The organism is Chryseobacillus diguaensis, from assembly GCF_049220665.1.
Classification (GTDB): domain Bacteria; phylum Bacillota; class Bacilli; order Bacillales; family Bacillaceae; genus Metabacillus_B.
On sequence record NZ_JBMKNV010000004.1, the window covers coordinates 1 to 57,671 of the forward strand.

A 57,671-nucleotide genomic window follows, 5' to 3' on the forward strand; every position below is an offset into this window, starting at 1 on the left:
ACTTGGGAATCTGGAAAAATGGCATAAAAGTATCCAAGGAAGAGGTCTGTAAAGCATTAAATTACTTAAAAATGAACAAAAAGGCATACGGATAGAGACATCCGAATGCCTTTTGTCTACAAACTGAAATAAATGCCTTCTATTTGGAAGGCATTTATTTGAGTATCTTGTTGAACTAACGCACCCGTTCGTTTAAGTGAAGTCCTTCACAAATTACTCCTTTTGACAATAAAAGTAACCTGAATTAGCACAGTTACTATTTGTTTTGAAAAATTTCGCCCGCCCATTTATTGATTAAGTTCGCAACAGACGTCAAAGAATTAGAGGTAGGGAAATGAACTGGGCACTGAACCAAACATAGATATTCGTCATACATATAATATAAGGATTTTAATCAGATTTTTAGACTTTGAGAGGAATGTTGAAATGTACGCAAAAAATACCTATGATTATATTGTAATCGGTGCTGGAACTGCAGGTGGTGTAATTGCTAAAAAATTATCGGATTTGCCTTGGACAATATCATACTTTAACCAAGTAAATGAGTTGTTAGCTGCTGTAAGCGATATAGAGGATAAAAACCAAATTATTGATTTATTGGATTAAAGAAATTTGAAAAGCCCTTCTAAAAAGAAAAGGGCTTTTATTTTTTAGCTTTTTTTCTGAGCTAAAAAGTTAGTTCAACAAAGTTGTAGAAAATAAAAAGTAACACCAGAAAGGGAGACTTTTTTATTAACTTTCTATTCAATTATTCCTTTTGTTAATCCAATTAAGTGCCTGCTTAACATGCGCAAATGTTTGGATCCCATTCATGTCTATCCCGCTATGTACAACAGTTTGAACTAATTCCGGGCGCAACCCAGTTACTATTATTTCTATTCCTAACAATTGAAGCACTTCAGCTATAGATCGAAGATTATTAGCTGTATTTGTGTCAAGGTTTAGAATACCCGAATAATCAGCAATTAGATATTGTAACTGGAGTTCCGCTATTTTGGGAACCACGTAGTCATAAATATGCATAGCTCTATAAGAATCCATTATACCGATAAGAGGTAAAATCGCAACACCCTCATTGATTAATACAACAGGTGCTGAGAGAATGGCCATTTCTCTTTGAGTTTCTTCTCGATACTTTTCAGAAATCCGTTCAAAGGCTATTATTGTTTCATAAAGGCTTATGTCCAAAATAGAATTTACCTGGCGGATGATTTGGGCATTTTCCTTTAAAGTGAGATCGAATTCAATACTTTTTTGGGTTATTAAGTCTATAAAAACATTCCGTGTAGGAGGGTAACGAACTGCTATATCGGAAATCTTGCCACCGGATTCAACTTGTTGTAGCGCATTTTTTTTACTCCAATCAATTAAAGCATTTGGTGAGTTATTTTCATCTTCGGTAATGTATTTACTCAAAAAATCCAGTAATTTAGTATACATATTAATTGCCTGTTGTTCTTCATGCTCAGAAATTACCAAATTTAATGAATTTAAAACACTTTTGACAATTTCAACTGATAGAGGATACGCATTGTTTTTTAAATAGCTGGTAAACCTGGACATTGAGGTCATTTTTTATCCATCCTTATTTGATTACTAATCAAATTATAGCCAGAAAGTTCCAAATATCTGTATTATGGATAAATCGGCTCCGAGCTGAACAACACTTTGGGCAATTGCAGGTCTTATTCCCGTTACAATAGAACGAACACCAAGCAAACCAAGTACGGCACTAGTTTCAAACAGACATTGGATTACCATTGCATCAAGTTCATAGATGCATGAAAAAATCGCTAATCAAAGTATGGACATTCTGTTCCTGTACTTTTAAAGGCACATGTTCTAAAATATAATTCGCTCTTTCAGAATTGATAGAACCTACTAGGGGCAACACAGCGACCCCTTCCAATATAGGGACGACTGGAGCTGATAGTGTGTTAATTTCTTTGGACACTTATTCGAGTGTTCTTTCGATTTCTTTACGCTTTGTTATATCTCTGGCGACAGATTGAATCGCTTTTTTATCCTCATACAAAACAGGAGTACAAGTTGTTTCTACATCAACTAGTGAACCATCAAACCGTCTTAATTGTTTTTCGATAATTCCAGTTGGTTTATTGTCAACAAGGATCGATTTTGCGTGCCATACTCAGCTCTCTATACTCCTCGGGTACGATATCGAATATAGATTTACCTAAAACTTCCTCACTGGAAGCGGCCGTAAAAAGTCTACTCCAGCAGGGTTTATATACTTATATTTCCCATCTTGTTGAATAATAATTGCCTCCGTGGACGATTTGACGATACAATTTTTCATCCGTATTATTTCCCATGAAAATCCACCACTCCCTACCAAAAGCTATAAGTTTTCAACTAAGAACATTATACTATAAGTGAATAATTATTTTATTTTATGCCCCTTATCTGTGCTTATTAGTTTAAAAATCCATCTTGAATTAACCTGCCCCGTTACTTCAATAACATGCAGTGGTATGCGGTGAATCTTTCAATTTAGCAGGTTAATAATTCTTCTTTTGAAACAATACGCCATTCATGTGCTGCAAATTTTTCTATATAGTCATTGATACTAATTTCCTCTAATTCAATTACAAGTGGATGTAGAGATACATAGCATTCATTTGTCTCATAATTTAGGGTAACTTTTACAACCTCATATCCATTATGAAATCTTGAATCAAAATCTGGGTCATCAATAATATCTTCTTTAACAGGAACAAGAAAAAGCTACTATTGGATCTATTAATACGGGACCTTTTTATAGTATCTTCTTGTGGAGAGTGGGTGGTTCCTTTGTTCTTCTAGATGGCAACTTACTCGTTCGAGAAAAGTTGCTAGGGATAGAGTATTGGACAAGTAGTCTCATGGGACAAGGGACCTGTCCCCTCGTCCCATTATTCGGGGAAACCATTGAAGTAAAAGGAAATGACAAAAGTATACTCAAGTACAAAGCGGTGATTATGCTTGGTCCCCCCCTATGATCAGAGTTCATATTTACAAAGGGGTAGGAGATCAATTAAATTTTAGAAACGTTTTCTGCTTGAGAGCCACGTTGTCCTTTTAGAATATCAAATTGTACGCGTTGCCCGTCATCTAAGGATTTAAAATCATCACCAGTAATCTTTACTATTGTTATGTAAATAAAATAAAAAATGGTTTCCTGGTCTGGAAACCATTTTTGTAGTTGACCATATGGTGTTACCAATTCGTTTTTCTCTTTTACGTAAAGAAGATAAACAATTACTATTCACTGTCTCAGTAGATGAGGTGAGATTGATTGTTTTTTCTTCTAGAAATAATGACTTAAATAATATATTGTATACCTAAAACAATGAAAGCCCTACCTCTCTTTCATCCTTACGGCTCCTTGTCCGTGCCAGTGTGAATCAGGATTGCAAAAATAAAGTGACTATTTTATCGAGTTTGATGAAACTTCAAACGTTCGTAAAGGAAATTTAAATAATAAAAATGGATTAGATTGTAGAAATAACAAAAGAGGTTAATGCTCTTAAGGTGAGTTGAAGAAGTTGAATGTCTTTGAAAAGATTTACTTTTAATAATAAACATATTCCCAAAAAATTCAGGATATTTTCGGGAGATGTAATACATTATCTTAAATTAACCTTAACAGAAACTTTTTATTTGATTTTCAGTAATCCCTTTAATTAATCCCAGTTCACTAAACAAAAATTCATGTGCGTTATCTAACATTTTTTTTTCGCTTGTATTAAGTGCTTTTTCTTTCTTCATACGCATTAAATCACGTACAACTTCAGTACATTCATGTATTTTACCCGTTTTTATTTTGTCCGTGTTCACTTTATACCTTTGTTTCCACGGCAGTAATCTATCTGATTCTCCATGATGAAAAATGTTTATGATGTGTTTTAATGCAATTATGTCAGTAACAGGGCGTATACTTGAACTCAATATTTTACCCGTAGGAATCATGACTTGCATATTACCGATTAACATTTTTATGACATAATACTGTTGTTTTTCCCCTGAGATTTCCTTTTCTTCTATGGCTTTAATTATACCTGCTCCGTGCATTGGATAAACAATGTTATCGCCAATTTGAAACAAATAATCCACCTCCATATATGGTAACCTTTTTAACCTTAACATATATATTATTTTTTATCAAATTTTTAATAATATCATAAATTTATTTTCAGTGTCAACTACTTTTTCTTTAAAAATCAGAAAAAGCAAAAACAATGGGAATCGTGTCGAGGAGTTCAAACAACGCACCCAGTAGTTGAATACGAAATTCAACAAAAAAGGGGATAATCCTTCCTGATCACCGTTTGTCGTTTTATCATTTCTTTATTCTGTATAAATCTTCTTTATCCTGACCAATACCTTTGTCCATAATAATAAAAGAAATGCTCAGAGCCATTAAACTTTGAGCATTTTTGTATCCATTCAAACTTTCAAAATAATTTTAAGCATAATATTGTCAAAGCGTTTTTCAAGCATAAGTTTGTCATTATTGCAAAGTTATGATTAAAGTTACAAATAAAAAACCACCAAAACTTATGTATTTGGTGGAGACGGTGGGAGTCGAACCCACGTCCAGAAATATCGGCACTTAAGCGTCTACGAGCGTAGTTGACATATTAGCGATTCGCTGTACCTTATGCCTGCCAACAGGCGTCCGGACAGCTAGTCTGATTGTTCTCTTCCATCATCCTCAGACGGGGGAATCAGGCGTAGCCCACTTAGAGTGAGTCCCTTACCCTACCACATGGGCGATGGAGGGAGGAACCGCTTATAGTCTGTTGTTACGCAGCTAAAGCGAGGTTGTTGTTAGATTTGCCAGTTATTATTGGCGTTGACGTTATTAACGAGATCGTCGACTCGGCTCGCAACCTAAGCTCGAACTATCCCTGTCGAATCCGTAACGTCCCCATATAAAAGTCCCATAAGGGAGATTAAGGGTAATACGGGAAACTGCAAAGAGATAATTAAGCCTAAATCTCTTATGAAGTTGTCAATGTACTTTTAAAGTACATGTTCTATTATAACACGTATAAGCGTGATTTCAATTGTTAAAAATTGTAACTAATTCTGCGCTTTATCTTTTCGGTAAATGAATATTGCGCAAGCTGCAGAAGCTGCTGCTAAAGCAAAATAAACGATTGCCATAAGTTCAGCCTCCAATTTTTACTCAATTTTTCGCTTAAAAATCCTTCTGACGGTCGCGGAAGGCACGTTCAACCTCGCGTTTAGCCTCTTTCTTCTTGAGATCTTCCCGCTTATCGTATTTCTTTTTCCCTTTTCCGAGACCAATTAAAACCTTTGCGTATCCATTTTTCAAATAAACCTTCAAAGGTACAAGAGCATAGCCTTCTTCTTTCGTCAGCCCAATCAGCTGGCTGATTTGCTTTTTATGAAGAAGCAGCTTTCTCGTTCTAAGCGGATCATGATTATATCTGTTTCCTTGTTCATATGGGCTTATGTGCAAGTTATGAAGAAATACTTCTCCATTTTCCACTTTTGCATAGGAGTCTTTCAGGTTAAGGCGCGCGTTGCGGATGGATTTAATTTCTGTTCCCTGAAGGACGATTCCTGTTTCATATGTTTCTTCAATTGCATAATCATGGTTGGCTTTTTTATTTTGAGCCAACACCTTACCTTGTCCTTTTGGCATTGTGTACGCCTCCTCCCAAGCCCTGCAGCAATTTGCCTCTATATAACGATAGCTTATATCATACCAAAAATCCGCACGTTTCTCAACGAAAATGCAGGAAGCCGAATCGGCTTCCTGTCCGTTAGCGCTTCTTCTTTTTCCGCTTCGCCTTAGAGCTGTTTTCAAACGATTTCTTTTTCTTTTTTCTCGTCCCGCCTGTGCTCCAGCCATCATCCGAAGAACCATTTCTTTCTTGTTTGCGTCCTCGGGCTTTGCTGCTTTTTCCAGCGCCAGAGCCACTGCCAGAACTTTTAATAACCTTTGGTGCATCTTTTGACTGTCTGCGTCTCGTGCCTTTCATACCGACAATTTCAAAATCAACAGCACGCTCGTCTTTGTCTACTTTCACTACCCGTATCGTAATTTCATCACCGATTCGGTATACGTTACCAGTTCTCTCACCGATCATGGCATATGATTTTTCATCATAGCGGTAGTAGTCATCTGTCATATAGCTGACATGGACCAATCCTTCAATCGTGTTTGGAAGTTCGACGAACATCCCGAAGTTTGTAACAGAGCTGATAATCCCATCGTATTCCTCACCGATCTTATCAAGCATATATTCGGATTTCTTCAAATCATCTGTTTCACGTTCAGCATCAACAGCACGGCGTTCCATGTTGGAAGACTGCTCGGCAATATCAGGAAGCTTCTCAGCCCATTTCGCCTTTGTAGCTTCGTCAATTTTCCCCTCAATAAGATATGTTCTGATTAAACGATGAACAATTAAGTCGGGGTAACGTCTGATTGGTGATGTAAAATGAGTATAAAACTCTGTTGAAAGTCCAAAGTGACCAACACTTGCAGGATCATATTTCGCCTGCTTCATGGAACGCAGCATCACTGTTGAGACAACCATTTCTTCCGGCTGGCCCTGAACGTCCTCAAGGATCTGCTGCAAGGCTTGAGGATGAATGCTGTTTGCTGTCCCTTTTACTGTGTAGCCAAAGTTTGTAATGAACTCAAGGAAGCGCTGAAGCTTTCCTTCGTCCGGGTCTTCATGGATCCGGTATATAAACGGCACATTCATCCAATGGAAGTGCTCTGCCACCGTTTCATTGGCTAACAGCATAAATTCCTCAATTAGCTTTTCAGCAACCGAACGTTCTCGAAGAACAACATCATACGGCTTGCCTTCTTCATTAACCAGCACTTTTGCTTCTTTAAAATCAAAGTCGATCGCACCGCGGTGCATCCGTTTTTTCCGGAGTACTCGAGCGAGTTCAGCCATTTGTTCAAACATTGGAACGAGCGGCTCGTATTTTTTGCTAAGTTCCTCATCTTTATCAACCAGAATGCTATTCACATCAGAGTACGTCATTCTTTCTGTAGTCTTAATGACACTTTGGAAAATGTCATGCTTGACGACATCACCGTTTTCATCCACTTCCATCTCACAGGACAATGTCAATCTGTCTACTTTAGGATTCAGTGAACAAATTCCATTCGATAAACGATGTGGGATCATCGGAATAACCCTGTCAACTAAATACACGCTTGTCGCGCGATCGACCGCTTCTTTATCGATAGGCGAATTTTCGGTAACATAGTGGCTGACATCCGCAATGTGAACACCTAGTTTGTAATGGCCGTTATCAAGCTTCGTAACCGTTACGGCATCATCAAGGTCTTTTGCGTCAGCTCCATCAATAGTCACGATTACCTGATTGCGAAGATCGCGGCGATCCTTCAGATCCCCTTCTGAAATGGTCTCAGGTGTATCATTTGCCTGTTTAAGTACGTCCCCGGGAAATTCCTGCGGCAAGCCATGCTTATGAATAATGGAGATGATATCTACGCCAGGATCATTTTTATGCCCAAGAATTTGAATGACTTCCCCTTCGGCATTTCGGCGCCCTTCAGGATAGGTTGTAATTTTCACGACAACCTTATGGCCTTCAACTGCTCCATTGGAGGCTTCTCTCGGAATGAAAATATCGCTGGCTATTTTTTTATCATCAGCAATGACAAATCCAAAATTTTTGCTTTCGGTATACGTACCGACAACCTCTTTTATTCCATGCTCCAGGATGCGGACAATGGTGCCTTCTTTCCGTGCACCTGATGTCCCGGAGCTGACCCGCACGAGAACAATATCGCCATGCATCGCATTATTCAGCTCATTTGGCGGAATAAAGACATCATCCATCTCTGTGTCGTCTGGATCAACAAAAGCGAACCCTTTTGCATGACCTGACACTTTACCGCGGATCAGGTTCATTTTTTCAGGAAGGCCGTAACGGTTGCTTCTTGTCCGGACAATCTGTCCCTGCTCCTCCATTAATACAAGCGCTTTTACAAGACTTTTAAAATCGGATGCATCTTTAATGCCTAGCGATTCCTCAAGCTCTTGTATAGTTAGTGGTTTATAAGCTTCCTCTTTCATATAAGAAAGCAATTGATTTACATGGGTCTGTAGGTCTTGATCCATTGCGCGTCCTCCCTCAAGACTGTTTATTGCCAGTCGAGACTTTCCAAAAATTGATAGAAATCCTCGTGAACCTTGTCTCGTTCTTTATCAAGAGTGATAACATGACCTGATTCCTCGTACCATTTTATATCCTTATGGCCGGATTCTACCTCGTTATAAATAATATTTGCACTATCTGTATTAATCATGTGATCATGACGTGCCTGGATCACAAAAGTTGGTGAATAAATCATATCCACATTATTTCTCACGTCAGCAATGAGGCCCTGCAATGCCTCAAGCGTTCCCATAGGTGTTTTTTCAAATTCCTTCATTTCTTCTTCAATCTGCGCCTCATCTTTACCTTCAAACTTTTTATAATTGCGGGCATAGTCAAGCACGCCCTGATACATGACTTCCTCACTTTTTATGTACATTGGAGCACACATCGATACGATACCCTTCACAGGTACAGTGTAACCCAGTTTAAGAGAAAATACCCCTCCAAGAGACAGCCCGCCCACAGCAATCTCCTTATGCCCCATGCTTTTCAGAAGCTCATAGCCTTCTGTGACATCCTTCCACCAATCTTCAGGACCAGTATGCACAAGCTCCTCCGGAGGAACTCCATGACCTTTATATTGAGGGGCATGGCAGGTGTAGCCCCGTTCATTCAAATACCTTGCAAGCATACGGACATCTGCTGTATTGCCTGTAAAACCATGCAAAAGCAGCACAGCTTTATCTCCGCCTTCAAATGTTAATGGTTTTGGTAAAACTCGTCTCATTGAAAAATCTCCTTTTGCCATAACTGTTGTTCTCATTTTCCAAAGCTGCATTCGCAAAAATTACGTATGTGTTTAAATCACGCATGAAGTTGACTTCGCGGCATCTTTCTTAAAATTCGCAGATAGTAACTTGTTCTTAATTCATATATTTAGTTGAAAAGCAACAAGTTTAAGAAAAGAGCCTTTTCCAAAAACCCCATACTTCTATTAAATCAAACGTTCGTTCAAAAAACAAAGCGGAAGCGCCTTAATTCTTCCTTCCTTATTCTTTCCGATATATACAAAAAAAGAAGCCTGAAATTCAGGCTCCTTTTTTCATTAAAGGCTGAAATAAGAAATAGCAATCGTCAATACGAAAAAGATAACGGACAGAACAATCGTGGTACGGTTAAGCACCAATTCAATTCCACGCGCTTTTTGCTTGCCGAATAACTGCTCAGCACCACCGGAGATGGCACCTGAAAGACCTGTTGATTTGCTTGATTGAAGCAAGACAACAACAATCAGAGCGATGCAGTCAATAACAAGCAGCGTCATTAGAATTACATGTAATGCATTCATCTGTTGACCTCCTGAAAGCCCGAATAACAATAGTTTTAATGTACCATATAATTAGGCTGATGTCGATATGTAATGGACTGAGTATTGGCAGTGATTAGCCTGCGCAAGACGATTGGCTGCAGCAGAGATCAACAGCCAAGGTTAATAGAAGAATATTACCTGCTTCCTTGAAAGATTAGCGCAGGTATAAAAAAACACCCGGGAGGAGCCGGGTGTCTTTCCATCAATTATTTCTTAAGGTTGTAAAAAGATTTCAAACCTTCGTATACAGCTAAGCCGCCAAGCTCGTCTTCGATGCGAAGCAATTGGTTGTATTTAGCGATACGGTCTGTACGGCTAAGGGAACCAGTTTTGATTTGGCCAGCGTTTGTTGCAACAGCGATGTCAGCGATTGTAGCATCTTCTGTTTCACCAGAACGGTGGGAAACTACTGCTGTGTAACCAGCGCGTTTAGCCATTTCGATCGCTTCAAATGTTTCAGTCAATGTACCGATTTGGTTAACTTTGATCAGGATGGAGTTTCCAACGCCCTGTTCGATACCTTGAGCAAGCTTTTGAGTGTTTGTAACGAATAGATCGTCACCAACCAATTGAACTCTTCCGCCAAGACGGTCAGTTAATTGTTTATGTCCAACCCAGTCATTTTCATCCAATCCGTCTTCAATGGAAAGGATCGGGAATTCGTTAACCAATTGCTCGTAGAAGTCAATCATTTCACCAGAAGTTAAACCAGTGCGGCCTTCTCCAGCAAGGTCATATTTGCCTGTATCTTTGTTATAGAATTCAGAAGAAGCAACGTCCATACCAAGCATAACATCTTTGCCTGGCTCATAGCCTGCTTTTTTGATTGCTTCCATAATTACTTCAAGTGCTTCACGGTTAGATCCAAGGTTAGGAGCAAATCCGCCTTCATCACCTACTGCAGTGTTCAAGCCTTTGTCTTTAAGAACAGCTTTTAGTGCATGGAATACTTCAGCACCTGTACGAAGCGCTTCTTTGAAACTTGGAGCTCCTACAGGAAGAATCATGAATTCTTGGAAGTCCACGTTGTTGTCAGCATGAGAACCGCCGTTGATGATGTTCATCATTGGAGTTGGAAGCTGTTTCGCATTGAATCCGCCAAGGTAACGGTACAATGGAAGACCAACAAAGTCAGCTGCAGCGTGTGCTACTGCCATAGAAACACCAAGGATTGCATTGGCACCTAATTTGCCTTTGTTTTCTGTTCCGTCTAGCTCGATCATGATGCGGTCGATGCCAACTTGGTCTGTTACATCAAGGCCGATAATTTCTTCAGCGATAACAGAGTTTACGTTTTCTACTGCTTGAAGAACACCTTTACCAAGGTAGCGTTCTTTGTTGCCGTCACGAAGTTCTACTGCTTCGTGTTCACCAGTGGAAGCACCGCTTGGTACGATTGCGCGTCCGAATGCTCCTGATTCTGTGAATACTTCTACTTCAACTGTTGGATTACCGCGGGAGTCCAGTACTTCACGTGCGTATACATCAACAATATATGGCATGTTTTATTTCTCTCCTTTAAATTGAAATTATTTTTGGATCAGGGAATTCCCTGTCATTTCTTTTGGTTTTTCTACGTTCAATAAATCCAGAAGGGTTGGTGCAAGATCACCTAGAATTCCGTCATGGCGAAGCTCAACGCCTTCTTTAGTTACAATGACAGGAACAGGATTTGTTGTATGAGCTGTATGCGGTGTTCCATCTTCTGTGATCAGAACATCAGCATTACCATGATCAGCTGTAATGATTGCGGCGCCGCCTTTTGCAAGGATAGCGTCAACCACTTCTCCAAGACACTCATCAACAGCTTCAATGGCTTTAATTGTCGGTTCCACTTTACCTGAATGACCAACCATATCAGGGTTAGCGAAGTTTAAAAGTATCGCATCCTGGCTGTCTGCTTCGATTTCCTTCAATAGAGCATCTTTTACTTCGTAGGCGCTCATCTCAGGCTTCAAATCATAAGTGGCTACTTTAGGGGAATCAATCAGAATCCGCTTTTCGCCTTCAAATTCTTTCTCGCGTCCTCCGCTCATAAAGAACGTTACGTGAGGATATTTTTCAGTTTCTGCAATCCGAAGCTGCTTTAGTCCGTTTTGGGCCAGCACTTCACCAACCGTGTTATCCAGTTTCACAGGCTTGAAGGCTACATAGCCGTCAACTGATTCGCTGAAATGAGTTAAACAGACAAAGAATAAATTCTTCGGATGCTTTTCCCCGCGGTCAAAGTCACGGAAATCGTCGTTCGCAAAGGTGTTGGAAATTTGAATCGCACGGTCAGGCCTAAAATTATAGAAAATCACCGCATCGTTATCTTCAATTTTCGCAACTGGCGAACCGTCTTCCTTCGTTAAAACGGAAGGAATAACGAACTCATCATGGATGCCGTTCTTATAGTTATCCTCTACAAGCTCAATAGGATCCTTGTAAGCAGGGCCTTCTCCGTAAGCCATTGCACGGTAAGCTTTTTCAACACGTTCCCAGCGCTTGTCACGGTCCATGGAATAGTAGCGGCCTGAAATCGTTGCAAGCTTGCCTACTCCGTATTCCTTCATTTTCTCTTCCAAAGCGCGGATGTACTTTTCCGCCGTTTGAGGACCGACGTCTCGGCCATCAAGGAAACCATGAACAAATACGTTTCCCAAGCCTTCTTCTTTTGCAAGTCTCAATAGAGCATATAAATGTTCAATATGGCTGTGCACGCCGCCATCTGATAGCAAGCCGAACAAATGAAGGTTTGTTCCGTTCTTTTTCGCATGTTCAATTGCAGAAAGGAATGTTTCGTTTTTCTCAAAGTCTCCCTCGCGAATTGCCACATTCACACGGGTAAGACTTTGATACACAACACGTCCTGCACCAATGTTCAAATGGCCCACTTCGGAATTCCCCATTTGTCCTTCAGGAAGTCCAACAGCTTCGCCTGATGCTGTAAGTGTCGCGTGGGGGAACTTGTTCCAGTAGCGGTCAAAGTTCGGTTTTTTTGCTTGTGCTACAGCATTTCCTTTTGTTTCTTCGCGAAGGCCGAAGCCGTCGAGAATAATTAAAGCAAATGGTTTCCTACTCATTTTTTCCTGCCTCCAATAGCTGCAAGAAGGATTGAGCTTCAAGGCTGGCACCGCCGACAAGCGCTCCGTCGATGTCAGATTGGCTCATGTATTCTTTAATGTTTCCAGGCTTAACACTTCCACCATACTGAATGCGGACAGCTTCTGCAACATCTTTTGAAAATTGTTCTGCAATCACACTGCGGATATGAGAGCAAACTTCATTTGCATCCTCTGCAGTGGATGATTTGCCAGTGCCAATTGCCCAGATTGGCTCATAGGCAACAACTGTTTGTTTTACTTGGTCTTCTGAAAGGCCTTTTAATGCTTCTTTCACTTGATTTCCGACAAGCTCGTTTGTTTTGTTCGCTTCACGCTCTTCTAGCGATTCACCGCAGCATACGATTGGTGTTAAACCATGCTTGAAAGCAGCAACTGTTTTCTTGTTGACTGTTTCATCCGTTTCAGCAAAGAGCTCACGGCGTTCTGAGTGGCCTAAAATGACATACTCCACACCAAGATCTTTTAACGCAACAGGGCTTATTTCACCAGTGAAGGCTCCATTTTCTTCAAAGTGCATGTTTTGGGCACCGATTTTCACATCAGTTCCTTTTGTCATTTCTACTAAATGATCAAGGAACAATGCAGGTGCGCAGATAACAGAATCAACGTTTTCTGAAGAAGGCACAAGACCTTTTACTTCTTCAACAAAGCTTTTTGCTTCTGACATGACTTTGTTCATTTTCCAGTTTCCTGCAATGATTGGTTTTCTCATTTGATAAACCGTCCTTTCATTTACAAGGTGGTTACTGCCGGTTATTCTTATTTATCATTTAAAGCGACTACACCTGGAAGCTCTTTGCCTTCCATGAACTCAAGTGAAGCACCGCCGCCTGTTGAAATATGATCCATTTTGTCTGCAAGACCAAATTTCTCTACAGCTGCTGCGGAATCGCCGCCGCCAATGACTGTGTATGTATCAGTTGCTTCTGCCATTGCTTCTGCCACAGCCTTCGTACCTTTTGCAAATGTATCAAGTTCAAAAACACCCAGTGGACCATTCCAGATCACAAGCTTGGATTTTTTGATAACTTCTTTGTAAATTTCCTGTGATTTTGGACCGGCATCAAGACCTTCCCAATCTTCAGGGATACTGTCAATGGCTACTACTTGAGTATTAGCATCATTCGAAAAATCATCCGCAACTACAATATCAACCGGTATATAGAAATTAACACCGTTTTGTTTTGCTTTTTCCATGAATGATTTCGCAAGATCAATTTTGTCTTCTTCAAGCAAGGATTTTCCGACATTGTGACCTAACGCTTTAATGAATGTATAGGCAAGACCGCCGCCAATAATCAGGTTATCAACTTTATCTAGCAGGTGATCGATAACACCAATTTTATCTTTTACTTTCGCTCCGCCAATGATCGCTGTAAAAGGACGTTCAGGAGTTGACAATGCTTTGCCAAGAACCTCAAGTTCTTTTTCCATCAAGAAGCCTGCTACTGCCGGAAGATGTTCCGCAATCCCTGCTGTTGATGCATGTGCACGGTGAGCTGCTCCGAATGCGTCATTTACATAGACATCTGCAAGTTCTGCAAATGCTTTAGCAAGTTCAGTATCATTTTTCTCTTCGCCAGGGTAGAAACGGACGTTTTCAAGAAGAATTACATCGCCTTCCTGCATGCTGCTGATCTCAGATTTTACTGAATCGCCGTATGCTTCGTCCAATTTTTTCACATCTTTGCCGAGCAGCTCTTGAAGACGTTCTGCCACAGCATTCAAGCGAAGCTCTTCGACAACTTGGCCTTTTGGACGTCCCAGATGACTTGCAAGAAGCACTTTCGCACCCTGCTCAATCATGTACTGAATCGTAGGAAGAGCTGCGCGGATGCGTGTGTCGTCTGATACGTTTCCTTCGTCCATAGGAACGTTGAAGTCCACGCGGCAAAATACAACTTTGCCTTTTAAATCGATGTCTTTTACAGATTTTTTGTTCATTGTCCCCGAGTACCTCCTTGAATTGGTATTCTCTTAATGCTGCTTTCTAAAAAAATGACAGAAAGCAATAAAATCAAAGAAAGAGCCTCTCTTAAACAAAGAAAAAAAGAGGAGGGGGAATGTGGTCCCCTTCCCCTTTTCCGCTTTCATTATAGCGTTTATTTTGATTATGTCCAAACAGGACCCTAATCGTTTTTATAATTATTACAGGCCTTTAGAAGAAAGGTATGCTGCAAGATCAACTACACGGTTAGAGTAGCCAGTTTCGTTATCATACCAAGAGATAACTTTTACCATGCTGCCTTCCATAACCATTGTTGACAATGCATCGATAGTGGAAGAATTTGTGTTGCCGTTGTAGTCGCCTGATACTAATGGCTCTTCAGAGTAGCCAAGAATGCCTTTAAGATCGCCTTCAGCAGCTTCTTTAAGAGCTGTGTTGATGTCCTCAACTGTTACGTCTTTGTCAAGCTCAGCTACAAGGTCAACAAGAGAAACGTTTGGAGTTGGAACGCGCATTGCTCCACCGTTCAGTTTGCCTTTCAGTTCAGGCAATACAAGGGAAACAGCTTTTGCTGCACCAGTCGTAGTCGGAATGATGTTTTCCGCAGCTGCACGCGCACGGCGGTAGTCTTTATGCGGAAGGTCAAGGATTTGCTGGTCATTTGTGTATGAGTGAACAGTTGTCATCATACCGCGTTTGATGCCGAATTTATCGTTCAATACCTTAGCGAAAGGCGCTAGGCAGTTTGTTGTGCAAGATGCGTTAGAGATAACATCGTGGCTTGCTGAATCATATTTGTCTTCGTTAACACCCATAACGATTGTGATGTCTTCATCTGTCGCAGGAGCAGAAATGATAACTTTTTTCGCACCAGCTTCAAGGTGTTTCGCAGCATCAGCGCGTTTTGTGAAACGTCCAGTAGATTCAACAACTACTTCAACGCCAAAGTCGCTCCAACCAAGCTGAGCTGGATCGCGCTCTGCCAATACTTTGATTTCTTTGCCGTTAACCACAAGGTTGCTGCCATTTACAGAAACTTCTGCGTCCAATTTGCCGTGTACAGAGTCATATTTTAGTAGGTGAGCAAGCATGTTTGCATCTGTAAGGTCATTTACAGCTACTACTTCAACCTCAGAATTGTTTAATGCTGCACGAAATACGTTACGGCCGATACGGCCAAATCCGTTAATACCAACTTTTACTGCCATGGGTATTTCCTCCTTTAATTAAGTGAGAAATTTATATTTAGGGAGTTTAATCCCTTAATAACTCTTTTGCGGCACCTTCATCTGTTATGAGAACAGAATCAAGCGCTTGTTTCATATAAGCTTTGATTGCTTTGGCTTTTGAAGCTCCTCCTGCAACAGCAATCACATGTGGAATGGATCCGAGATCCTCAAGCTGAATGCCAACCGTTTGGACTTTGTGGATGACTTCACCGCTTTGGTTGAAATAATAGCCAAACGACTCAGCTACAGCATGGCTTTGCTGAATTTTCTCCATGTCCTCAGGTGTTGTCCTGCGTCTTTCTGCCATCGTCATTGCATCACCGATACCATGAACGACCATGCCGGAAGACTTGATGATCGCAAGCAGCTCTTTAATGGAGGGTTCATTCAATATGGAATGATATACCTCTTTGCTTACCTGGTCAGGAACGTGAAGCAGCCGGTAGTTCCCCATCGCCCGCTCTGCCATTTTAGCGCAGATCGTATTCGCCTGGTTTTCTACATTTTCGCCAAGACCGCCTCTTGCAGGAACAAATAAAAGGTCTGGATGTTTATGATCAGGCGTCATCATTTCTGCCACTGCGGCCAGTGTCGTGCCTCCAGTAACGGCGACGATAGTATCTCCGGAAAGGCGCTCTTTTATACATGTGACACAAGCTCTGCCCATTTCCTTCTTTACAAGAGATGATTGATCACTGTCTCCAGAAACGATAATGACTCTTTTAAGGTTAAGTATTTCTCTTAATGTATTTTCCAATTGACTTAAACCTAAAACGTCTTTCATCATCTCTTCAAGCAACTTTAACAAAGATGTCCCTTCTTCTGTCAGAACCATTCCGGTAGGAAAAATATCAATGAGATCCTGATCCTTTAAAAATTGAACCTCTGCCCTGAGCACTCTTTCACTGATCCCCAGGCTTATTGCCAGACTTCTTCGACCGATTGGCTGCATTAATCTTATGTATTGAAGGATCTGGAATCGTTTCTGCATCACGGTTAGAAGATCGGGCAACAATTTTTTCTGGACTTCAATCATTTCTCTCATTTTGATTTTCCTTTCAAAATAAGTTACCGGGACGTTCATCGTCCCTGCGAGACTTATTATGTCCCGCTCTGCCAAAAAAAAATCATCCCTGCTATATTTTTTATTCTAACAGGGTACTTTTTGTTATTCAATCATTCTTTCTTATGTAACCGCTTTCTTATAAATTCTTTTTCTAAAAGCCCGTATCCAGCCATTTTTCCGTCAATATGAAGGACTGGAATCATTAAATGATATTCTTCTAACAGTTTTTCTTCCTCATAAATATTAACAGTTTCCACATGAAAAGATATTTCTTCCTGCAATTCTATGAGAAGAGCCATCGCCTTGTCACACAGTGGACAGCCTTCTCTCGTATAAAGGGTTGCATTTTTCATTGATTCTCTCATCCCCCATCATATCTTTTTCTTAAAGAAGAAGCAGGGATTTTCAGCTGATCGCGGTATTTAGCAACAGTTCTTCTGGAAATTTCTATTCTTTGCGTCTCCTGAAGAATGGAAGCAAGTTTCTGATCTGATAAGGGAGCCCTTTTATTTTCTTCCTGAATTAAGTCGGACAGCAGTTTCTTTATGGATGCGGAAGATCGGTTGCCCTCTTCCGCTTGTTCAATACCCTGTGAAAAAAACGAGCGTATTTCAAAAAGACCTGAAGGCGTCTGAACGTACTTTTCCTTTACAGCTCTGCTGACTGTTGACTCGTGTATATCGCACACCTCAGCAATATCTCTAAGTGTCATAGGCTTCAAGTACTCTGCTTTTCCATGCTTGAAAAACTCAAATTGTTTGTTCACAATTTCAGCCATGACGCTTATCATCGTTGTCTTTCTTTGATTAAGTGCCTTTTGAAGCCAGCGGAACTGATTCCATTTTCCAAGAAGAAATTTGCCCGCTTCCGAGCTTTTTTTATTTTCTAATAGAGGTGTATATTCGAGATTTACACTTATTTCAGGATAGGTTTCATCATTATATTTAATAAGAAACTCTCCATTTTTTTCTTCCAAAAGCAAATCAGGCGTGATGTAACGCGCATGATCTTTTTTGTAAGCGAGGCCAGGTCTGGGATTCAGTTTCTTAATAAAGTCGTGTATCAACTGTATCTCTTCGAATGAGAGCTTTGTCTGACGTGAGAGCTCCTTCCACGATTTTTCTGCAAATAGGAGAAAATGATCCCGTATCACTTCTTCTATTTTAAAATACCTTTTCGGCAAGCGATACAACTGAAGCAGAAGGCATTCCTGCAGAGACAGAGCTCCAATGCCGGCAGGTTCCAGCGACTGAAGCTGATAAAGTCCGTCCTGTACCTGAACGGGATGCAGTCTTAGGCGGTCAGCGATTTCTTCTGGATCTTCTGTAAGGTAACCGTTTTCATCAAGGCTGTCTATTAGCTCATCCAGAATTCTTTTCTCTTCCGCTGTTAAAGTAAGTGAGATCAGCTGGGAGCGAATGTGACCAGAAAGAGCCGGGTGCTGGGCACTGATATTTTCAATGGAAGGAGCAGTCTGGCTGTTTTGGGGCTTATTGGATCTATGGTACAATTCGTTTACGGAATCATTTTCTTTTATTTCAATTAGGGGATTTTCAAGGGTGAGTTCTTGCAAATATTGTGTTAACTCCATTGCAGAACATTGCAGAAGAGTAATCGCCTGCATCATTTGCTGGGTCATATTTAACTTAAGCGTTTGTTCTTGGAATAAACCAGTTTTCATATCCATACTGTTTCCCCCTTTTGATATATTTTACATGAAACCGCATACTTAAGTAAGGTTTAAGTTTGAAAGGAGAGTTATAATGAGCGAATTGTTTTCCGTCCCTTACTTTGAGGACAATTTTAAACAGCATATTGAAATGAACAGCGGAAAAGCGTCCCGAATCAATGCCATGAACAGCTATTACCGTTCGGTTGTTTCCACACTGGCGCAGGATCAGCTGACTAAAAACGCAGAAGTTTTAAAACGGATTCAGAACTTGGATGAAGCCTATAATAAGGTGAAGAAGGAAAAGTAATCAAAAGGAAAGGCTCTTTTCTTAAACTTTGTGTTGCTTCTCACTCTAAATTTCTTTTTACACGACCTTTAATTTGGCAGGAACTTTAAGATGCCCCAAAAAAAGTCTCAAGGGCGTGATAAAAGCTCTTACGAATAGCTACAATCTTTGCGAAAACAGCCAAAGGAAAACATTCCCTGTTTACTTTCCCTTCAAACCAGGCTAAAATGAAAATAACCTAGAGGCCAAGAGCCTCAGGCACACTCTTCATTCCGTCCAGTGCTGGCTCACTGGGCATACATAAATTAAAAACTTACTTTTGTATGATAAACCCGTCTCATTTTGAGGCGGGTTTTTTGGTTAGACTCTTTTCTTAAACTCTGTTGTTTCTCACTCTGAAATTTCTCTTACAAGACCCATGATTCTGCAGTTACTTTAAGAAAAGATGCCCCGAAACAAGTCTGAATAGGTGATAATGCATAGACGAATAGCAACAAACTATGCGAAAAGAGCTTTTGGTTATAACCTTATATATATATGAAAAAAACCTCCCGCGCAGCATTCTGCACAGAAGGTTGGGATATGTATATTTGGCGCGCTCGAAGGGATTCGAACCCCCGACAGACGTGGTACCGGAAACCACCGCTCTATCCAACTGAGCTACGAGCGCAAATAAGTGTCAGCAAGTAACATTATATTATATAGAGCAAGGTTTATCAAGGGACAATTTATTCCTTGCCGGAGCTGCCCCCTTCTTTCAAGCTTTTCTCACCGGTCTTTCCAGCGCATAAAGTACCTCCTCCAAATCAGCCATCTTTTCATTTAAAGACGTTCTCGCATCGGCAATGCCCTGATTGTAGATGAACGGCCCAACCTCTTTTAAAAAAAAGTCCAAAAACAGTTCTGCTGCAAGATCACCGATTTCTTCTTCTCTTTCTCTTGAGAAATACAATTGGATCTTTCCGATCATATCCTGCTTGTTTTCTTCATTTAATTTAAATTCCATATTATAAACACACTCCGTTCTGTTCGCGTTTTATTTGACATATAGTCATTATTGCAGATTCCCTGAATGAAAAAAAGAAGAATTCAGCAGGATTGTTGCTGACGAAAATTTAATATAATATCAAGTAAAGTTTTTAAAGCCGTTTTTCTGTTTGATAAATGGCTTTCTTACAGGTTTTCAGCCCTTCCGATACTGTTTAAATTGCTCGTTTCAGGGTATGATGATTACATGTATGGGGAATGTCTCTCATATACATTTCATCATAAGGCCATTTTGTTTGACCTTAATTGACCATAGGTTGTATGATAGGTGTACATAATAATTCAACATGTAAAAAAGGGAGGAAATAAGAATGAATTTAATTCCTACAGTTATTGAACAAACAAACCGCGGGGAACGCGCATATGATATTTATTCCCGCTTGCTGAAAGACCGTATTATCATGATTGGAAGCGGAATCGATGACAATGTAGCCAATGCTGTTGTGGCTCAGCTTCTTTTCCTTGAAGCAGAAGATCCAGAAAAAGATATTACGATCTATGTTAACAGCCCGGGCGGATCTATCACAGCCGGTATGGCGATTTTTGACACAATGCAATACATCAAACCGGATGTATCGACAATCTGCATCGGTATGGCTGCATCAATGGGAGCTTTCTTGCTTGCAGCAGGTACAAAAGGAAAACGCTATGCCCTTCCTAACAGTGAAGTAATGATTCATCAGCCACTTGGCGGTGCTCAAGGACAGGCAACAGAAATCGAAATCGCTGCAAAACGCATCCTGTTCCTTCGCGAAAAATTAAATCAAATTCTTTCAGAACGTACTGGCCAGCCGCTTGAAGTGATCGGCCGTGATACTGACCGCGATAACTTCATGACAGCAGACCGTGCTTTGGAATATGGTTTGATCGATAAAGTTATTACTAGAAACAGAATTGATACTGAAAAAAAATAAGCCACCTTTAAAAAGCTGTTCGGATTCTATTCCGAACAGCCTTTTTTCATTTATCCTCTTAAACATTGTTGCTTTCTAATCTATATTTAATTATCGCGGACCAATATATAGCTGCGAATTTTAAGAAAAGATGCCACGAAGTAAGTCTCTATGCGTGTTCTAAGATAGTGCGAATAGCAGCAATCTCTGCGAAAACAGCCTTAAGAGAAGATGCCGGGAAGCAGGGCTGCCTGTTTATCCTATAATACCCGCGTAAACTTACGGTCCCTCGTTTGCCTAAACTCCTTTGGTGAATCTCCAATGGATTTCTTGAAGGCTTTGCTGAAATAATTTGAGCTTTCATACTGTAAAGCTGTAATTTCTTTTTTTATACTGTCAGCATCCCTCCAATTTTATTTTTCTGATTCCCTTCAAAAGAAAAATATCATTTTTTTATGCAGACCCTAATCTCCCCTTCCTCTCATGAGAGGAGCTTTCATCCTCATTTTCATTTCAAAAAAACCCCAATATAAATGGTTTTACTTATTTAAATATTCTGATAAATAAAGTAAAATAATATTAGTAAAACAAAAGGGGTGAAGAATACATATGAAAAAAATCTGGTCAATTCTTTTATGGGGAGTCGTTTCAGCTCTCGGAGCAGCAGGTTTTGCAATCCTTGCACTGAAGCAAGGGGAAACCATTAACGCCATTTGGCTTTTGACTGCGGCTGTTTGTGTGTATGCTGTGGCCTATCGCTTCTACAGCAGGTTTATGGCGAAAAAGGTTTTTGAATTGGATGATAAAAGAGAAACACCTTCTGAAACGAATAATGACGGAAAGGATTATGTCCCGACAAACAAGTGGGTTCTTTTTGGGCACCACTTTGCAGCCATTGCAGGAGCAGGTCCGCTGGTTGGACCAATCCTTGCAGCACAGATGGGATTCTTGCCCGGTACGATCTGGATTGTGGTCGGGGTCGTTCTCGGTGGAGCCGTTCAGGATTTTGTCATTTTGTTCGGTTCAATGAGGCGCAAAGGAAAATCACTTGGTGAAATGATCAAGGATGAAATTGGGCCTGTTGCCGGTTATATTGCAATGATCGGTATCTTAGGGATCATGATTATCCTGCTTGCAGTTTTGGGCTTAGTTGTTGTGAAGGCGCTCGCAGGAAGTCCTTGGGGAATGTTCACAATCGCTGCTACAATTCCAATTGCCGTTTTTATGGGTTTATACATGCGATATATCCGGCCTGGAAGGGTTGGCGAGGCATCTGTTATTGGTATTGTTCTGCTCCTCTTTTCTCTTTATCTCGGACAGGTTGTTTCAAAAAGCCCGGCACTTGCTGCCATGTTTACCTTTAATGGAGAAACGATTGCTATTTTAATGATTATTTATGGGTTTATTGCTTCTGTTCTTCCTGTCTGGATGCTTCTTGCACCGCGGGATTATTTAAGTACATTTCTGAAAGTCGGAACAATTGTCGGCCTTGCGCTTGGCATTATTGTTGTAGCACCTGATTTGCAGATGCCTGCTGTGACAAAGTTTATTGACGGAACAGGACCTGTTTTTGCAGGAAACCTCTTCCCATTCCTGTTTATCACAATTGCTTGCGGAGCTGTTTCTGGATTCCACGCACTCGTATCTTCCGGAACAACTCCAAAAATGATTGAAAGAGAATCACAAGCCCAATTAATTGGCTATGGAGCTATGCTTACTGAGTCGTTTGTTGCTGCTATGGCGATGATTGCTGCCTGCGTGTTAACGCCTGGCATTTATTTTGCGATTAACAGTCCTCCTGCTGTGATTGGTGCTGATGCAGTCCAGGCTGCTCAGACAGTATCAAGCTGGGGCTTTAAGGTAACACCTGATGTGTTAACGAACCTTGCGAAGGATGTTGGGGAAGGAACCATTCTTTCAAGAACTGGCGGAGCTCCTACACTTGCAATTGGTATGGCGTTTATTTTCTCAAAAGTGCTCGGAGGCGGCGCACTCATGGGCTTCTGGTATCATTTTGCTATTTTATTTGAAGCCTTATTTATTCTCACAACCATTGATGCCGGCACAAGAGTTGGACGCTTTATGATTCAAGATCTTTTAGGGAGCGTTTACAAACCATTAAGTAAAACTGATTCACTGCCTGCAAACTTGCTGGCAACTGCTTTGTGTGTTCTTGGCTGGGGATATTTCCTCTATCAGGGCGTCATCGACCCGCTTGGAGGCATAAATACACTTTGGCCATTATTCGGAATAGCCAATCAAATGCTTGCCGGAATTGCTCTTTTGCTCGGCACAACTCTTCTCTTCAAAATGGGCAAGAAAAAATATGTATGGGTTACCCTTTTGCCAACTGTCTGGCTTTTAATCGTAACGATGGCAGCTGGATGGGAAAAGCTATTTCACTCTAATCCAAAAATCGGATTTTTGTCTCATGCAAGAGTATTCGGAGATGCCCTTTCCAGCGGTAAAGTGCTAGCGCCGGCTGCAAGCATAGGACAGATGAATCAAGTCATCCTGAACGATTATGTCGATGCCGCTCTTTGTGGAATCTTTATGATTGTTGTGATCGCCGTATTAATAGCTTCTGTCCGAATTTGGATGAAGGTAATCCGGAATGAAAAAGTCACCCTTCACGAAGCGCCTTATATCTCAAGAGATGAAGGAGGCCCAAAAACGTATGCTGGCTAAGCTGTCCAAAATCCTTCAATACCGTAATCAGTTTTTAAGCCTGATGGCAGGTGTTCCCTGTTATGAGAAATATGTGGAGCATATGGCGGAGCACCATCCTGGTGAACCCGTTCAATCTAGAAAGGAATTCTTTTGTGAAGCTCAGGAAGCACGCTATAACGCAAAAGGCGGGAAGGTTTCCCGCTGTTGTTAATAGACTATAGCAGTTTAGTTTTTGTAACAAACTTATCTAGCCGGATAGATAACAAAATGAATCGCACACAAAAGACACAGTATTTTCTAGTAACGGGTTCATTTTTGAAGTACAAAATTTGAATTAGCAGCTAAAATCAAAGTAAAGCGGCGCTTCATTCATTTACAATGAGTTTAAGACACCAGCTTTCTGATACATCTGTAGAAGTAATTGAAGTTGTTGCCCGAAGCAAGTTAAAATGGTGATAAAAGCATTTACGAACAGCAACAATCTCTGCGAAAACAGCCTTTAAAAAGCAAAACTCGCCATCGCATTGGTGAGTTTTCTTTTTTCTGTGCTATTCCCAGAATGACAGCTTTGTCTTCAAGAAACGCAATCTTTCGTCTTAAAAGGAATGCTAACCTCCCTCTTTAGGAGATCAGCTTTTGTTCTTCCCTATAAAATAAAAATAGTGCCAACTTCTCTTTTATAGAAACCAGCACTCGGTATATTCACTATTCATTATCGTGATTCTTTTGGCGGCTGGCATACATCACATTTACGCTGGTTATTATTTTTAAATTTAGTAAATGTTTTTTCAAAGCTGCTGCCGCATGAACATTCAAATAGTAACTTTTGAGAAAAACCGTGATATTCCGTTGTAAGCAGCTTACTCTCCGAATTACTCTCAACAAATTCCTTTATTTTACTAATTGTCCATCGTTTATTCATTCTCTTACACCACCATATTTCATCGCTATGCGGAGGCTTTTCTTGGCATCCGTTCAATGATAAGTAAAATCGTAATAACCATTATATCATGATCTGGTATTCAATCAAACAGATGGATCATTATTCAAGCCATGCTAGAACTCTATGTGCAGTCAACCGTGCTATTATACAGCGGGTGTATCACCAATCGTTTAAGAAGTGACAGGTAAGAAACCAATCTCTTTCCGTCAATTCGCTAAGGACTATGCAGAGTTCTTCAAAAAAGTTGTACATTATACGTGACGTTCGCCTGTAGTGCAATCGAACAAATAAACTCCTTCTTCTTGTCTTTAGAGCGATAATGTAACAAGAAAATTGTATTCGTCATATAGGGATTGTAAGACAATTATCATTTAGAAAGAAGGAATTTAAAATCAGTAAGGAGCGAAAATATGGTTCTCTCTAAATTTGTAGATGAACTTCCTATTCCCCCTATTTTAAAACCTAGATGGAAAGATCAGTTTCATACTTATTATGAAGTGAATATGACCGAATTTAAGCAATCACTCCATAGTGAATTAAATGATACAACTGTTTGGGGCTATGAAGGCAGCTATCCGGGACCTACCATTGAAGTGGAAAGCGGAAAAATCGTATTTATCAAATGGATCAACGATCTTCCAGATAAGCATCTTTTGCCGGTAGACTATACGGTGCATGGTGCCCATGAGGATGTACCGGAAGTACGAACAGTTGTCCACGTCCACGGTGCATGTGTGGAATGGGAAAGCGATGGCTACCCAGAGTCTTGGTTTACAAAGGGATTCAAACAAGTTGGTCGATATTTTAGAAAGCAAGTATATCGATATGATAATTGTAGTGATGCTTGCACCCTCTGGTATCATGACCATGCCCTTGGGATCACTAGGCTTAATGTTTACGCTGGATTGGCAGGATTCTATTTGATCAGAGATCAACGGGAACGTTTAATGAATTTACCAAGTGGGAAATATGAGATCCCTCTTCTGATACAAGACAAGACTTTTAAAAAGGATGGTTCTCTTTATTACCCTAAGCAGCCAGAAAAACCTGTTCAGGGTTTAGAAACATCAATCGTACCTGAATTTATTGGGGATACAATTATCGTGAATGGCAAAGTATGGCCCTATTTAAAAGTGGAACCACGTAAATATCGATTTAGGCTGTTAAACGCTGCCAACACCCGTTTCTTTAGGATTAAGCTCGATTCGGGACAATTTATGTATCAAATCGCGACAGATGGAGGATTCATGCAGCACCCGATAGGAGTCACAGAAATCATGTTAGCACCTGCAGAAAGAGCAGATGTGATCATTGATTTTACAAATTTTGAGGGGAAGAATATTATCATGACAAATGATGCCCCCGCTCCTTTTCCAAGCGGAGATCCGGCAAATGAAAACACGGGTACAGTGATGCAGTTTAGAGTGACTCTACCGCTATCAAGTGTTGATACAAGTGTTATCCCGGCTTATATGATGCCTCTTCCAAATATAAAAGAACAGTCCGCTTCAAAAATCCGATACCTCACATTAAATGATAATATGGATAAGTACGGTCGTGAATTCATGCTTTTGGATAATAAACAGTGGGATGCTCCCATAACGGAAAATCCAAAATTGGGATCAACCGAAATATGGTATCTAATTAACTTAACTACGGATACGCACCCTATTCATATTCACTTAATTGATTTCGAAATATTAGATCGGAGAAATTTCGATGTAGAAAAGTATAACAAGGAGAGAATTATCAAATATACAGGTCCGGCCATACCTCCCGTACCTCAAGAACGAGGAAGGAAGGATACAGTTCAAGCCAATCCTAACCAGGTAACTCGAATTATTATGAATTTTGGTCCTTATACAGGGTTGTATGTTTGGCATTGTCATATCCTGGAGCATGAAGATTATGAGATGATGAGACCATATATTGTAATCCAATAATTAGCCCATTTTAGATAAGTGCCTGTGCATATTGAATAGTTTTCAATATTTTAAACAAGGTTTGAATGTTATATATAAAACGATAAAGGAGACAAAAATTAGCTTGTAACATTAATCTAATGTGATTAAGTGAACAGGGATAAAATAGAATCTAGAAGCCCTTGGTACCCGATGAGAAAGTTAAAATTGCTGCTGCAAAGGATTTCACTTGACAAAGTGATTGCTTTATAAAAATATCTCTAATGTCAAAAGTAAGAAATAGTTTATGGATCCTAACGGGTTCTTTTTCTTTTTGTACAAATATAAGATAAAGGAACCCGTAAATCATAAGTTTACTGCAAAATGCATTAAAATATCCATCATTACGGGATGAAGGAATAATACTTTATATTGTTAATTACTAGAAATTATTGTTTCTGAATCAGGATCAACCCATAATTGGTTAAAATTTGTCAAACCATATGAGTTTATTTCAATACCTTTTAAAAAAAGGGGGTAATCAAGTTTATTTTTAGCATGATATAAGAAATGAATTAACAACTCTTCTTTTAAGAAATTTTCAATATTTATTAATTCGACGAGTCCATTCTTGGCTTTTTTCTCTTGAAATATTTTAAGCTGTTCATCTATATATTTTTTTGCCTTCTTAGGTAAATACTCTCTAAGAAATGAGTTTTGACTTTTGAAAATGGTGTACAGGCTCAATTCTACATCTTCACTGAGAATTATCGATAGTAGTAAAATATCAGCTTCTTGGACAACATTGTTATCATTTGGTTTATGCTTTGGAATAGGATGAAGGGACATGTTGATCCCTACTTTTTCAGCCTGTTTTTTTAACCACTCTGCACTTTCCAATCCTTCATTTAGATCAAAATAATATAAGTTTATCATTTCTCCAGCGTACATACTTTTGGAAAGAATATGCTTAATTTCGTCAACGGTAATCGTCGCAAAAGGATCGGAGTTGCTTTTACTAGGAAGGAAGCTGGATGATGGTAAGCTCCTGTTTCCATTTAGTTCTTGTACAATCTTCTTAGGGCTAAATAGATTAATTAGAGCTAACTTAAAGTACTTATCAAAGGTCTTTTGATTTTGATTAAATGTAATGAGTCTACTACCTAATAATAGATAATGATATGAAATTTTCATTTCAGGTTGATTTATTGATTGAATATTTAATTTAGTAGCTTGCATAACATGAGGATCAATTAGGTTGCTCATCCAAATATCTATACGATCAATTAACGCTCTTTCCTTGAAATAATGGTCAAAAGCCGATAAACTAATGAAATTTTCAGTTAATTCACTTACTTTAAATGGGCCAGTTCCATTGGGCTTTTTCAAATCTGTATCAGTATGATTAAGAATGGAACAATGAAAGGAAGATAAAATTCTTGGAAAGAAGTAATTTGAGTGTTTTAAATGAAATGTAACAGTATAATCGTCAGTGATTTCAATTTCATCTATATCACTTAATAAGGGATAGATGGCTGTGTCTTTTTCAACTTTAATAATCCTACAAAAAGTGTATTTCACATCTTGAGCCGTTAGTTCCTCATTGTTATGAAACTGTACTGATTTGCGTAAATAAAATGTCCATTCTTTTCCTTCTTTGTTTTCTTTCCATGCATATGCAAGGCAGGGTTCTATTTTTGCATCGGTGGAATTAAAATGAACAAGTGTATTATATAAATGACTGACCAAATGCGCCTCTGAATAAAGTAATGCATGAATTGGATCAAGTGTCTGTATCTTTTGAGGGAGAAGCATTCTTAAAACACTATTGAAACCTGAATAAGTTCTTTCAATCTTTGGGCCAAGTTCCTTATGCAAATAGTTATAAATGACTTGTTTATTTTTTACAGATAAAGTTGTACCTTCTATAAAATTGATTAAATCCTCTATATTTTGAGCTTCCACCATTGTTTTTAAGTACATTTGTGTCAATTCCGAAAAAGAATAACAGAAAATGAGACTTGATACATGTCCTCTCCCTTTACCTGGTGACCATTTTATTTGTTTATCTTCATGCATTTTCTTAAGGAGATAATTTACATTCCGAGTTGAGCTGCACAAAACTCCAGCTAATTCTTTGATGGAAATTCTTACAACTTCATTTGTGGGAATTTGGTCAAATTCACTCCTGATCAACAATAAATGTTCAATTTGCCTCATAATTTCTCCTTTGATAAAAGGTGAAAAAATGGATTGTTTTTTTCACTTTTTAAATATTTATTTCATTGTTAATAATTAGTATATCTTAACAAAATACGAAATTCGATTTTAAGTGCTGAATTTTAGTTAGATAGGAAGCGGGGATCTTTTAAATGATGGAGTTACTTAAAGATAAAGTATATATACGCTATTGGTTAGCGGTGGTTATTTCATTTCTTGGAGATGCGATGACCTTAACAACTGCCGTTTATTTAGTGGGAACATTATCGAAGGATCCTTTTATGATCAGTCTAGTATTTATTGCTCAGTTATTGCCATTAGTAGTAATAGGTCCACTGATAGGTCCCGTTATCGACCGATATTCCAGGCGTATGATGATGGTTTTATCGGACCTGTTTCGTTTTTTGATTGTATTTTTTATGATTTTTTCTTATGAAAATATGTTTCTTTTAATATCCCTAATATTCTTACAGGGAATTGGGACTGCTGTATTTGAACCTGCAAGGATGGCCTCCATACCTTCCATAGTGGGAGTTAACAGAATTCCACAAGGGATTGCCCTATTTCAAAGTACTTTAGCTGTCATAAAACTGGTAGGTCCTGTGTTAGGAGGGGTAATACTAGCGTTTCAAAGCCCCATTCAGATATTCATTTTTGATGCTTTTTCATATTTCATTTCTGCCATTTTATTTATGGGTCTCTCTGTATTGGCCAAAACAAATGAGCAGCAATTCTCCTCCGAATTAAACTATTTGGATCACCTAAAAACGGGATTGTTTGAATTGTTTAGAAAACCTATACTTCGATTTGTGTTAATATTACTTGTTCCAGTAATGGTTTCAATAGGGATATTTACCACTAACTACAAGGCGGTTTTATTGCAAGTATTTGAGGTAGGCAAAATTGAATTCGGATTGATCGAAGGTACTTTAGCATTTGGTACGGTTATCGGCGCTATAGCTGGTTCATATTTGCTAAAACGTATTTTACACTATCGTCTATTGTTTCTTTCAATCGGAGTCTTAGGTATCTGCATCGTTAGTATCCATTTGATTTCATCATTATTTAGCCAATGGACTTTAGTTTTATTTCCTTTAATCATCTGGAGTCTTCTGATTGGTGTTTCAAATGCCATTTTAACAGTCCCGACTAGCACCATCTTTCTTCAAGAAATGCCAGAAATCATTCGTGGAAGAGGCACGGCCATCTTCTTCTCTATAAATAATTTGTTAATTTTAATTGGGACATTGTTGGGAGGAATATTAGGTAAAAATATGGGGATTATTTTAACGATTATGATCTCTGGAAGTCTATTGATAATAACCGTCCTTTTTTATCCGATATTTAGGCGATCAAAACTATTACTACGGGTTAAGGATTCTGTAAGTAATTTATTATCCAATTAAAAAAGGGGATGTAACAATATGTTAAGGAAACTTATATTGTCACTCGTTTTTATCTCTTTTTTTGTTAATGTTGAATATGGAAAATGTAAAAAAGCTACAAAGATGGCACCTCAGTTATTTTACTAAAGCACCCGTTCATTATCTCGATTCCAAAAGTATTGATATTGCACTAAACATCAATAATAAAGCCATAATTATATTAAACTGAGTATTATACTTTGATAAGAACTTTCGAAAAATTGAACCAAAAACACCCCAAGAGTAAGTGCCCAAAAAACCAACAAAAGCTAGAAAGAATGAATAAAATATTAAGCTGAAATCAGAAGTGTGATATGGAAGGACAAAGGTTGATATTGTAGTAATGCCATATAAAATACCTTTCGGATTTACGAATTGTAAAAGCATACCTGTTAAAAAACTGTTATTCTTGTCCCCATCATTGTAATTACCATCATTTTTACTGGTTATAATTTTTATAGCCAGATACAACATATAGATTACACCTAGAATAGTCATAATAAATTCAACTTTTGGAATGAAACTTTTAAGCAAAAGACCAAAATAACTACACAATAATATTAGAACAAAGAAACCTGCACCTACTCCTAAAGAAAATCTAATTGTCTTTTTTAACCCGTATTTGTTAGCAACTAACATTGCCATAATATTATTTGGACCTGGAGTAAAAGCAGTAACAAATACATATAACAAGAACGATAGCGATAATAAAACCAAAATGGAACCCTCCTTTAATTGTGTGTTATAATGTTCAAAATAGACAATATAACGATTTACTTTATATTGTACGATACAGACGTTATGATGTAAATAAGTAATATTAGGAGTGTTTTTATGGAAGAAATAAATCAAATCATTGCCAAAAATTTGAAAGTCTTTAGAGAAAGTAAAAAATTAAGCCTTGAAAAGGTTGCAGAGGCTACTGGTGTAAGTAAAACAATGATTGGTCAAATTGAAAGAGGTGAATCCAGTCCTACTATTACAACTATCTGGAAAATAGCAAATGGATTAAAAATATCTTTTACTTCTCTAATCAATAATCCGCAGCCAGATACAAAAGTTGTATCAATGAGCGAGGTTAAAAAACTTGTGGAGGATAAAGGGAAATATCGGCTTTATCCATACTTCCCATTTGAAGATGATAGACGTTTTGAAGTTTATTCAGTCGAGATTGAAAAAGGTGGATTCCTAAGTGCTGATTCACACCTGGAGGGAACTGAGGAATTTTTAACAGTTTTTGATGGTGAATTAACTGTCGGAGTAAATGACGTTGAATATACATTAAAAAATGGCGATTCTATCAGATTCAAGGCTGATAAACCTCATACTTATCATAATTCGGGAGAAACGTTAACTCGATTAAGTATGGTTTTATACTATCCAAATTAAAACCCCGCTAAATAAAAACGGGGTTTTTTCCTTTGTAACAATGCGTTATTAAACTAAACTGCCATTTAACTGATTAAAGACCAAGAAAAATGGACTGCTGAAACAGTCCGTCGTTGTTCAATTCTTGCGACCTTTTCTGGAAGATCGTTAAGCAGCCGTTAGTGAAACAGGAAATAAAATTTTTGTTCAATTTATTACACGATTTATATATAATACAGGAATCACATATTCTTCAGAAGACTTATAATAATCAGAAAGGTGATAATAAAATGGAAAACTTTTATCTGTTTGTCGCTATGTGTTTTTTTCTAATTATTTTACCAGGTCCAGATACTGCGATTACTACAAAAAATACTCTTATCTTTGGGAGAAGTGGAGGTCTTAAAACAGCTTTTGGTACTTGTTGCGCCCTTCTTATCCATACTTCTGCTGCTGTTTTAGGACTTTCAGCAATTATTGTTAAAACAGCGCTATTATTTTCTGTCTTCAAATATATTGGTGCTGTTTACTTAATTTATCTCGGTGCTAAAACATTATGGGCTTTGAGAAAAAAAGAAGAAACAGCAAGCGTTGAGATGGACACAAAAATGCAGTTTGAAAACACATCTTGTTTTAAACAAGGATTCCTTACCAATATCCTTAATCCCAAAGTTGCTGTCTTTTTCTTAACCTTTTTGCCTCAATTCGTGGACTCTGAAAGCAATACATTTATACCATTTCTTATAATGGGCATCACTTATACTGTATTGACTGCCATATGGTTTTTACTTTATGTCTCTTTAATTAATCAGATTAGCTCTTTTATGAAAAAACCTAAAGCACAAAATATTATTGAAGGAATCACAGGCACTATACTGATAGGTTTTGGTATAAAACTAGCCCTAGAAAAGTCCCATAATTAGGTGATTTATATTTATAAAGCAAGACCCTTAATTTTCTTAAATCAAGGGTCTTACTTTTTGCCAGAAATATCTTATGTTTATCAATTTTGATAAACATACCTGCACCGTAATAGTCCGCATTCCATGAACTATCACAATTAGTGTGATGTTCAACAATCTGGCCCATTGTTGAATAGCATGACTGGCGTTTTTGAAACAACTTTATTATTTTTTAAAGGAGCATTCATCATGAACATGCTCTTCATTTTTATAAACTTCAATCCTAAGAATAAATGCGAGCTTGTAAAATATTCTCCTTTAACCTGTAATACCTTCTTTTGCTACACCAATGTCAAAAACGAGGGTTTTTGATAATATAAAGAAGCTGTTAAATATCTTACTTTATCACTCTTTATTTCTATCAAAACTCATTTTCCAAAACAATATTTCATAAACATACCTTTTTTATATAATATAAATAACTTTATTAATCAAAGTGGGGTAAGGATATCACTTATCCTTTCACCGATAATTTACTTATATTTTGAGGGCTATTTATACTCCAATAGCAGCAACAATATTTGCATAATTCTTTCCCCTCTGTTTTTTTATTTATAGTTTTTCCTTTCCAGGCTCTATTTTCATTCGGCAGCAGTTTATCTGCCAAGCCAACCTCCATCGACCACAAGCAGATGACCATGAACATAATTCGATGCATCCGAAGCCAAGAAGACAACTGTTCCTCTAAAATCTTCTGCCGTCCCCCATCGACCAGCTGGAATACGCTCTAGAATTTGTCGATTGCGCGTTCCATCCTGCAGTAATGCCTCATTCATATCTGTTGCAATATAACCAGGAACAATAGCATTTACATTGACATTTTCTTTAGCCCACTCATTTGATAATGCCTTTGTCAATTGTGCTATCCCGCCTTTCGCTGCAGCATAAGCTGGTACAGTGTAGCCGCCTTGGAAAGATAATAAAGACGCCATATTAATGATTTTACCTTTCTTTTGAGGGACCATGAATTTCCCAGCTTCTTGACATAAAAGCCAAACACACTTTAAATTCACATTGATTACATCATCCCAATCACTTTCTGAAAATGAAACTGATGGTGATCGACGTTAAATGCCCGCATTATTGACGAGGATATCAATTTGTCCAAGCTTATTCACTACTGTTGGTATTGTAGCCTTTACTTGTACCTGATCTTCTAGATTACATGGAACAATAATACAGTTTTGACCTAGTGCTTTAATTTCCTTTTGTACAGAATCATCCTCTACATTCCGTTGAAGCAATGCTACTTGTGCTCCCGCTTCCGCTAATGCTAGCGCCATTTGTCTCCCAATCCCTCTAGTAGCCCCTGTAATAGCTGCTACTTTCCCATCTAATCGAAACATGTATTATTTATTCCTCCTTATTTATTGTTTGGATTAATTTTTGATATTGATTATTCAACTAACCCGCCCTGTAGCTTAAGAGCATTTCTTCACAATTCTTTTTATAACTTTAACATAAAGTTATTCCATTAAATGGCCTTTAAATGATAATAGACGCATTCCTTATTACAGAAATGCGCCCGATTGTATTATAAGGTCAACTTATTTATATAGAAAAGATCTTCCGTTTTCTTTTTCATGTCCTGCTCAATGCAGCATTCTCGTCATTTGTTTCATCTTCTGGTGCATGTTCCGGCTGTTGTTCTGGTCTACGAAGGATTGTTCAAAAAGAATCTTTTCTGGCTTCAGATCATTATGTCACGAAACTAAATTCTGCTTATCATGACGAGAATAAACATTTGCAACTGGTGCATATAGTTAGAACATCTCCTCCGTTATACTCTCCGGAAGAATTTTAGCATCCAGAAATTTTTGAATGAAGCCATCGACAATTCCGACATTACCCGAGGGAATTAATTCCCTTAGGGAAAGGAGACAGCGAATGTAAATGGAGAAGTAAATCAGGTAACTTGGTTCTTGCCTCATCCGCCGTAAATGGTCGAACTTCCACAAAATTTATGATTGAAATTCTGTCTTCTGCACTCATGTACCATATGCGGAGAGCAAGTCACGCCTCGGAAGCAATCTTCATGCAAGCTATCTTAGAACCAAACTCTCCGGCGTAACATTTCGTAAAAAGGGGCTTGGTTCGCCTACACTATATAGTTGCAAGTGATGCATAGCCCGGGTGCAGGCAGTGTAAAACAATCTACGGAGGCTCTCATCTCCGTATACTTCCGCTGATGCGTCATAAATAATAACTGCGTCGAATTCGATACCTTTGGCCAAATACGCCGGTATGACGACAACGCCTTGCTCGTATTCAATCGATCCGTTCTTCACGAGCTTAATTTCTTCGATACCGCTCAAGGAATCGTATGCAGCGGTGCTTTCCACTGCAGATTTGCATATAACCGCTATTGTGCTATACCGCCGTTTGCGTAAGTCTGCAACTTTGGAAGCTATGGAGCGATGCAAATCATCGCGATTGAACAGTTGTGTCAATATAGGCCTCTCGCCATCGCGTTCAAAAGCGGTAATCCGTTCGCCATCAGATGCTAGTCCGCGTGTAAATTCGACGATCGGTCTTGTGGATCTGTAGCTGCGGGTCAAGTTGATCCCAACCGTTTCATCCGGACCGTATAAGCTAGTAAGCGTGTGGAAATCGACCATTTCGCTGGCATGGGCGAATATTGCTTGGTTAAAGTCACCGAGCACGGTCATTCTTGCCGAAGGAAACAAACGTTTCAAAAACTCGAATTGAAACGGAGAATAATCTTGCGCCTCGTCTACAAGTACATGTTTGATAAAGCTGTTCGTCTGAAAGCCTTGAATCAGCTCTTTCATAAATAAAAACGGAGTAGCATCTTCGTAAAATAGATTCCCTTCGTCCAGCATTTTCACAGTCGATAGGCAAATATCCGGCCACTCCTCGGGTGCTTCCCGATCCACCCACTGTTTGATCTGGATGGGATCGGTAAAAAGCTGCTTGTATATTTCCTTAATGTTGACGAAACGAAACGCCTTGATCCGTTTTCGCAACGGCTTTAACTTCTGGCGAACAATCAACCGGGCTAACGCTTCAGGCTCGATTTCATAATCATGAATCGACTTTCCTTTAAAGCCGCGTTTTTCCGCTAAGTAGGTATATGCCTTATGGTAATCCTCATTACTAAGCAGTTCGATTTCCTCTTGTACCCATGGCTTAGTCCGTTCGAGCTTCTCGGCTTCATCTATTTGCTTAATTAGCCAATCCTTCAATTTTTCAAGTCTGCTATGAAAGCGAAGCGAGGTGTCGCTGCTATAAAACTTTTCCGCGATTTGTTTAGCAGTAACAATTGTCTTTCCTCTGAAGATAATCCCTTTGAATACCATTCCGGATAATTCCAGCGACTCACTATATGATTTGATCGCCTCATAAAAACAGGTGGTAGCCTTGAATCGGATGCTCGCAACCCTTGTTCCGTATAATGGATTATCCACTGCAGTCAAAACATATTCCAATTGATCGTAAGGATTCTCAACTTGAAACTCACTTTTCAGCCGATGATCCAAGTATTCCTGGAATGTGACCTGCTGCATATTCTCTTCGCCCAGTTCTGGCAACACATTGGAAACGTAACTATTAAACATCGAATTAGGCGAAAAGAGAATAATTTGATCGGCATTCAGCATATCTCGATATTTATAGAGTAAATAAGCAATCCGCTGCAGGGCAGCCGATGTCTTACCGCTTCCTGCAGCGCCGTGTACAATGAGCATCCGCCCGCGATCGTGCCGAATGATCCGGTTTTGTTCCTGTTGAATGGTGGCTACTATATTGTGCATATGTTTGTCTGTACCTTTACCAAGCACCTGCTGTAAAATCTCATCACCAATAGTGAGACCAGTATCGAACATAGATTGGATAATGCCGCCGCGAATGAGATATTGCCACTTTTTCTCCAGTATGCCATGGATGGCACCACCAGGTGTAGCATACTCAGCGGGACCAGGCTGGTAGTCGTAGTAGACACTCGAGACCGGAGCCCTCCAGTCGTAAATAAGGAAATTTTCTCCGCTTGTATCCGTGAGCGTAGAGATGCCGATATAGATTCGTTCCGCAGCTGCAGTTCCTTCTTCAATGAAATCGATTCGACCAAAATAGGGCACCTCTTGCATACGCCGCAGCGCAAATAATCTCTTAGATGCATGTCTATGGGTGCTTTGGCTTACGGAAAGTGCTTGAGCCTCTTGTCTCAAGCCGATGATTGTCTCAAGATAATCGTCGAAGGTATCAATATTAACCTTTACTTCATCCCAAAAGTGTTTGCGGATATTCACAACTTCCATTCGAAGCCTTGAAGTTTCGCCCTCCAATCTATGAATTTGCTCTGTAATTGTCTTCATTACGCTATTCACTCGTTCTTGCTCCTGGCGAAGTTCCATGTTCATATCAAACACTCCTTAAAAAAATAAAAATAGGGGTTGACTGAAAAGAATTTTATGGTGTATAATTAAAATAGGGATAATTTATACAAAAAATCCATCCGCTGTGTATCTATGTAAATTTACCACAGTTTCTCATTTTTATCAATGTATTTTACACGACCATCGCTATGATGGATCATAAAACAAATGACTCACAAAAAATCATATCTACATATACGACCATTTAGTGGTAGCGCCAGAACCTGCATATTTACAACTTTAAGGAAATACCAATATTAAAAAGCCCATTTTTCTTAGATTAATCTTAAGAAAATTGGGTTTTTTTTCGTTACTTCATTAAAGCGCCCGATTGTGGAACATCATTTATGTTTTAAAGATAATCACCCGTTGAAGAAGCTCCAAAATTCTTCAATTTCTTTTGGAATTTTCCTAGAGGCTTTTCCCATATAATAATAGCCTTTTTTCAATAATTCTTGGTCACCTCCGAATCGTTCTAGTATAGAAAAAGTTAAAATTTTTGCACATCAAGGCCACTCTCTTTTGCCGAATTTTAACTATAGAATTTTAGCAGGTTAACTAAAGTTGCTGAATTTGTTCAAAATATCTTTAAAATGCTTTTGGGAAATACAAAACGAACTGGATAAATCCCAACTTGTTCGCCTTGTCCCTAGAATTAAATGACAGAGAATAACTATCTTCCATTTCCCGCAAATCACTTCAAGAGCTGCTTCAACCGGAATATTATATTTTGGCAAAACCTGTTCACCTCCAACCACAGTGGAAGAGGTTGAAGACACAATTGTTTTTCTTGCTTCTGAAAATGCATCAGCTATTAATGGTCCTGCTCAGCGGGTTGAAGGTGGAATCATCCAGTCTATTTTGTAATAAACGCTCTTTGTCTTCAGCAACGAACCTTCTGTAAGATCTAATTTCTAAAAAAGTCCTTAAAAATAGAAGGCTCTCACATATTTACTTATAGAGAATCAAACACAACAAAATACAGATTGTGTTGAGTTGAATAAAAACCCTGTGAGGCATTATATGTCAATCTTCACAGGGTTATAAAATTTAATTTATGAGTTTAAGAATACCGCATTCAAATACATCCTCAAATCCAAGTTTTTTGTAAAAAGAATGTGCATATGATTCAGTATACGTTTGTAAAGTAACTACTGATATATTACTATTAATGGCATCATCAACAGCTCTTTGTACTAGAGTAGTGCTAACCCCCTTTTTTCTATATTCTGGTAGGGTGGCAACGGCATAAATTCCTGCTATATTCTTATAATAAATGCACAATGTAACACCAACAGGCTTCTCATTATCATATGCAACATAAAAATTTTGAGTATTGTCATCAAGATTTTCTATATTTTTTTGCCTCATCCATGAATACGCTTGATTAAATATTTCTTCGGTTTCACAAAATCCCCATGCCTGTGCAACGCTAAAATCTTCTATGTCAGAAAGAGAATTTGCCCTTTTTATCATTATTTTTTTATTAATTTCCCATCTTGCTTTTTTATCAGCTAAAACCATATAGGTAAGACTGCCAACTTTTTTATATTTTAACTTCATTTGTTCATTAATTAAAATCCATTGGGGCAAGTAAATAGTATAGTCCTTGTTCACTTTCTCTGTACTATCATTTAAAAAAGGGAAAAAGATATTGAAATCTGGATTGTCACTGTGAATAAATTCACCATACTCAAGACACTCTTTTATTCCTCTATGTTTTGATAGAAAATTAATGTGATTTTTTAATAGATTTTTTTTATACTCTAAATTAAGATTGTTTTCTAAAATTTTGTTCATAGTAATTTGCTCCTTATGATATTAAATATAGTTTTTGACGTACACGAATATCCTTTTTCAATTTACCTGACTCTTTAGCACAAAAAGCGACTGTCTTATTAAACAATCGTACCCTTACTCTAAGTGTAAATCTTCACAATCTGTTTCGTAAATCAAACAAGCAAAAAGGCGATGCCTTTATTCAAGCATCGCACTCGTAAATTGAGGAGAAATTCACTTTTTTTCCAATACTGCAAAGTAATTATTTTCACTATCTGCAAAATTAAATACTCTACCTGAAGGCATATTTACAATTTCTCCGACTGTAACGTTTTTGTTTAATAAGTCACTATATAAATTATCGAATTTATTTGAGAAGAACATTAAAGAAGGTGTACCAAGATTTAATTCAGGTTGCATTTTAGCAATTAGCTCCTTATTATGGAGAATAATACTTGTTTCAGCTTCTTTAGTTGGAGCAATTTCAATCCATCTCATTCCTTGACCGTTATCTTCCTCTGAAATTACACTAAACCCTACTTTTTCTGTCCAAAACTCCCTTGCTTTATCTTGGTTATTAACATACAACATGATTTGACCAACTGTACTAATCATTGATTTTTTACACTCCCTTATAAAAGTAATTACTAAACTCAATGCTCCTAAACCTTACTAACGCTTAAAACATTGTTACGGTAAATCTACTTCAGCGACTCCAATAGCTCGCTTAAACGGTCCCAAGTTTCGGAAATGCCCTGCAGCATGCCCATGTCCATGACGTTCTTAAGGGCCTCTTCGGAAACATATTCAGCACGGTTTATCAGCTTTGTCTTTCCACCCAAATCGATGAATTCTAATGTGATCTCGGACGACGGCATGGAGTCATTCAAATTACCTACGGCATCTGAAAAGTAATCAGTGTAGACGATCTTCTCCGGCTCGATAATCTCCTTATAAACCCCTTTGCCTCAAGATTCCATACCAAAAAATTTACCCTGATTCTGATCGACACACTTCATGCAGTAGTGCCAAACGCCTCCCGGACGGAAATCAACGGTGCATACCGGAATCTCCCAGCCCCTCGGCCCCCACCAGCGTTTAAGATATTCCGGCTCTTTAAACATCCTGAATACGAGATCGAGTGGCGCATCGAAAACGCGCTCTAGTACCAATACCCGATCGTTCTCTACTCTCGATACCAATGCGTTGTTTGACATCGTAATTCCTCCTTGAACGTGAATTGATTTTAAGATTTTTACTTGTCCTGCAATATATATAAATGAATCATTCCTTCATAAAAAAACTTGAGCATTTCAGTGCCCTTTATTAAAGAAATGCGCTCAATAGTTGAAGAAGGAATGGAGTAATCATTATTCATCCCATGGAATAATAAAGAGTTCTGGCCACAATTTACTCCATTTTCCGGCTTTTTTTTCATAAATTTCTCGTGTTATCTGTAACTTGTTAGCCCTTACAATCATACCAAAAAGGTCATTTAGCCCATAAGGTGCGTACACCTCAAATTGGCCATTAGTTCCCTTTCTGACCCCTATAGAAGTTGCTGTTGTTGGCCAACTGTTAATGGCGTCTTCTAATGATTGGTATGGTTCTATCTTATAACCAAACTTGTCCTCATACCAAAGGTGAACTCTCGCTTCATTCTTAACATCTACTTTAAATGGGAGATTATTGAGTAAAGACGTTATTCTGATTTCTAGCTGCTTTTCTTTCTCAAAGCTTAAATTTTCTGCATCATAATAAACAATATCAATGTCCTCAATTCCGTAGTCTAAAGGATTTCCTGATAAATAGTTCCAGACGGTTTGAACCAAGCAACCTGCTCCAATATAGTAATTGTTTAATTCCGATTGTGAAATTTCCAATACTTTCTGCATGTTCTTACTCAAATTTAAAATTTCTTTTAAAATTTCCTTCTGGGAGTTTATATCTTTGTTATGACCATTCATTTTTTCTACTTTATGAATCAATTCATTTGCCTCCTACCAATTGCCATCATACCTTTAAATCTATTAAATCATTGGAGAAATTCATATTTGATGAATGGACTCGGTACAATAAATGATGGAAATTCGAACAAGCTTGGTTTGAATTGAAATTCTTTATATATCTTTTTCCCATACAGTTTCATCTTTATATTGGGTGAGTTCAATCCGGAATTTCTTAATTTCTTCTGTTTGATCAATTAGATTGTTGTTAATTCTTCTTAGTGCGTCAAATAATGCAAAAAAACCAGCAAATATTAATACTCCAAATAAAAGCTCCATTATTACTACACCTACCTATTTAAGTTCAATTAAGTTTAGAATAAATGATATTGGTTAATAATGGAATATTTTATTTATTTTCTTCTTAAGTAAAAAAAGACGCCATAGCGTCCGATTGTGGAAGAGCGTTCTGGAAAATATAAACGCTGGATGTATATTTCAAGAACGCCCTCTTTGCTTTCAAACTAAAAACTTGTAAAACCCCTAAATACATAATTTGATATGAATGCTGTAATTTTTGTCAGCCAACCAAAATATAAAAAAACACCCATGAAAATCATTATATACCCACCAAATTGGTTTATATTTCTATTGTATTTTTTAATCCATTTTGAATTTCCAATGAAAAATGACATTATAAAAAATGGCATTGAAAACCCTAAAACATAAGCAATCATAAAAATTAAACCCTGACCAGTATACAAACCTAAAGTGATAACAGCACCTAATATTGGTCCTACACAAGGAGTCCAACCAGCAGCATATCCTAATCCAATTAAAAAGGAACCTAAATACCCTGAAGGCCTAATCTTAAAAGTGAATTTTCTGTCCACCATTAAAAATTTTGGTTTCAGAATGCCAACAACAATCAAACCAAAAAACACAATTAAAATTGCTCCTATTTTCTGAATTAAATCTTTGTATAGATAGAAAAGATTGCTAATAAATGATGTTGATAATCCAAGAACCACAAATATTATAGAAAACCCGAGCAGGAAGAAAAATGTATGAAGCATTGCACTGCTATTTAATATCGAATTATCTCTTAACTCAACAACCGATATTCCTGTAATATAAGATAAAAATGCAGGGTAAAGCGACAAACAACACGGAGATATAAATGATAAAAACCCTGCCCCGAATGCCAAAAATATATTTAAGTCCACAAATTCATCTCCTATTACCGCGAATATACAATTGGACTGCTGAAACAGTCCATCGTTATTAGATTCTTGCGCCCTTTTGTTTAATAAGGAAAATATTAACTAGTCCTTAAAAATGGTTACATTTTCAATACGAATGGAATCAACTTCACCACAATTTAAACAAAATGTATAGATTTTATTAGAGCCTTTAAGTGACATTTTGCTTGGTTTCACAGGCATGTGATCTGTTGCTTCTGCAAACTCAGCACTTCCACACTTAGTACATTTTTTGTTTTCCATAATAAAATACCTCTCCTCGATAAATAATTGTTGTATCCACTGAACGTAGACGTTCAACGGTTTTCAAAAACACGTTATTTTAATAAACGGATCATAATCACAAGGAAGACTAAAAACGCAGCCTTTTTTTTAAAAAACTTATTGTCTGGGTCCACTTTCTTATTGTCTTTTTCAGTTTTTATTTTCATGGGAGTTGATGATGACTCATACACTAAGAGAAACTTTCTACTCCATCAAATGTGATGGACCAAGTAGAATCAAAGAACAGCCAACCCTTGTGATCCTAAATACGGAAAGTTGGTCCAAGCAGCAATCTGTAATCTGACCAGACTTCCATCATCTTGGATATTAAATACTGAGACTGTACCCTGATTTCCGTTAAGGGTATAAAAATGCCGTCCATCTTTACTCACTCCAACATCAATCGGAAGTCCTGGTGCTGTACCTGAGGGTGTACTTGTAATATGCCTTACCACCGAAAGTGCTCCATTGGGGGCGATTCGATAGGTGGAGATGGTGCCGCTTAAGGTGTTGGTAACATATGCAAAACGTTCATCCCTCGTCGTTACAACCCAGCAAGCAGTCTTATATCCGTTTGGTACAGAGCCACTGATCACATGAAGGATGCCGTCGTTACTCAATGAATATGATGACAACGCATTTGAAGCTGCTTCTGTAACTAATAGGATTCCAGAGGATAGAAAATAAGCTCCCAATGGTCCTTGACCATAAGAATCATTAATGATTGGTCCTGTAACCGTACCATTTTTATTTACATGGAATACACTAAGATGGTTTGAAGTAAGTTCGGATACAAGGATTTTACTGCCATCTGGAGTAAAGAGAACCTGCGCCGGTTGAGCATTGAAAGTGCTGAGAGAATGGGGGGATCCAGGAATAGGAGTAAGGCGTCCGTTAGCATCTATACGAAAACCAGTGATATTGGAGGCAAAGTTGTTAGCAGCATTACCTACATTGGATACATAGACAAGATTACCAAACACATCTACGCTATTGGGCTGAGCACCTCCTGATGGCTTCACATCCACTAGAACGGGTGCTCCGCTGTCGGTAATAATGAAACTGCTGATACTATGGCTGCCCGCGTTAACGGCAAGTAGGAAACGGTCATCACGGGACAAAGTTAGGGCACCTTGTGAGGTAAGAGGATCAACTCCATCGTTTGCTGTTGCAGTGGAGACTTCTCTTGCACCAGTACCCCTGCCATTAGTTGGGTAGGAACCCACAAAGGTAAGCATCCCATTCAAATTCCTATAAAAAGCTATGATTTGATTCATTACTTCATTATTGGTCATCATGTAAACCATACTCGCACTTGTACGAAAGTATTTGTTCATTTTCTGCATTTTATGACTCTCCTCCTTTCATAATTCTATATGGTTCTTTTGCCATTTCAATTCCCAAATTGGATTAAAAGAGAGATGAATTATCACCCGTTTTTCCCACTAACCTGTTAGCTGAATAAAAAAAGGTTGACCAACAGCATCCCTTTCTTTAACATAAGCGCCCGTTTGTTTAAGTACAATATTTCACAAAGTTGATTAAGAATCATATTTAAAATGCAGCACTTCAGCAACAACAGATCAAAGAAGGAAACAATCGCCGAACAAATATCGAAAAAATTCTAAAAGAAATAGATTAATCTCAAAGCATTTTTGCAAGGCTAAATGAATAAAGGTGAATACCTCTTGTAAGAAGGTATTCACCTTTAAATCTTCTTCAATAAAATATATATTTTTCGGCAGCCCCTTGTTTTGTTGGTAAAAGGATCCGTATAACTACCTAATAGAAAGCGAGAAATAATAAATGGTTTTCCCTGCCAGTGTACTGCGCTTAATTTAATATTCTCCTTTAATTACAAAAAACGAGCCCCGAATTGTTCCAGCTAGTTTAGACTTCTGCCTTGCAAACTTAAACTTCCCTTCTAACTCCTTTGGTACCTCCATCCCCTCAGAAAGCTTAAAGCCAACGGCACGCTTCTTAGGGTCATCAACCGTATACATAACAGGAATCCACATTTCACCTAAAAGTCCATCCCTTTTTATAGTTTGCGGCTCTTCGGACGCAGCGCCCATGAAGCGATATTGAGTGCAGCATATGAAAGAGGAAGGATAAAATGAAACCCGTAATCACCATAATCGTCAGCAAACGCATGAGACAAGGCCGCACCAGTCATTAAAAAGAAGAGACCAGCGTGAGCCCATTCTTTAAGTCGAGGAAAGCGTGGCACGACGATTGCGATGACTCCAAGTATTTTCCAAGTCCCGAGAATAGTCGTGATGTATAATGGGTAACCAATATTCGTCACTAACTCAATGTTTCCCCCAATTCGCATCAGTTGCCCGATACCACTTAACGTAATCGCTCCTGCGAGTAGTAATGTGACTGACCAATATGCAATCAATTTGCCTTGGAGCTGGGTTTCTACCTTCGCGGTTGTGTTCACACCAATAACCTTGCTCATTTGATTCCTCCTCATCATTGTTCATCATTGTTTCAAGAGAAAACTTATTCAAGGTTGCAAACTTTCCGAATGATTAACTCTAAATGGACACCTCCTTTTATTTCCTAACAACAGGAATCCACATTTCACCAAAAACTAAGCTGTTTCGCTGCCCCATCTTAACCGTTGCATTTGGCCCACCAACATAGGCAAAATTCTTTGCTTCTGGCAAGACTTGACCAAAGGCAATGCCAGTAAGCTTATTACTCAACTCATCAGCCGTCTTGCCTTCCCCTTTAACAACTAGGTATTCCCCTTTAGGAAATTGGATGACCCTGGATTCTTCTGCTACCGATGCCTCTGTCATGACGCCAGCATAATGCATCATCTTGTTATTCACCGCTTCATTCACGGTAAAAATGTAGTCATTTGTGGCTATGGCTTTTAAAGTGTCGAGCGTTCCATCTTGGCTGACGGTCTGCCAAAAGTCTGCCTTTTCTTTGTTTATGCCAGCAAAGTCCGTGTAATCGCTCTTAAGCTCAGTTCCAATACCTAACACGGTAAAACTGTCTTTTTCTTCTAGAGTATAATCTGCCATATTCAAAACCTTCCTTTTTTTAAATTAATCAAATGATTTGTCTTTTCACTTGATGAGTTTATAATATCCTTAAATCATGTCAAAAAATGATACTGTTTAGGAGGTCCCGATGAAAAAAGTTGAACGGATTAATATCATCATGCGGTATGTCAACAACCGCGCCCACTTTACAATTTCTGAAATCATGCGAGAATTTAACATCTCTGGCCACATGAAATCAACATCTCCCTTATCTAAAGAGCCGTCAGTCTTTAGCTAAAAAATTACTTGGCCTCATCTCAGAAAACCAGCAAGATGACCTTGTTCTTTTAAATCAAATCTTGCTTTTTGAAGAGACAAACCCTAATAATCCCGGCCTGCTTGATCTGTCAGATCTCCACCATCCCATGTTAGAAACACTCATCCAGACCCTTCTTGTGGATAACTATTTATTAATTACCATCAAAGATGTTTATTGCAAAATAAAAGTACATAGTTTTGCAGGGGATTTATGCAGAACCCCAATGCATAAAAAATAGGCTTGCCAGCCCTATAAATAACCTCTACTGTATAACAAATTGGCTACTTTTCCTAGGTGGGGATATCAAGGTCAGGGAAGTGCGTTTCCTTCAAGAACTTTTTCCTCTGACTTTAGCCAGGAAAAGCCACTGAAACAGTCCATCTCTGTTCCATTCTTACGCCCTTTTCTTTTATAATTTTAAGCCCAGATTCTCTTTCAATCCTTATCCATTAAATCTTCCCATTAAAATGGTATTATAATAATTCCCGTCAGATAAAACTTTGTCCTTTTTTAAAATACCCTCCACTTCAAACCCATATTTTTCATATAGTTTTATAGCTTTGTCATTGGTTTCGAGTACACTTAAAGTTATCTTTTTAATTCCGTTTGATTCAGCCCAATGAATAGATTCTTTTAGAAGGTTTTTTCCTATACCATAACCCCAATATTCCTTTAAGACACAAACGCCAAATTCTACTTTATGAGATAATCTTTTTAATTTGTTTCCTTCACATCTGGAAAAACCTACAATACTCTTATTAACTTTAACAACTAAAAACAAATTGCCGCTACTATCTGTATCATCTTTTATTAATTGTTTAAAACCTGCTTCATCTATGTATGCCTCGCCCTTTTCTCTATCTAAATATTCTGTTTCGCCATCTATCTCCAATCTTATTTCTGACATTTTTTTTGCATCCACTTCTATTGCAGACCTAATAATATATCGTAAATCCTTAACTAAAAATGCCTTTTGATTAATCCTCATTACAATTTCCCTACCTTCATTGGTACATCCTACACAACAACAAATATTTCAAAATTACCTTATTTGAACTATTGCATCACTCCAAAATATGGACCTTAAATCCAAAAAGAGCATAATTCTTTCTATAAGAAAGCGCCCCTTTGCAGAATAAAGTCATAATTATTGATTCTTTTGGAAGAGACAGGGTTTATACCAAATTCTTTTTGTCAGAGAGTACTATTCTTCATATGCCTCTAGCCAATGAAATGGTTGTAATTCCTTAAGTGTTTTGAAGACGAGATCCCCATTTGGATTTGTAACAGCTGCTTTTAGGTCTGTTCCCCAATAACGAAATCTTTCTTGGCATATCCCACAAGGTGTTAATATTTTAAAGCCTAAATTTTCGTCATCTCTAACAACACAAATGGTATGTGTAATTTTAGCATTTAGCTTGTGTGCTTCAAGAATAGCACCTGTTTCTATACATAATTCTGTTCCTGCGTTGATTACTTCTGGTGCAACACTGGTAAGTATTTCACCATCTTCTGTAAACGCGGCAGTTGCACCACCCCATCCAGTAGGATATCTATTTTCAATCAAGTCTATAGCTGCTTCATACAATCTCTGACCAATCTCCAATTTTATTCCTCCCTTGTAACTAATTTAATGATTACATTTTTACAATTTTTATTCAATTATATGGCCCGATTGTTGAACTAAAATATTAAACGCAATTATCCATCTTACATTTTCTTTCAACGCACATGGAAAGTTGATTTATTGATACAAATCATTCATTTTTACATTCAAAAAAACCGGCCTCCTTAATAGAAGAAGTCCGGTTTTATAGGTTTACCTCATTTATTTCCCATCCACAATTTCTTTAAAGATTTGATAAGACCGTTTTTGTTTTTCAGGATCATAGATATAGGAAACAGCCATGATTTCATCTATATCATACTTTTCCTGGAAATTAGTTAATTGTGCCTTTACTGTTTCTTTACTGCCCATAAACGTCACACTTGACATCGAGGAAGCCATTTCTTTCTCTTGCTGACTCCATATGTTATCCATGTTATCCACTGGCGGCTGCAATGGTGTTCTTGAACCTCTGACGACATTTAAGAAAAATTGCTTCATCGTTGTTGATTCTCTTTTTGCTTCTTCATCTGTTTCAGCTGCAATAACATTTAAACAAATCATCATATACGGAGAATCCAGATATTCGGAAGGCTGGAATCGATTGCGATAAATCGAGATGGCTTCCTCCATTTGTCCGGGTGCAAAGTGTGCGGCAAACACATAGGGCAATCCTAATTTTGCCGCTAAATAGGCTGAGTCTGTCGATGATCCTAAAATATATAACGGAATATTCGTTCCAACACCTGGATACGGTTTGACAAATCCTTGTTTTTGTTCAGGCCCAAAGTAAGTAAGCAAGGAATTGACATCCTCAGGAAAAGTATAAACGGGATCAAACTGTGAACGTCTTAATGCATTTGCTGTCTTCATATCGGTACCTGGTGCTCTGCCAAGTCCCAGGTCTAAACGGTTTGGATAAATGGTCGCCATTGTTCCAAATTGTTCGGCAACAACGAGTGGAGAATGATTGGGCAGCATGACCCCTCCAGATCCAACGCGGATGGTTTTGGTATGCTCCAATGTATGTTTAATTAAAATGGAGGTCGCTGAACTTACAAGTGTAGGAGTATTGTGATGTTCAGCAATCCAATATCGTTTATAACCCATTTCCTCTGTAGCTTGTGCTAAATCAACCATTGCATCAATCGCTGATTTCGGTTCCTGTCCTTGACGAATCGGGGCAAGGTTTAAGACAGAAACAGGTATATTTATATTTGTCATTTCTATTGATCCTTTCCAAATCTTTATATCAGTATGGTATCAATTTACGCTTTAGAAAGAAATTAATACGCTTAAAGCGGCAAGTTACCTTCTGATATGTAATTCACCCGGATTTTGAAAACTCGAACAATGGTCTGCTTATAAACATGTTCTGATTCCAATAATTTGTCCAAACGGCACAAAAAACAAAAGGTCCGTTTTAACTGGCCTCATCCACCCTCTTTAACATCTTCATTTTACCTGCTTAAAAGTGAATTTTGCAATACTGCCTGCCCAGAGCCTTAAGAACTGTACCCCACACTTTAAATTCCTGCAAAAAAGGCAGAGATATCTCACCCTCTGCCTTTTTGTCCTTTAACAAAGCCTAAACCGGATCTGCTTATTTGCTGCTGTTTTTCCAAGCATGTAATCCACAAATCCGGCTGTACCATGACATCCTTCGTTTTAACAAATCCCATTTTCAAATACAGATTAATGGCAGGCTTATTAAGCGTGCCAGTAGAAACCTTCCACTTATTGATCCCGCGTTCTGCTTTCTCTGCTTCCAGCATCAGCCCCTGGGCTATACCTTTTTTGAAAAAGGAAGGGTGAACAGCCACTCTGCAGATGATCATTTCATCTCCCTCTACTTCATAGGAGAGAAAGCCCGCCAGTTCCTCCTCTAAAAAGTATCCGAGGAATGTTTCTCCGCAGTTCATTAGGGAAGCGGCGGTATCTTTTAAAGGCGGAATTTCCGCAGAGCCTATGTAGCCTGCCTCCACATGATAAGAGGGAATTTGAACATTAAGAACAGTTTCAGCAGTCTGGCAATCAGTTATATCCAGCAGCATGATCATGGTTTAAAAAATAGACAGTCATATGACTGCCTATTAGCCTTCCTGCTGTACATAGGCAGTTAATGACTCCAGCGCTTCCTCTTCATCGGTTCCTTCGGCAATAAGGGAAATAATAGTGCCTGAGCTGATCGCCAGGCTCATTAATCCCATAATGCTTTTTGCATTGACTTTTTTGCCGTCTTTTTCAAGAAAAATATCGGATGCAAAATGGTTGGCCTCCTGAACAAAAAGGGCAGCCGGGCGTGCTTGTAAACCGGTTTTTAACAGAACTTCTATTTTTTTCTCTACCATCTTATTCCCCTCTTTCAATTCTTTCATTTTGGCTGTTTTCGCAAAGATGTAGGTATTCGTAAATTTTTTTGTCACGCTGAAAGACTTTCTTCACGGCATCATTTCTTGAAGTTTGCGAAAAAACCTGTTTGGAAGTCAGCAAAGAGAGTGAAAGCAGCAGCGTTTAAAAAGGAGCCTTATGAAAAGAGCCTTCTCATTTTAAAGAAAGCGGCTGGCCGGCTCTAAGTTGTTCTGCAATCTGATCGAGTTTTCTCAAACGGTGATTAATGCCGGATTTGCTTATTTTGCTTCCAGATACCATTTCCCCTAATTCCTTTAATGTAACCTCCTGATAGTCCACTCTCAGTCTCGCGATTTCACTAAGCTTTCCTGGAAGGGCATCAAGACCGATTTTTTCGTCAATAAACCGGATGTTTTCAACTTGTCTTAAAGCAGCCCCGATTGTCTTATTCAGATTAGCGGTCTCGCAATTGACTAGCCTGTTTACGGAGTTTCTCATATCTCTGACAATCCGCACATCTTCAAAGCGGAGCAGAGCGCTGTGAGCCCCAATTATACTGAGAAAATCAGCGATCTTTTCTGCTTCTTTTAAGTAGGTAATGTAGCCTTTTTTTCTTTCAAGCGTCTTGCTGTTGAGACGAAACGTATTCATTAACTCACACAGGGAATCGTTATGCTCTTTGTAAAGTGAAAAGATCTCCAGATGGTACGAAGAGGTTTCAGGATTATTCACTGATCCTCCTGCAAGAAAAGCCCCTCTCATATAAGAGCGCTTACAGCATTTTTTAGCTACAAGTTCAGGGGATATGGTTCTTCCAAATGTAAAATTTTCCCCCATGATTTTCAAATCTTCGAGAATTTCACGAGTATCTTTTACGATCCGGACAATGTACACATTGTTTTTCTTCAGTCTCATTTTCTTTCTGACCAGAAGTTCAACAGCCGCATCATATTGACGCTTCAAGAGCGTATAAATTCTTCTCGCAATGGCAGCATTTTCTGTTTGTATATCAACAATCATCTTTCTATTTGAAAATGATAGGGATCCATTCATCCTGATGAGCGCAGACAATTCTGCCTTGAGGCAGCATGCCTTAACTTCTATGTTGGTCAGTTCTTTTTTTGTTTCAGATGCAAAAGACATCTTCTGCACCTCCAATCTTTGCTGTGTGCATGCGGTTGCACCTATGATTGGTCTTGAAGGATGCTATAAAGCAGTCTTGCCACTTTGTTTGTATCATGCCTGATGACGTTGTTGTCATAGGATACAATCTGTTCATGGACAACTTCTAAACCGAGAGCTTCCAGTTCTTCAGGATCACAGGTAACCGGTTCTGCCAGCTCTTCCTCGTAGCGTTCCTTAATGGAATCAGGAATCGTTTCTTTATTCACAAGCACTGTGTTGATGAAGGCACAATCCATATGGTCGTATAATGCTTTAATATGATCCGTTGCAGTATAGTTAAGGGTTTCGCCTGCCTGGGTCATCACATTGCAGATATATACCTTCTTCGCCTTCGACTTGCAAACTTCCTTCCCAATTTTAGGAACGAGGAGATTTGGCAGGATGCTAGTATATAAACTTCCTGGCCCAAGAATAATTAATTCGGCTTCGCGAATGGCTTCAAGGGTTTCAGGCAATGGTTCAATTTTTTGAGGAGTTAAGAAAACCCTCTTGATTCTTTTTCCCGAATAAGGGATTTTGGATTCACCACTAACCACAGAGCCATCATCCATTTCAGCATGAAGGAAGACACTGCGGTTCGCTGCGGGCAGCACTCTGCCCCGAACATTCAATACTTTGCTCATTTCACGGATTGCGTGAGTAAAATCACCCGTGATGTTCGTCATAGCAGCAAGGATCAGATTGCCTAACGAGTGGCCCGTAAGACTGTTTCCTTTATTAAATCGGTGCTGAAACAGTTCTTCGACCAGCGGCTCGACATCTGATAAGGCTGCAAGCACATTTCTTATGTCGCCAGGAGGCGGTATTTTTAATTCATCGCGGAGCCGGCCTGAGCTTCCCCCGTCATCTGCAACAGTTACAATAGCAGTTATATCTAAAGGATATTGCTTCAGTCCTCGCAAGAGCACGGACAGACCGGTTCCGCCGCCAATAATAACAATTTTTGAATTCCTGGATGTTTCCACTAGCGCTGCTTTCTTTTATCAATATCACGATGAGTCACGTGTGTTTGATAATCTTTCATATAGTGTTTATGGATGTATTCAGCTAATGTTACGGAACGATGCTGGCCTCCTGTGCAGCCGATCGCAATAACAAGCTGGCTTTTCCCTTCCCTTTTATAATAAGGAAGCATAAATGAAAGCAAATCCAATACTTTTTCAAGAAACTTTGATGTTTCATTCCATTTCAGCACATATGAAGAAACTTCTTCTTCAAGACCTGTTTTCAGCCTCATATGCTCAATATAATGGGGATTCGGAAGAAATCGGACGTCAAAAACCAGGTCCGCATCTATCGGAATGCCATATTTAAAACCGAAAGACATCACATTTACTGTAAATGTCTGCTCAGAGCTTGATGCAAACTGATTTAATATTTTTTCGCGCAGTTCGCGCGGCTTTAAATCAGATGTATCAAAAATAAGCTGTGCCCGTCCTTTCAGCTCTTCCAGAAGTTCCCGTTCTATTCGGATCCCTTCAAGAGGAAGGCCTGTGGATGCAAGCGGATGTGAACGCCTTGTTTCCTTGTATCTTGTAACAAGAGTCGAATCCTTTGCATCAAGGAAAAGGATTTGCGGCGTAATCCATGACGTTTCTGAAATATCGTCAAGAGCTTGGAACAGACTGTCAAAAAACTCTCTGCCGCGAAGGTCCATTACCAGCGCAACCTTGTTCATTTTTGAACCTGATTCTTTCATAAGCTCCAAAAATTTTGGCAGCAGGGTTGGAGGAAGATTGTCTACACAAAAGAAACCGAGATCTTCAAAGCTTTGAATGGCGACTGTTTTTCCCGCACCGGACATCCCGGTAATAATAATCATCTGAATATCAGAAGGAGTGGTCAATTCCTGCTCCTGCTTCGTGTCGTTGCTGCCTATCAGTTCCATCGTTTCCTCCTCTCTTGGCTGAAAATCAGCCAGCTGGCAATTTAGCCTATCTATTTTTTTAAGGCTCTTATCTTAAACGTTATTGCTCTTCATTATAAGAAAAGATGCCACGAAATAAATCTTTATGCGTATTTAAACCCATAAGAACAGCAACCCTCTTTGCGAAAACAGCCTTTTCTAAAACAGCATTAGTTTTCAAGCCGATGTGAAATCAGTTCAAAATCATTTGTATAAGTAAAGGTTCCATATAGTATCCCAGACTCCTTCAGCATGAAATCAAAAATATGATAATCACCTGGAGCCATAGGAAGATCTTTTATCTTATCGATCTCATGCCACGCAAGCCTGCCTTCTTCTGATTCCAATACATTTTCTCCGCTGAATTCTTCAGCAAAAAAGGTGTACATCATCCATTCATTGATGATCTTCCCGTCCTCTTCAATGAGAATGGTAAAGATCCCTCTGATTTGAGGGTTTTTTAAATATATGCCTGTTTCCTCACGATATTCGCGGACTGCAGATTCTTTAACTGATTCACCTTGTTCCATTTTGCCGCCCGGTGCAACCCACCAGCCTCTTCTCGGCTTTTGCAGAAGCAAGACCTTATTTCCATCACGCAGTACACAGTTCGTTACTCTTTGCAATGTCTTTCACCTCAAGTTTTGTCGAAAAACATTTTCGTTCACTTTATTATACTATGGAATAGAGACACTCACAATGAACAGGCTGTGCCGAACTATATATTAATCATTACGGGAAATCAGGGGGAAAAGTTTCAAATTGTAAGAGCCAGGTATATAAAAAAATGGACAAGTTAAATTGGGGAGATGAGGCTGGAAAATAGCCAGACGAAAATGCTCCATAGTCCCCAGTTTCCTGCACAAAAAAGGAGCACAGGAAAGGGCACCTGTGCTCTTCAAACTTAATTTATAAAAGGGGGTCAATTACTATTTTAATAATACCCCACGATTGTTTCAGTGGTGTTACAGCATGGTTAAAACATAATTACGTTTCAAGGGATAATTGTGTAAATATTTGTTTCAGCCGATTATGCTTCTTTTACAGCTTTCAGCTGCTCGTTTAATTCTTCTACAAAATGCTGAGCACTTTGAGCGGCAATACTGCCATCTCCCGTTGCGGTAACAATTTGGCGAAGAGACTTTTCACGGATGTCTCCTGCTGCGAAAATGCCTGAAACTTTTGTTTCCATTTTGGCATTTGTTTCGATGTAGCCATTTTCATTCAGAATTCCGAGATTTGCAAACGGTTTGGACAATGGCACAAGGCCTATATAAATGAACACTCCGTCAGCCTTGAATGGCTGTTCTTCTCCAGTTTGCGTGTTAACAAGCACAACACTTCCAACCTTGCCGTTCTCTTCTTTAATTTCTTTAATCGTATGATTCCAGATAAAGTCTACTTTTTCGTTATCAAACGCACGCTGCTGCAGAATTTTTTGGGCACGAAGCTGGTCGCGTCTGTGCACAATAGTAACCTTGGAAGCAAATCGTGTTAAATAAACGCCTTCTTCAACAGCAGAATCTCCTCCGCCTACTACAACAAGCTCTCTGTTTTTAAAGAAAGCTCCGTCACAGACTGCACAGTAAGATACACCGCGACCGCCCAATTCATTTTCGCCTGGAACACCGATTTTTTTATACTCCGCTCCCGTTGAAATAATAATGGAACGGGCTTTATATTCTTTGCTTCCGGACTTGATGATTTTATATTCGCCTTCATCAATTATTTCTTTAATGTCGCCATATGCATATTCAGCACCGAATTTCTTCGCATGATCAAACATTTTGGTAGAAAGTTCAGGACCGAGAATGCTGTCAAAGCCAGGATAATTTTCTACATCTTCCGTATTGGCCATTTGGCCGCCGGGCACACCGCGCTCTATCATTAAAGTAGACATGTTTGCTCTTGATGTATATACAGCTGCCGTAAGTCCCGCAGGACCTGCCCCAGCGATAATGACGTCGTAAATCTTTTCTTCTGACATGAGCTTCACTCCTTGTATGATTTAACCTATAGGACATTTCAAATAAGATTTAAATTTATTATTCCCTACAAATATCCTATTAAATAAGATAAAATCATGCTAATTATTTGCTCATGTTTATAGAGATTTTATAAATCGTTCATATTTGGTTAGGGTTGCAACAGATATTCCAAATTTTTCAGCCGTTTCAGATTTAGTCAGCCTGCCTGTATGCTGCATCCCCAGCAGATAAAACACAGCTGCTGCCCATGCGTGATAATTCCTCAGGTTCTTTTCTTTTTTTCTTGCTTTCAGCATCGTTCCGAAAAGGAACAGGTAAGGATTTTCTTCAGCTGAACGAAGATGGCGGTGCAGCAGCTTAGCTGCATTAAACATGTGCGCTGCTTCATCATTCCCCGTCATACCGGGATGCTCAGAAAGAGAAAGGGAAATGAAGCTTTTTTCTACTGGAGATTGAGGGACCAAAGATTCATATTCCTTTATCTCGTCAAACCGCTTCGCCTGAGCCGCAAGGAAAACAAGCGTCAGTCTATGTTCAATGCTTTTTCTATCCTGCGCATTTTCTTCGTTCCATGGTTCAGACCCTTTTTTGGATGGATTCTCTATTAAAACACGTTCCCACGCATTTTTGGCCATTTCATGATGATTCGTATAGAAAGCAGAATACGATAGCCAGTAAAAGAAAGTATCGTCGCCTTCGAAACCTTGTTTGTACAAGGAACGGAGCCATTTATAAGCCAGATCGTATTTTCCTACAAGCGCAAATGTCGCACCAAGTTTATAGCGATGCTCCACAAGAATTGGATGAACATTTGAAAGCTTTTCTACAAGCTCCATGACAAGCTTATCTTGTCTTTCATAATAATAAAACACAAGAAGGTTACAAAAAGCATGAAGATTGCCAGGATTTTTTTGAAGAACAACCTCAAGATTTTCCTTAGCTTTATCTACATCTCCTGAATAAAAATAAGCCAGGGACAAATTATTGTAGGCAGACCAAAACTCAGGGTACTCTGTTGTTATTTCCAATAAGAGCTTAATGGCCTCTTCCAGCTCACCGCTCTCGAGCATAGATCTTGCCGTATCCTGCTTCATGATCAAGTCATCGTTATCTTCGAAACCTATGCCTTCTTCTTCTCCTTCTATTGTAAGCAATTCCATCAGATCATCGTTGTCAGCAGCAAATTCACCGTCTGGATCTTTTTCGGAGTAAAGACTGGCACATTTATAAGCTTCATGGAATAATCCGAGATGAGCGTAGTTATTCGCCATAAAATAGTGGCATTCAGTCGAATCCGGATCTACTTTATTCAGAATTCTCTTTAATATATCATTGGATTCATGATAATTACCCAGTTCTGTGAGGACAATAGCCAATTGGGAAAGAATCGTGGAATGTTCTGGCTCCAGTTCGGCTGCACGCCTAAGCAATTTGCAGGCTTTTTGAACGTTTCGTTCACGATATGCTTTTAACCCTTTTTTAAGGTAATAATGTCCGTCCTGGAAAAAAGGGACAACTTGAGCTTTATGCTGTCTTTCATATATATGTTTCCCCACGGAAATCCTCCATTTCATACATTTAACCGTACGTAAGTATACCATAGATTAACAAGCGCACAATAGGTACGATGTCATTTATCCATGAAAAAACAAAAATGCCACTGAATTTCCTTTTCAGCTTCCATTCTTCCCCTTCTCTTTCCATTTTAAAAGGAGCGGAACATGTCTGCCCACTCCTTTTTAAACGTTTTTTTCTATATGCTGTTTTGATTCTTCAATTTACTTATCCTGATGCCTTTCTTCAAGTACTTGAAGAATTTGATCAAACGGAAGCTTTTGCTCTCTAAGAAGCACCATTAAATGAAACAGAAGATCCGCTGCTTCCCATTTCAATTCTTCATGGCTGCGGTTTTTGGATGCAATGATGACCTCAGCAGCTTCCTCGCCGACCTTTTTCAGGATTTTATCAACACCTTCTGAGAAGAGGTAGGTTGTATAAGCACCTTCAGGCATTTCAGCTTCTCTTTCCGCAATCACTTTTTCAAGGGTGTTCAGTATGCTGAAGCGATCTGTGTTTTTAGAAAAACTGTTTTCCTTTCCTTTTTCTGAAAAACAGGAATATGCGCCTGTATGACAGGCTGGACCAGCAGGCTCTACAAGCAAGAGGACAGCGTCTTGATCACAGTCATAGCGGACCTCCTTTACTGCCTGTGTATTGCCTGATGTTCCTCCCTTATGCCAAAGCTCCTGGCGTGACCTGCTGTACAACCAGGTTTCACCAGACTCAAGTGTTTTTTCAAAAGCTTCTTTGTTCATATAAGCAAGAGTAAGCACTTCTTTACTGATGGCATCCTGGATGATTGCCGGTACAAGCCCTTTTTCATCAAATTTGATTTCCTCTGCATTCATCGAATTCTCACTCCTCTTTCTTTCAATTCATTCTTAACTTCCTTAACGGACGTTTCTTTATAATGAAAAATGGATGCAGCCAGTGCAGCATCTGCTTTGCCTGATGTGAAAGCCTCGTAAAAATGGCTAGCATTTCCTGCTCCGCCTGAAGCAATAACTGGAACGGAAACAGACTCGCTTACTAGTGATGTGAGGTCAAGATTAAAGCCGGATTTGCCGCCGTCATTATCCATGCTCGTCAAAAGAATTTCTCCAGCGCCTCTTTTCACTGCTTCCTTAGCCCACTCAACAGCTTCCCATTCCGTTTTTGTTCTGCCTCCATGGGTATAAACCCTGTATCCTTTAAGCTCTTCATCGTATTTGGCATCGATTGCTGCCACAATGCACTGAGAACCGAAAAAACGCGCTCCCTCAGTAATCAGTTCTGGATTTAAAACTGCAGCAGTATTGAGGGACACTTTGTCGGCACCGGCTCTTAGAATTTTTTTCATATCCATAAGAGTATTGATCCCGCCTCCAACGGTAAAAGGAATCGCAAGGCGCGCTGCCGTTTCTTCTACAACATGAACCATCGTTTTCCGACCTTCATGGGAGGCGGAGATATCAAGAAACACAAGCTCGTCTGCTCCTTCTTCATCGTAAAAAGAGGCAAGCTCTACCGGATCACCAGCATCTCTTAGCTCAACAAACTGAACACCTTTCACAACCCGGCCGTCCTTTACATCAAGACATGGAATAATCCGTTTTGTAATCAACTCTCTGATACCTCCCTTAAGGCATCCTCCAGGCTGAACCTTTTTTCGTATAAGGCTTTACCGATAATTGCTCCTGCAACTCCGTCTGACGCGTGTTTTTTCAGCTCCAATAAATCAAAAATGCTGCTGACTCCGCCTGAAGCAATGACTTCTTTCCCTGTTAACCGGGCAAGCTCTGCAATGGCTTTTGTATTCGGACCGGAAAGCATCCCATCTGTTGCAATGTCAGTAAAGATGAAGGTTTCAGCCCCGTGGCCAGCAAGCTCCATACCA

At 38.9% G+C, this 57,671-nt stretch carries 55 protein-coding genes, 1 tRNA gene, 1 other RNA gene and 7 pseudogenes (1 of these 64 running past the window's edge); 12 read left to right on the plus strand and 52 right to left on the minus strand.

The features are described from left to right. Nucleotides 1–426 precede the first annotated feature (426 nt). Nucleotides 427–606: a hypothetical protein gene (locus ACOT8F_RS07280; RefSeq protein WP_421650944.1), complete on the plus strand. Its 180-nt coding sequence runs from the start codon at nucleotides 427–429 to the stop codon at nucleotides 604–606. A gap of 138 nt (nucleotides 607–744) precedes the next feature. Here the strand turns inward: ACOT8F_RS07280 and ACOT8F_RS07285 are convergent, their stop codons facing one another. From ACOT8F_RS07285 to rpoN, 18 genes are all read right to left on the minus strand, one after another. Beyond that, the gene (locus ACOT8F_RS07285; RefSeq protein ID WP_421650946.1) at nucleotides 745–1,572 is read right to left on the minus strand and encodes an STAS domain-containing protein; all 828 of its coding nucleotides are present in this window, start codon (nucleotides 1,570–1,572) and stop codon (nucleotides 745–747) included. Between the two features lie 33 nt (nucleotides 1,573–1,605). Continuing rightward, entirely contained in the window at nucleotides 1,606–1,761 is a 156-nt protein-coding gene (locus ACOT8F_RS07290) for an STAS domain-containing protein (protein WP_421650948.1), read from the minus strand. A 193-nt stretch (nucleotides 1,762–1,954) separates the two neighbouring features. Beyond that, entirely contained in the window at nucleotides 1,955–2,131 is a 177-nt protein-coding gene (locus ACOT8F_RS07295; RefSeq protein WP_421651474.1) for a PAS domain S-box protein, read from the minus strand. Between the two features lie 903 nt (nucleotides 2,132–3,034). After that, complete coding sequence (locus tag ACOT8F_RS07300; protein ID WP_421650949.1) at nucleotides 3,035–3,223, minus strand: cold shock domain-containing protein; 189 nt, start codon at nucleotides 3,221–3,223, stop codon at nucleotides 3,035–3,037. A gap of 419 nt (nucleotides 3,224–3,642) precedes the next feature. Further along, nucleotides 3,643–4,119, minus strand: coding sequence for a CarD family transcriptional regulator (locus ACOT8F_RS07305; protein WP_421650950.1), 477 nt, complete (start codon nucleotides 4,117–4,119; stop codon nucleotides 3,643–3,645). Between the two features lie 447 nt (nucleotides 4,120–4,566). Then, nucleotides 4,567–4,932: a transfer-messenger RNA gene (gene ssrA, locus ACOT8F_RS07310) on the minus strand. A gap of 271 nt (nucleotides 4,933–5,203) precedes the next feature. Further along, nucleotides 5,204–5,674, minus strand: coding sequence for an SsrA-binding protein SmpB (smpB, locus tag ACOT8F_RS07315; protein WP_421650951.1), 471 nt, complete (start codon nucleotides 5,672–5,674; stop codon nucleotides 5,204–5,206). 121 nt (nucleotides 5,675–5,795) lie between these two features. Beyond that, complete coding sequence (gene rnr / locus ACOT8F_RS07320; protein WP_421650952.1) at nucleotides 5,796–8,147, minus strand: ribonuclease R; 2,352 nt, start codon at nucleotides 8,145–8,147, stop codon at nucleotides 5,796–5,798. Between the two features lie 23 nt (nucleotides 8,148–8,170). After that, the gene (locus ACOT8F_RS07325; protein WP_421650954.1) at nucleotides 8,171–8,914 is read right to left on the minus strand and encodes an alpha/beta hydrolase; all 744 of its coding nucleotides are present in this window, start codon (nucleotides 8,912–8,914) and stop codon (nucleotides 8,171–8,173) included. A 318-nt stretch (nucleotides 8,915–9,232) separates the two neighbouring features. After that, a complete protein-coding gene (secG, locus tag ACOT8F_RS07330) occupies nucleotides 9,233–9,475 on the minus strand; it encodes a preprotein translocase subunit SecG (RefSeq protein WP_421650955.1) in 243 nt (80 codons plus the stop codon). Between the two features lie 227 nt (nucleotides 9,476–9,702). Continuing rightward, a complete protein-coding gene (gene eno, locus ACOT8F_RS07335; RefSeq protein ID WP_421650957.1) occupies nucleotides 9,703–10,998 on the minus strand; it encodes a phosphopyruvate hydratase in 1,296 nt (431 codons plus the stop codon). A 27-nt stretch (nucleotides 10,999–11,025) separates the two neighbouring features. Then, nucleotides 11,026–12,561, minus strand: a complete 1,536-nt coding sequence (gpmI, locus tag ACOT8F_RS07340) for a 2,3-bisphosphoglycerate-independent phosphoglycerate mutase (RefSeq protein WP_421650958.1) — start codon at nucleotides 12,559–12,561, stop codon at nucleotides 11,026–11,028. Further along, complete coding sequence (gene tpiA, locus ACOT8F_RS07345) at nucleotides 12,554–13,315, minus strand: triose-phosphate isomerase (RefSeq protein ID WP_421650959.1); 762 nt, start codon at nucleotides 13,313–13,315, stop codon at nucleotides 12,554–12,556. Before tpiA ends, gpmI begins: the two co-directional genes overlap by 8 nt. Before the next feature lie 47 nt (nucleotides 13,316–13,362). Further along, nucleotides 13,363–14,547 carry a phosphoglycerate kinase gene (locus ACOT8F_RS07350; protein ID WP_421650960.1) on the minus strand — a complete coding sequence of 395 codons (1,185 nt, stop codon included), beginning with the start codon at nucleotides 14,545–14,547 and terminating at the stop codon, nucleotides 13,363–13,365. 204 nt (nucleotides 14,548–14,751) lie between these two features. Continuing rightward, complete coding sequence (gap, locus tag ACOT8F_RS07355) at nucleotides 14,752–15,759, minus strand: type I glyceraldehyde-3-phosphate dehydrogenase (protein ID WP_421650961.1); 1,008 nt, start codon at nucleotides 15,757–15,759, stop codon at nucleotides 14,752–14,754. Nucleotides 15,760–15,805: 46 nt separating this feature from the next. Continuing rightward, entirely contained in the window at nucleotides 15,806–16,825 is a 1,020-nt protein-coding gene (locus ACOT8F_RS07360) for a sugar-binding transcriptional regulator (RefSeq protein WP_421651475.1), read from the minus strand. Between the two features lie 131 nt (nucleotides 16,826–16,956). Continuing rightward, a complete protein-coding gene (locus ACOT8F_RS07365; protein WP_421650962.1) occupies nucleotides 16,957–17,199 on the minus strand; it encodes a glutaredoxin family protein in 243 nt (80 codons plus the stop codon). Nucleotides 17,200–17,207: 8 nt separating this feature from the next. Then, complete coding sequence (gene rpoN / locus ACOT8F_RS07370; protein ID WP_421650963.1) at nucleotides 17,208–18,533, minus strand: RNA polymerase factor sigma-54; 1,326 nt, start codon at nucleotides 18,531–18,533, stop codon at nucleotides 17,208–17,210. 76 nt (nucleotides 18,534–18,609) lie between these two features. Between rpoN and yvfG the strand changes: the two genes are divergently transcribed. Then, the gene (gene yvfG / locus ACOT8F_RS07375; protein ID WP_421650964.1) at nucleotides 18,610–18,825 is read left to right on the plus strand and encodes a protein YvfG; all 216 of its coding nucleotides are present in this window, start codon (nucleotides 18,610–18,612) and stop codon (nucleotides 18,823–18,825) included. Nucleotides 18,826–19,395: 570 nt separating this feature from the next. Here the strand turns inward: yvfG and ACOT8F_RS07380 are convergent. Together ACOT8F_RS07380 and ACOT8F_RS07385 are read right to left on the minus strand one after the other, a co-directional pair. Continuing rightward, nucleotides 19,396–19,474 (minus strand) — tRNA-Arg (locus ACOT8F_RS07380). Between the two features lie 87 nt (nucleotides 19,475–19,561). Further along, on the minus strand, nucleotides 19,562–19,810 hold the full coding sequence (locus ACOT8F_RS07385; protein WP_421650965.1) for a DUF2164 domain-containing protein: 249 nt from the start codon (nucleotides 19,808–19,810) through the stop codon (nucleotides 19,562–19,564). Nucleotides 19,811–20,162: 352 nt separating this feature from the next. Here ACOT8F_RS07385 and clpP point away from each other — a divergent pair, with 352 nt between their 5' ends. The 4 genes and pseudogenes from clpP to ACOT8F_RS07405 all read left to right on the plus strand — a co-directional run. Beyond that, nucleotides 20,163–20,765 carry an ATP-dependent Clp endopeptidase proteolytic subunit ClpP gene (gene clpP / locus ACOT8F_RS07390; protein WP_421650967.1) on the plus strand — a complete coding sequence of 201 codons (603 nt, stop codon included), beginning with the start codon at nucleotides 20,163–20,165 and terminating at the stop codon, nucleotides 20,763–20,765. 588 nt (nucleotides 20,766–21,353) lie between these two features. Next, the gene (locus ACOT8F_RS07395) at nucleotides 21,354–23,432 is read left to right on the plus strand and encodes a carbon starvation CstA family protein (RefSeq protein WP_421650969.1); all 2,079 of its coding nucleotides are present in this window, start codon (nucleotides 21,354–21,356) and stop codon (nucleotides 23,430–23,432) included. Beyond that, entirely contained in the window at nucleotides 23,422–23,625 is a 204-nt protein-coding gene (locus ACOT8F_RS07400) for a YbdD/YjiX family protein (protein WP_421650970.1), read from the plus strand. The genes ACOT8F_RS07395 and ACOT8F_RS07400 overlap by 11 nt, the downstream gene beginning before the upstream one ends. A 140-nt stretch (nucleotides 23,626–23,765) precedes the next feature. Next, nucleotides 23,766–23,843 (plus strand): annotated as a pseudogene (locus ACOT8F_RS07405) (short-chain dehydrogenase); the annotation flags it as partial. A 283-nt stretch (nucleotides 23,844–24,126) separates the two neighbouring features. On the opposite strand, the gene ACOT8F_RS07410 reads toward ACOT8F_RS07405, so the two are convergent. Further along, nucleotides 24,127–24,336, minus strand: coding sequence for a hypothetical protein (locus ACOT8F_RS07410; protein ID WP_421650971.1), 210 nt, complete (start codon nucleotides 24,334–24,336; stop codon nucleotides 24,127–24,129). Nucleotides 24,337–24,767: 431 nt separating this feature from the next. Between ACOT8F_RS07410 and ACOT8F_RS07415 the strand changes: the two genes are divergently transcribed. Then, a complete protein-coding gene (locus ACOT8F_RS07415) occupies nucleotides 24,768–26,300 on the plus strand; it encodes a multicopper oxidase family protein (RefSeq protein ID WP_421650973.1) in 1,533 nt (510 codons plus the stop codon). Between the two features lie 393 nt (nucleotides 26,301–26,693). Here ACOT8F_RS07415 and ACOT8F_RS07420 read toward each other — a convergent pair whose 3' ends face one another. Continuing rightward, nucleotides 26,694–28,478, minus strand: a complete 1,785-nt coding sequence (locus tag ACOT8F_RS07420; RefSeq protein ID WP_421650975.1) for an ABC transporter substrate-binding protein — start codon at nucleotides 28,476–28,478, stop codon at nucleotides 26,694–26,696. Between the two features lie 152 nt (nucleotides 28,479–28,630). Between ACOT8F_RS07420 and ACOT8F_RS07425 the strand changes: the two genes are divergently transcribed. Continuing rightward, nucleotides 28,631–29,884 carry an MFS transporter gene (locus tag ACOT8F_RS07425; RefSeq protein ID WP_421650976.1) on the plus strand — a complete coding sequence of 418 codons (1,254 nt, stop codon included), beginning with the start codon at nucleotides 28,631–28,633 and terminating at the stop codon, nucleotides 29,882–29,884. Between the two features lie 138 nt (nucleotides 29,885–30,022). Here ACOT8F_RS07425 and ACOT8F_RS07430 read toward each other — a convergent pair whose 3' ends face one another. Beyond that, entirely contained in the window at nucleotides 30,023–30,619 is a 597-nt protein-coding gene (locus tag ACOT8F_RS07430; protein ID WP_421650977.1) for a LysE family transporter, read from the minus strand. A gap of 117 nt (nucleotides 30,620–30,736) precedes the next feature. Here ACOT8F_RS07430 and ACOT8F_RS07435 point away from each other — a divergent pair, with 117 nt between their 5' ends. Together ACOT8F_RS07435 and ACOT8F_RS07440 are read left to right on the plus strand one after the other, a co-directional pair. Continuing rightward, complete coding sequence (locus tag ACOT8F_RS07435) at nucleotides 30,737–31,291, plus strand: helix-turn-helix domain-containing protein (protein ID WP_421650978.1); 555 nt, start codon at nucleotides 30,737–30,739, stop codon at nucleotides 31,289–31,291. Nucleotides 31,292–31,560: 269 nt separating this feature from the next. Continuing rightward, on the plus strand, nucleotides 31,561–32,193 hold the full coding sequence (locus ACOT8F_RS07440; RefSeq protein ID WP_421650979.1) for a LysE family translocator: 633 nt from the start codon (nucleotides 31,561–31,563) through the stop codon (nucleotides 32,191–32,193). Nucleotides 32,194–32,686: 493 nt separating this feature from the next. On the opposite strand, the gene ACOT8F_RS07445 is transcribed toward ACOT8F_RS07440, so the two are convergent. The 4 genes and pseudogenes from ACOT8F_RS07445 to ACOT8F_RS07460 form a co-directional block, all read right to left on the minus strand. Next, on the minus strand, nucleotides 32,687–32,839 hold the full coding sequence (locus ACOT8F_RS07445; protein ID WP_421650980.1) for a hypothetical protein: 153 nt from the start codon (nucleotides 32,837–32,839) through the stop codon (nucleotides 32,687–32,689). Then, nucleotides 32,829–33,578 (minus strand): annotated as a pseudogene (locus ACOT8F_RS07450) (SDR family oxidoreductase). The gene ACOT8F_RS07445 and the pseudogene ACOT8F_RS07450 overlap by 11 nt, the downstream one beginning before the upstream one ends. A gap of 696 nt (nucleotides 33,579–34,274) precedes the next feature. Further along, a complete protein-coding gene (helD, locus tag ACOT8F_RS07455; RefSeq protein WP_421650981.1) occupies nucleotides 34,275–36,611 on the minus strand; it encodes an RNA polymerase recycling motor HelD in 2,337 nt (778 codons plus the stop codon). Nucleotides 36,612–37,258: 647 nt separating this feature from the next. Further along, a pseudogene (locus ACOT8F_RS07460) lies at nucleotides 37,259–37,363 on the minus strand (winged helix-turn-helix transcriptional regulator); the annotation flags it as partial. Between the two features lie 19 nt (nucleotides 37,364–37,382). Here ACOT8F_RS07460 and ACOT8F_RS07465 point away from each other — a divergent pair. Then, nucleotides 37,383–37,493: pseudogene (locus tag ACOT8F_RS07465) on the plus strand (oxidoreductase); the annotation flags it as partial. A 183-nt stretch (nucleotides 37,494–37,676) separates the two neighbouring features. Here the strand turns inward: ACOT8F_RS07465 and ACOT8F_RS07470 are convergent. The 11 genes and pseudogenes from ACOT8F_RS07470 to ACOT8F_RS07520 form a co-directional block, all read right to left on the minus strand. Next, nucleotides 37,677–38,426, minus strand: coding sequence for a GNAT family N-acetyltransferase (locus tag ACOT8F_RS07470; RefSeq protein WP_421650982.1), 750 nt, complete (start codon nucleotides 38,424–38,426; stop codon nucleotides 37,677–37,679). A 213-nt stretch (nucleotides 38,427–38,639) separates the two neighbouring features. Continuing rightward, a complete protein-coding gene (locus ACOT8F_RS07475; RefSeq protein WP_421650984.1) occupies nucleotides 38,640–39,020 on the minus strand; it encodes a VOC family protein in 381 nt (126 codons plus the stop codon). An 86-nt stretch (nucleotides 39,021–39,106) separates the two neighbouring features. Next, a pseudogene (locus ACOT8F_RS07480) lies at nucleotides 39,107–39,622 on the minus strand (SRPBCC domain-containing protein). A 153-nt stretch (nucleotides 39,623–39,775) separates the two neighbouring features. Further along, complete coding sequence (locus ACOT8F_RS07485; RefSeq protein ID WP_421650986.1) at nucleotides 39,776–40,393, minus strand: nucleotidyltransferase family protein; 618 nt, start codon at nucleotides 40,391–40,393, stop codon at nucleotides 39,776–39,778. Between the two features lie 132 nt (nucleotides 40,394–40,525). Then, the gene (locus ACOT8F_RS07490) at nucleotides 40,526–40,690 is read right to left on the minus strand and encodes a hypothetical protein (RefSeq protein ID WP_421650987.1); all 165 of its coding nucleotides are present in this window, start codon (nucleotides 40,688–40,690) and stop codon (nucleotides 40,526–40,528) included. 185 nt (nucleotides 40,691–40,875) lie between these two features. Beyond that, a complete protein-coding gene (locus tag ACOT8F_RS07495) occupies nucleotides 40,876–41,577 on the minus strand; it encodes a cytochrome c biogenesis CcdA family protein (protein ID WP_421650988.1) in 702 nt (233 codons plus the stop codon). Between the two features lie 99 nt (nucleotides 41,578–41,676). Then, nucleotides 41,677–41,856, minus strand: a complete 180-nt coding sequence (locus ACOT8F_RS07500; RefSeq protein WP_421650989.1) for a hypothetical protein — start codon at nucleotides 41,854–41,856, stop codon at nucleotides 41,677–41,679. Between the two features lie 257 nt (nucleotides 41,857–42,113). Further along, entirely contained in the window at nucleotides 42,114–43,223 is a 1,110-nt protein-coding gene (locus ACOT8F_RS07505; RefSeq protein WP_421650990.1) for a lactonase family protein, read from the minus strand. A gap of 492 nt (nucleotides 43,224–43,715) precedes the next feature. Then, nucleotides 43,716–43,883 (minus strand): annotated as a pseudogene (locus ACOT8F_RS07510) (DUF8821 family protein); the annotation flags it as partial. Between the two features lie 35 nt (nucleotides 43,884–43,918). Beyond that, nucleotides 43,919–44,341, minus strand: coding sequence for a DoxX family protein (locus tag ACOT8F_RS07515; protein WP_421650991.1), 423 nt, complete (start codon nucleotides 44,339–44,341; stop codon nucleotides 43,919–43,921). A 97-nt stretch (nucleotides 44,342–44,438) separates the two neighbouring features. Further along, nucleotides 44,439–44,918 carry a GyrI-like domain-containing protein gene (locus tag ACOT8F_RS07520; protein ID WP_421650992.1) on the minus strand — a complete coding sequence of 160 codons (480 nt, stop codon included), beginning with the start codon at nucleotides 44,916–44,918 and terminating at the stop codon, nucleotides 44,439–44,441. Between the two features lie 109 nt (nucleotides 44,919–45,027). Here ACOT8F_RS07520 and ACOT8F_RS07525 point away from each other — a divergent pair. Beyond that, a pseudogene (locus ACOT8F_RS07525) lies at nucleotides 45,028–45,367 on the plus strand (helix-turn-helix transcriptional regulator); the annotation flags it as partial. A 273-nt stretch (nucleotides 45,368–45,640) separates the two neighbouring features. On the opposite strand, the gene ACOT8F_RS07530 reads toward ACOT8F_RS07525, so the two are convergent. The 14 genes from ACOT8F_RS07530 to hisA all read right to left on the minus strand — a co-directional run. Continuing rightward, on the minus strand, nucleotides 45,641–46,186 hold the full coding sequence (locus tag ACOT8F_RS07530; protein ID WP_421650993.1) for a GNAT family N-acetyltransferase: 546 nt from the start codon (nucleotides 46,184–46,186) through the stop codon (nucleotides 45,641–45,643). 216 nt (nucleotides 46,187–46,402) lie between these two features. Next, entirely contained in the window at nucleotides 46,403–46,804 is a 402-nt protein-coding gene (locus tag ACOT8F_RS07535) for a cytidine deaminase (RefSeq protein WP_421650995.1), read from the minus strand. A 222-nt stretch (nucleotides 46,805–47,026) separates the two neighbouring features. Next, nucleotides 47,027–48,028 carry an LLM class flavin-dependent oxidoreductase gene (locus ACOT8F_RS07540; RefSeq protein ID WP_421650997.1) on the minus strand — a complete coding sequence of 334 codons (1,002 nt, stop codon included), beginning with the start codon at nucleotides 48,026–48,028 and terminating at the stop codon, nucleotides 47,027–47,029. A gap of 332 nt (nucleotides 48,029–48,360) precedes the next feature. After that, complete coding sequence (locus ACOT8F_RS07545; protein ID WP_421650999.1) at nucleotides 48,361–48,864, minus strand: GNAT family N-acetyltransferase; 504 nt, start codon at nucleotides 48,862–48,864, stop codon at nucleotides 48,361–48,363. A gap of 33 nt (nucleotides 48,865–48,897) precedes the next feature. Beyond that, a complete protein-coding gene (locus tag ACOT8F_RS07550) occupies nucleotides 48,898–49,155 on the minus strand; it encodes an HPr family phosphocarrier protein (RefSeq protein WP_421651478.1) in 258 nt (85 codons plus the stop codon). Nucleotides 49,156–49,348: 193 nt separating this feature from the next. Beyond that, nucleotides 49,349–50,299 (minus strand): DNA-binding protein WhiA, encoded by a 951-nt coding sequence (whiA, locus tag ACOT8F_RS07555; protein ID WP_421651001.1) that lies wholly within the window; start codon nucleotides 50,297–50,299, stop codon nucleotides 49,349–49,351. Nucleotides 50,300–50,340: 41 nt separating this feature from the next. After that, complete coding sequence (locus tag ACOT8F_RS07560; RefSeq protein ID WP_421651002.1) at nucleotides 50,341–51,306, minus strand: gluconeogenesis factor YvcK family protein; 966 nt, start codon at nucleotides 51,304–51,306, stop codon at nucleotides 50,341–50,343. After that, a complete protein-coding gene (rapZ, locus tag ACOT8F_RS07565) occupies nucleotides 51,306–52,229 on the minus strand; it encodes an RNase adapter RapZ (protein WP_421651004.1) in 924 nt (307 codons plus the stop codon). Before rapZ ends, ACOT8F_RS07560 begins: the two co-directional genes overlap by 1 nt. Before the next feature lie 188 nt (nucleotides 52,230–52,417). Beyond that, nucleotides 52,418–52,873, minus strand: a complete 456-nt coding sequence (locus ACOT8F_RS07570; RefSeq protein WP_421651005.1) for an 8-oxo-dGTP diphosphatase — start codon at nucleotides 52,871–52,873, stop codon at nucleotides 52,418–52,420. 404 nt (nucleotides 52,874–53,277) lie between these two features. Further along, a complete protein-coding gene (gene trxB / locus ACOT8F_RS07575; protein WP_421651006.1) occupies nucleotides 53,278–54,234 on the minus strand; it encodes a thioredoxin-disulfide reductase in 957 nt (318 codons plus the stop codon). Nucleotides 54,235–54,351: 117 nt separating this feature from the next. Then, a complete protein-coding gene (locus ACOT8F_RS07580) occupies nucleotides 54,352–55,791 on the minus strand; it encodes a tetratricopeptide repeat protein (RefSeq protein WP_421651007.1) in 1,440 nt (479 codons plus the stop codon). Between the two features lie 222 nt (nucleotides 55,792–56,013). Next, the gene (gene hisIE / locus ACOT8F_RS07585) at nucleotides 56,014–56,643 is read right to left on the minus strand and encodes a bifunctional phosphoribosyl-AMP cyclohydrolase/phosphoribosyl-ATP diphosphatase HisIE (protein WP_421651008.1); all 630 of its coding nucleotides are present in this window, start codon (nucleotides 56,641–56,643) and stop codon (nucleotides 56,014–56,016) included. Beyond that, nucleotides 56,640–57,398, minus strand: coding sequence for an imidazole glycerol phosphate synthase subunit HisF (hisF, locus tag ACOT8F_RS07590; RefSeq protein ID WP_421651010.1), 759 nt, complete (start codon nucleotides 57,396–57,398; stop codon nucleotides 56,640–56,642). The genes hisIE and hisF overlap by 4 nt, the downstream gene beginning before the upstream one ends. After that, nucleotides 57,395–57,671: the end of a 1-(5-phosphoribosyl)-5-[(5-phosphoribosylamino)methylideneamino]imidazole-4-carboxamide isomerase gene (gene hisA, locus ACOT8F_RS07595; protein ID WP_421651011.1), read on the minus strand. It continues 461 nt past the right edge of the window; the window shows 277 of its 738 coding nt (coding positions 462–738); its start codon lies off the right edge, out of view; its stop codon occupies nucleotides 57,395–57,397. Before hisA ends, hisF begins: the two co-directional genes overlap by 4 nt.

What these genes read in the sequence shown, in the direction of transcription:
- ACOT8F_RS07280 (WP_421650944.1), top strand. Translation starts at nt 427, where the DNA reads ATGTACGCAAAAAATACCTATGATTATATTGTAATCGGTGCTGGAACT.
- ACOT8F_RS07285 (WP_421650946.1), bottom strand. Translation starts at nt 1,572, where the DNA reads ATGACCTCAATGTCCAGGTTTACCAGCTATTTAAAAAACAATGCGTAT.
- ACOT8F_RS07290 (WP_421650948.1), bottom strand. Translation starts at nt 1,761, where the DNA reads ATGGTAATCCAATGTCTGTTTGAAACTAGTGCCGTACTTGGTTTGCTT.
- ACOT8F_RS07305 (WP_421650950.1), bottom strand. Translation starts at nt 4,119, where the DNA reads ATGGAGGTGGATTATTTGTTTCAAATTGGCGATAACATTGTTTATCCA.
- smpB (WP_421650951.1), bottom strand. Translation starts at nt 5,674, where the DNA reads ATGCCAAAAGGACAAGGTAAGGTGTTGGCTCAAAATAAAAAAGCCAAC.
- rnr (WP_421650952.1), bottom strand. Translation starts at nt 8,147, where the DNA reads ATGGATCAAGACCTACAGACCCATGTAAATCAATTGCTTTCTTATATG.
- ACOT8F_RS07325 (WP_421650954.1), bottom strand. Translation starts at nt 8,914, where the DNA reads ATGAGACGAGTTTTACCAAAACCATTAACATTTGAAGGCGGAGATAAA.
- secG (WP_421650955.1), bottom strand. Translation starts at nt 9,475, where the DNA reads ATGAATGCATTACATGTAATTCTAATGACGCTGCTTGTTATTGACTGC.
- eno (WP_421650957.1), bottom strand. Translation starts at nt 10,998, where the DNA reads ATGCCATATATTGTTGATGTATACGCACGTGAAGTACTGGACTCCCGC.
- gpmI (WP_421650958.1), bottom strand. Translation starts at nt 12,561, where the DNA reads ATGAGTAGGAAACCATTTGCTTTAATTATTCTCGACGGCTTCGGCCTT.
- tpiA (WP_421650959.1), bottom strand. Translation starts at nt 13,315, where the DNA reads ATGAGAAAACCAATCATTGCAGGAAACTGGAAAATGAACAAAGTCATG.
- ACOT8F_RS07350 (WP_421650960.1), bottom strand. Translation starts at nt 14,547, where the DNA reads ATGAACAAAAAATCTGTAAAAGACATCGATTTAAAAGGCAAAGTTGTA.
- gap (WP_421650961.1), bottom strand. Translation starts at nt 15,759, where the DNA reads ATGGCAGTAAAAGTTGGTATTAACGGATTTGGCCGTATCGGCCGTAAC.
- ACOT8F_RS07360 (WP_421651475.1), bottom strand. Translation starts at nt 16,825, where the DNA reads ATGAGAGAAATGATTGAAGTCCAGAAAAAATTGTTGCCCGATCTTCTA.
- ACOT8F_RS07365 (WP_421650962.1), bottom strand. Translation starts at nt 17,199, where the DNA reads ATGAAAAATGCAACCCTTTATACGAGAGAAGGCTGTCCACTGTGTGAC.
- rpoN (WP_421650963.1), bottom strand. Translation starts at nt 18,533, where the DNA reads ATGGATATGAAAACTGGTTTATTCCAAGAACAAACGCTTAAGTTAAAT.
- yvfG (WP_421650964.1), top strand. Translation starts at nt 18,610, where the DNA reads ATGAGCGAATTGTTTTCCGTCCCTTACTTTGAGGACAATTTTAAACAG.
- ACOT8F_RS07385 (WP_421650965.1), bottom strand. Translation starts at nt 19,810, where the DNA reads ATGGAATTTAAATTAAATGAAGAAAACAAGCAGGATATGATCGGAAAG.
- clpP (WP_421650967.1), top strand. Translation starts at nt 20,163, where the DNA reads ATGAATTTAATTCCTACAGTTATTGAACAAACAAACCGCGGGGAACGC.
- ACOT8F_RS07395 (WP_421650969.1), top strand. Translation starts at nt 21,354, where the DNA reads ATGAAAAAAATCTGGTCAATTCTTTTATGGGGAGTCGTTTCAGCTCTC.
- ACOT8F_RS07400 (WP_421650970.1), top strand. Translation starts at nt 23,422, where the DNA reads ATGCTGGCTAAGCTGTCCAAAATCCTTCAATACCGTAATCAGTTTTTA.
- ACOT8F_RS07410 (WP_421650971.1), bottom strand. Translation starts at nt 24,336, where the DNA reads ATGAATAAACGATGGACAATTAGTAAAATAAAGGAATTTGTTGAGAGT.
- ACOT8F_RS07415 (WP_421650973.1), top strand. Translation starts at nt 24,768, where the DNA reads ATGGTTCTCTCTAAATTTGTAGATGAACTTCCTATTCCCCCTATTTTA.
- ACOT8F_RS07420 (WP_421650975.1), bottom strand. Translation starts at nt 28,478, where the DNA reads ATGAGGCAAATTGAACATTTATTGTTGATCAGGAGTGAATTTGACCAA.
- ACOT8F_RS07425 (WP_421650976.1), top strand. Translation starts at nt 28,631, where the DNA reads ATGATGGAGTTACTTAAAGATAAAGTATATATACGCTATTGGTTAGCG.
- ACOT8F_RS07435 (WP_421650978.1), top strand. Translation starts at nt 30,737, where the DNA reads ATGGAAGAAATAAATCAAATCATTGCCAAAAATTTGAAAGTCTTTAGA.
- ACOT8F_RS07440 (WP_421650979.1), top strand. Translation starts at nt 31,561, where the DNA reads ATGGAAAACTTTTATCTGTTTGTCGCTATGTGTTTTTTTCTAATTATT.
- helD (WP_421650981.1), bottom strand. Translation starts at nt 36,611, where the DNA reads ATGAACATGGAACTTCGCCAGGAGCAAGAACGAGTGAATAGCGTAATG.
- ACOT8F_RS07470 (WP_421650982.1), bottom strand. Translation starts at nt 38,426, where the DNA reads ATGAACAAAATTTTAGAAAACAATCTTAATTTAGAGTATAAAAAAAAT.
- ACOT8F_RS07475 (WP_421650984.1), bottom strand. Translation starts at nt 39,020, where the DNA reads ATGATTAGTACAGTTGGTCAAATCATGTTGTATGTTAATAACCAAGAT.
- ACOT8F_RS07490 (WP_421650987.1), bottom strand. Translation starts at nt 40,690, where the DNA reads ATGGAGCTTTTATTTGGAGTATTAATATTTGCTGGTTTTTTTGCATTA.
- ACOT8F_RS07500 (WP_421650989.1), bottom strand. Translation starts at nt 41,856, where the DNA reads ATGGAAAACAAAAAATGTACTAAGTGTGGAAGTGCTGAGTTTGCAGAA.
- ACOT8F_RS07505 (WP_421650990.1), bottom strand. Translation starts at nt 43,223, where the DNA reads ATGCAGAAAATGAACAAATACTTTCGTACAAGTGCGAGTATGGTTTAC.
- ACOT8F_RS07515 (WP_421650991.1), bottom strand. Translation starts at nt 44,341, where the DNA reads ATGAGCAAGGTTATTGGTGTGAACACAACCGCGAAGGTAGAAACCCAG.
- ACOT8F_RS07520 (WP_421650992.1), bottom strand. Translation starts at nt 44,918, where the DNA reads ATGGCAGATTATACTCTAGAAGAAAAAGACAGTTTTACCGTGTTAGGT.
- ACOT8F_RS07530 (WP_421650993.1), bottom strand. Translation starts at nt 46,186, where the DNA reads ATGAGGATTAATCAAAAGGCATTTTTAGTTAAGGATTTACGATATATT.
- ACOT8F_RS07540 (WP_421650997.1), bottom strand. Translation starts at nt 48,028, where the DNA reads ATGACAAATATAAATATACCTGTTTCTGTCTTAAACCTTGCCCCGATT.
- ACOT8F_RS07545 (WP_421650999.1), bottom strand. Translation starts at nt 48,864, where the DNA reads ATGATCATGCTGCTGGATATAACTGATTGCCAGACTGCTGAAACTGTT.
- ACOT8F_RS07550 (WP_421651478.1), bottom strand. Translation starts at nt 49,155, where the DNA reads ATGGTAGAGAAAAAAATAGAAGTTCTGTTAAAAACCGGTTTACAAGCA.
- whiA (WP_421651001.1), bottom strand. Translation starts at nt 50,299, where the DNA reads ATGTCTTTTGCATCTGAAACAAAAAAAGAACTGACCAACATAGAAGTT.
- rapZ (WP_421651004.1), bottom strand. Translation starts at nt 52,229, where the DNA reads ATGGAACTGATAGGCAGCAACGACACGAAGCAGGAGCAGGAATTGACC.
- trxB (WP_421651006.1), bottom strand. Translation starts at nt 54,234, where the DNA reads ATGTCAGAAGAAAAGATTTACGACGTCATTATCGCTGGGGCAGGTCCT.
- hisIE (WP_421651008.1), bottom strand. Translation starts at nt 56,643, where the DNA reads ATGAATGCAGAGGAAATCAAATTTGATGAAAAAGGGCTTGTACCGGCA.